Origin of the sequence: Flavobacterium sp. UBA2787 (genome assembly GCA_002352205.1) — a bacterium.
In the GTDB taxonomy this organism is placed as follows: domain Bacteria; phylum Bacteroidota; class Bacteroidia; order Flavobacteriales; family Flavobacteriaceae; genus Flavobacterium.
In genome coordinates this window covers 288358-343725 of sequence record DEHZ01000002.1, presented here as the reverse complement: position 1 = coordinate 343725, position 55368 = coordinate 288358, and the positions used below count along the sequence as shown (strand labels likewise).

The following is a 55368-nucleotide window of genomic DNA, read 5'->3' as shown; positions in this document are numbered from 1 at the left end:
TTTTTTTCGACTAAACATTACTGTCTAATCGTGCTGTCAATTCAATATGTCTATGAACGTGTCTTCTTGTTTTGTTCGCTTATCTCTCAAAGCGGGTGCAAAAGTACAACTTCTTTTTGATTAGGCAAGCTTTTCGAAAAAAAAATTTATTTTTCTTTTTTTTGCTTTTTCTAATCCCAGTTTTGTCGTTTGTGGAGGGCAAAGATACTACTCTTTTCTCTCTCCTACCAAATCTTTTTACAGATTTTTTTTAACTTCAATTTACTCTAGAACGTCGCTCTGAATGCGGGTGCAAAAGTAGTACTCTTTTTGGGCTTTCCAAATCTTTTTTAAACTCTTTTTGAAAGTTTTTTTTAATGTGTTGGTTGTGAAGGGAAAAGAATTGAAAGTTTTTTTACTTTGGGGTTTCAGGTTTCAAGTTTTGTCCGCCAAGGCGGGAGATTGCTTCGCCAGTTCGCTATCGCTCGTGTCCTATTTCGACTTCGTCTTCTTGCGGAATGACAAAACTGTGACTGCGACTGAGAACTGCTTTCTGACCACTGCTTCCCTAGCCCCGATTGGAATGGAAAGCCTTGTGAAGGATTGTTGTATTTTTTCTTGGCGAAAAAAAGCGACCAAAGGAAGCTCTTTTTTTACCTTAGAAAAAAACAACAAGACAAACAAGCTTGGAATGGAAAGCGGGATTAGCTTCTAATAAATTAATCGAAACGGATTGCTTTTACAGGGGATATTTTGGTGATGATATAGGACGGAATTAATAAGACTATTAAACTGACTATAATTGTTCCGAGGTTGAGTAAGATGATGTAGAACCAATTGAAATAGACCGGTGCTTCGCTTACGTAATAGTTTTCAGGGTTTAGCTTTACGATTCCGAATTGTTGTTGAATGAGCATTAAAGTTATTGCAATGGCATTGCCCCAAAGTAATCCGCGAAGGATGATGTGGAATGCGTTGTAGAGAAATATTTTTCTGACGGTCCAATTGTTTGCTCCAAGTGCTTTGAGGATTCCGATCATTTGGGTGCGTTCGAGAATAAGGACTAAGAGTGCTACGACCATGTTGATTGTTGCCACGACGATCATGATGACAAGGATGACGAGGATGTTGAAATCAAATAGTTGTAGCCATTCGAAAATGAAATAGTATTTTTCGATGATGGTTTTGCTATCGAGCATATAGGAGGTTTGTTCGTAGACTTCTTCTCCTTTTTGTTCTATTTTATTGAAATCGTCTATGAATATTTCGAAGGCTCCTACTTCGTCCGGTTGCCATTTATTGATTCGTTGTACGTGACGAATGTCTCCTAATATATAAGTAGCATCGAATTCTTGAAATCCGGAGTTGTATATTCCGGTAATGGTAAAAACGCGAAGGTTTGGCATTTCGTTGCTGTCTTCTTTCATGAAGAAGGTATTGAATTTATCGCCTACTTTTAGAAAAAGTCGGTTGGCCAAATACTGAGAAATGAGTACTTCGGGATTTAATTGGTCTTTTACGTTTGGGATATTTCCTTCGACTATGTATTCATTTATATTATCCCATTTGTAATCGCTCCCGACACCTTTGAAGATGACTCCTTCGAAGGATTTTTCGGTTCGAATGATTCCGGCTTTGCTGGCTACAGCTTGAATGTGATTGATTCCTTTAACTGATTTGAACTCGGGATAGAAGTCTTGTTTTGTTGAAACGGGTACTTTGCTGACTTCAGATTGATTGTCATCGAAATTAGAAACAATAATGTGTCCGTTGAAAGCCGAAACTTTTTGGCGTATTTTTTGTTGTAAACCCAAACCGGTTGCCACGGAAACAATCATCATAATGATTCCGATTGCAATGGCGGTGATTGCAATTTTTATTATTGGTTTGGATATACTACTTTTATGGTGTTTTGCGGTAGTTAATCTTTTTGCTATGAAATATTCTAATTTCAATGGGATTGGATTTGATGCAAATATAGTTTTTTTTTGAGTGGCTGAGATGCTGAGTAGCTGAGATGCTGAGTTTTTATTAAACAATTTTATTATGAAATATTATTTTTTGTGGTTGGGTTTAATTTGTTTGTTGATTTGTTGCGGAGGAAATAAGAAAATAGACCAAAGAGAAGTTAATGTAGATGAAAGAGAAAAGAAAAACGAAGTTTCCGTTGTTAATGATAATGAAACATTGGCGGAATTTAAGACAGGTGCGGAAAATTATGATGCTTATTTGCCTTTATTGTTTGGTAAGAACGTTGGCGTGGTGACCAATCAGACGGGGATTATAATTTTTAAGGAGTTTATTGAAGTAAAAAATAACACCAATACAAGAAGTGACAAAGGAGTAAAAATAACGCAGACATCAATCGTTGATTTTTTTATTGATAAAAAAATTCAAGTTCAAAAAATTTATGCTCCCGAACACGGTTTCAGAGGAACTGCCGATGCGGGAGAATTAATTAAAGACGGAAAAGATACTAAAACCGGATTGCCGATTATTTCGCTTTATGGTGATAATAAAAAACCAAAACCGGAGCAATTAAAAGGAATTGATGTGATGGTTTTTGATTTGCAGGACGTTGGTGCGAGATTTTATACCTATATATCTTCTTTGCATTATGTGATGGAAGCTTGTGCGGAAAATAATATTCCTCTGATTGTTTTAGACCGACCGAATCCGAATGGCGGTATTGTTGACGGACCGATTTTGGAAAAAGAATTTACAAGTTTTGTTGGCATGCATCCTATTCCGGTTTTACACGGCATGACAATTGGTGAATATGCCAAAATGATCAATGGTGAAAAATGGTTGAAAGATGGTATTCAATGTAATTTGACTGTTATTCCTTGTTTGAATTATAAACACAAAATGGCTTATAGTTTACCAATTAAACCATCGCCGAATTTACCTAATGATCAATCGATTAATTTGTATGCGAGTTTGTGTTTTTTTGAAGGAACGAATGTGAGCGTTGGTCGCGGAACGGAAAAACAATTTCAGATTTATGGTTCCCCTTTTTTGGCTAAAACTGATTTTAGTTTTACGCCAAAACCTAATTTGGGAGCAAAAGATCCGATGCATAATGGCAAGCTTTGCTATGGTGAAAATTTGAGTAATATTCAAAAAGTAAATCGTTTGGAATTGAAATGGTTGATTAAATCTTATAATTCAACTTCTGATAAAAAGGCGTTTTTTAATTCGTTTTTTGTGAAATTGGCCGGAACAAAAAAATTACAGGAGCAAATTGAGAAAGGGGTTTCTGAGGTAGAGATTAGGAAGAGTTGGGAGAAAGGGTTGAATGAATTTATAAAAGTGAGGGAGAAATATTTGATTTATTAAAGATACCTTTTGACTATCCCACGGTTAAAACCGTGGGTTTTGTTTGAAGTAGATTTCGTAAAAGCTATCAATTAGAGAGGCAATTTCTCCTTCATTCGTTCTACAATATTATAAGCCGCTGGACAAATTGCCACGTTTAACAGAGTTAAATCAGTAATTTGATTGAACTTTTTTCGGTCGGTGTGTGGGAATTCTCGACAAGCTTTTGGACGAACATCATAAATAAAACATTTATTATCGCTTTCTAAAAACGTACACGGAACTGATTTTAAGACATAATCATTCTCCTCATCAATTCGCAAGTACTGATCGATGAATTGCTGTGGTTTTTGTCGGAAATGTTTTGAAATTCGTTCAATATCAGCCGAAGTAAAAAGCGGTCCGGTAGTTTTGCAGCAATTGGCACAATCTAAACAATCGGTTTTTTTAAATTCTGCTTCGTGCAAATCTTGCATCACATAATCTAAATTTTTGGGCGTTTTCTTTTTTAACTTATCAAAATACTTTTTGTTTTCGATATGCTTATCTTTGGCAAGTTTCCCGAGTTCGTTTAAATGTGGTTTCAAGTTTAAAGTTTAAAGTTGAACTGCAAAATTAGTGAACTTGAAACCTGAAACCTGAAACTTTAAACAAAATAAATGAAAGATCTTTTTGGAAAAGCCATTTTAGATTATCAAACCGGAAATAATCCGCAGGATTTAATCACCGAAACATCCATTTCTGAATCGGATGAAATGAGTGTCGCTTATTTGTTTCGTGATTTTGATGAAATGCCTAAAATTGAACAAAAAGCATTGGAACTTTCCAAAGGAAAAATTCTGGATGTGGGCTGCGGTGCCGGAAGTCATTCACTTTATTTACAACAAAACGGCTTTGATGTGGTTTCGATTGATATTTCGCCAAATGCTATCAAAGCGTGTGAACTGCGAGGTTTAAAAAAAGTAAAAATACAAGATGTCATGACATTGGAAAACGAAAAATTTGATACTATTTTACTTTTGATGAACGGTGCCGGAATGTGCGGAAGATTGAAAAACATCACTAAATTTCTACTGAAACTAAAAAGTTTGTTGACTGAAAATGGTCAGATTTTGGTTGATAGTTCCGACATCATTTATATGTTTGATGACGATGAAGATGGTGGAAAATGGATTCCCGGCGATTCTGAATATTATGGCGAAGTAGAATTTAAAGTTTCATATAAAGGTGAAACTGAAAAGCCTTTTGATTGGATGTATATTGATTACAATACATTACAAAACGCTGCTGTAGCCAACGGATTGTCTTGTGAATTAATAATGGAAGGTGAGCATTTTGATTATTTGGCGAGATTAGCATAAAAAAAATCCCAATAAATGAATTCATTGGGATTACTATTTTTTTTGAAAAAAAATTATTGCATATATTTCATCATCATCGTTTGCAATCCCATTCCCCACTCTTGACCAACTGTTTGACCTTTTGTGTATAGCACCTCTGTTTTATCAGTTAATTTTTTTCCAACAGGAGATTCATAGAATTTAAGTAAAGTTTTAATTTCATCATGAGTAAATTCAGACATATACATATCAGCCATTTTACTCATTAAATCATTGATAGAGGCATCTAATTCTTTTTGAAATTCGGCTTTTTTTGCTTCAGGGATATTATTTACCAAATCTTTTGTAATCATTTTGAATGTGTTTGATTGACCACTAACTTCAAGATAATTAACCACGTCTTTTTTAAACGCTTCTTGAGATAACCCAATCGTTGTAATCAATAAAAGTGCAAAAGTTAAAACTGCTTTTTTCATAATTTTTCTGTTTTGATTTATAAAATAATTTTAAGGAATATTCAAATATTTATGTGTTTGTAAAGATACTCTCCATTTTGGATTTTTCATAACATAATCAACAATTAACGGCGTCATTTCCTCTTTTTTACTCCATTCCGGTTGTAAAAACAAGATTGCATTGGGGTTTACTTGAGCTGCTTGTTCTTCGGCAAAAATAAAATCGTGTTTGTTGTAAATGATGACTTTTAATTCATTTGCCATATCATACGCACTTTGAACGGGTAATTTATTTTTCTTTGGTGAAAGACAAAACCAATCCCATTTTCCGGTTACAGGATAACATCCGGATGTTTCAATGTGAATTTTTATACCGGCATTTTTGAGTTTCTCGGTTAACGAATTCATATCCCAAGTAAGCGGTTCGCCACCAGTTATAACCACCGTATCCGAATATTTTTTAGCATTTGAAACAATAATATCTGTTTCCGTGGGCGGATGAAGTTCTGCGTTCCAACTTTCTTTTACATCACACCAATGGCAACCCACATCACAACCGCCAATTCTGATGAAATATGCTGCTGTTCCGGTATGATAGCCTTCGCCTTGAATGGTGTAAAATTCTTCCATTAACGGAAGCATTTCTCCTTTTTCTACAGCCAATTGTATTTCTTTTTGAAGCATTTTTCAATTAAATAAGTTTGCAAAGATAGGGAATTGGTTTTTTGGATTGTTCTATTTTTAGATTGTTAGATTTTTGGATGATTAGATTTTCGAAAAATGATGCTTTTTTAAAATGTTATTTTCTGTATCATTTCCTTTTAGTACATTTGAAATATAAATCTTAACATCATGAGTAAAGCCGAAGAATTCAGTAATCACATTATAAACGGATATGCCTGCAAAGGTGATTTTATAACGCTTGGCGGAGCCATGTTAGACGGTCTTCCCGTTGGTGGTGAAGCCCACGTAAACATTGCTCTAAAAACCTTGAACCGTCACGGGTTAATTGCCGGAGCAACCGGAACGGGTAAAACCAAAACCATCCAAGTACTTTCGGAACAACTCTCTCAAAACGGAATTCCTGTGTTGATGATGGATATTAAAGGTGACTTTTCCGGAATTGCAATGCCGGGAGTTGAACAACCTTTTATCACTGAACGACATGGAAAAATCAATTTAGGTTACGAAACCAAAAGTTTTCCGGTGGAATTGATGACGATTTCTAAACAAAATGGTGTTCGCTTACGAGCCACTGTCTCTGAATTTGGTCCGGTTTTATTCTCTAGAATTTTAGATTTGAATGATACTCAAGGTGGCGTTGTAGCTGTAATTTTTAAATATTGCGACGATCATCATTTACCACTTTTGGATTTAAAAGATTTTAAAAAAGTTTTACAATATATTACAGAAGAAGGAAAAGCGGAAATTGAAAAAGAATATGGCAGAATTTCCACTTCTTCTACCGGTTCGATTTTACGAAAAATCATCGAACTAGAACAACAAGGAGCGGATGTGTTTTTTGGCGAATTATCGTTTGATATTGATGATTTAATGCGAATTGACAAAAATGGAAATGGTTATGTGAACATCATTCGATTGACTGATATTCAAGATAAACCGAAACTATTTTCAACGTTCATGTTGAGTTTACTGGCGGAAATCTATAGCACTATGCCCGAACAAGGCGATGCTGGACGACCGGAATTAGTGATTTTTATTGACGAAGCTCATTTGATTTTTGACCAAGCCAGTAAAGCGTTACAAGATCAGATTGAAACTATCGTAAAATTGATTCGTTCCAAAGGAATTGGTATTTATTTTATCACGCAAAATCCACAAGATATTCCGGCTGGAGTGTTGAGTCAGTTAGGTTTAAAAATCCAACACGCGTTGAGAGCTTTCACAGCAAACGATCGGAAAGCGATTAAAATGACGTCTGAGAATTATCCGTTATCCGATTATTACAAAACCGATGAAGTGATTACGCAACTCGGAATTGGAGAAGCATTTGTCACAGCTTTAAATGAAAAAGGGATTCCGACTCCACTTGTTGCCACAATGCTTCGAGCACCAATGAGTCGAATGGATGTATTAACTTCACAAGAAATTGATAGTTTAATTTCAGTTTCAAAATTAGCCAAAAAATACAACGAAGAAATTGACAGGGAAAGTGCTTTTGAAATTTTAGATAAGAAAATTACTGCTGCGGAAGAACAAGCTGCTAAAAAAGCTGAAGAAGTAGCAAAGCAAAAAGAAGCTGATAGACAAGCAAAACAAGCTCCAACTCGAACAACTTCAACCCGAAGAAGCACGGCTCAAAATCCGGTTGTTAAAGTGTTGACGAGTGCTACTTTTATAAGAGGTGCTTTGGGGATTTTGAGTAAAATGTTTAAGAAGTAAAAGGTAATGGGTAAAGGGTAATAGGTAATTGGTGAATTCCAAATCTATTCCTTTTACCCATTAGCTATAACCTATTACCCTAAAAATGAAAGGATTTCTCACCATAGGATTACTCATACTTTCCAACATCTTTATGACATTGGCGTGGTATGGTCATTTGAAATTTAGAGATTTGAAATGGTTTGAAAATGCCGGACTGATTACGATTGTACTAATCAGTTGGGGATTGGCTTTGTTTGAATATTTTTTTCAAGTTCCGGCGAATAGAATTGGTTATGAAGGAAATGGTGGGCCGTTTTCATTATTACAATTAAAAGTCATTCAGGAAGTGATTACATTGGTTATTTTCGTCATCTTTTCAATGCTTTTCTTTAAAACTGAAACGTTTAAATGGAATCATTTTGTGGGGATGTGCTTTTTGGTGTTGGCGGTTTATTTTATTTTTAGGAAATAGAAGAAAGAGGAAAGAAATTAGAGAATAGACTTTATGAAAAAATATCACATCCAAAAATCACCATTCATTGTTCCAACAACAGACGGAAAACTAATCGAAGAACATTTTGGTAAAGCTTCTGATGGCAATAGTGAAATTTCCATTGCTCACATGATTGCACCGCCAAATTGGAGTGAACCATTTCAAACACCAGAATTTGACGAATATACTTATATCATTAAAGGAAAAAAGCAATTTATCATTGAAGATGAAGTAATTGTTTTAGAAGCCGGTCAATCCATCAAAATTGAGAAAAACACCCGTGTTCAATATTCCAATCCGTTTGATGAAGTATGTGAATACATTGCCATTTGCCAACCGGCATTTGATTTTGAGAAAGTGCATCGGGAAGAATAAACTATTTTTCTTTCATATCTTTCAACATTCCCAAAGCAAAATAAATCACAGCCAAACCTCCAATTGCGATACAAGTCCATAAAAACCATTTGGTTTGCCAAAATTTTTGCTCTTGGCTTTGTGCTTTTTCTTTTGTTGATTTTTTTAAATTTTCAATCGTAAGCACGTTCAACTCTTTGCTGTTATCAAATTCAAAATTTTGTAAATCATAATTGGGTTTAGAAAGAGTTGAGTCAATAATTACTGTGTAATTCTCTGTAGTTTTTAGATTTGCCAACACGTATTCAGGTGATTGAAAAAATGAAATTTTATTGATTTCTAAGGGTTGATTGTCTTGATTATCAACTTCTATGATGAATTCCTTTTCAAAAAAATCATCTAATACAAATTGATTATTGGTTTTAGAATTCAGCACAAACGAGCTGATTTCTTCTTGATAATTTTCGGTTCGTTTCTTGACTTTTCGAGATTTATTTACCAGAATTCTGGCATTTCTAAAATACAAATCAGAACGAATATCAAAATTGATTTTCGAAATTACTTGTGGCGATTGAAAACGAATGGTGATTTGTGTTTTCTTTTTTTCTTTGTTTGAAATGATTTTTTGTGTAAAATCGGTTAATTCAAGTTGATTTACATAATTTATTTCCGATTGATAAAGGCCGACTTTCATCACATTAATTGGCAACGATTTCTTATCAGAAAAATCAATTCGCAAAAAAGAATAATTGTTCAATGGAAATGAAATTGTTTTTTCAACTTGCTTTTCCTTTTCGCTATTCAAATTACTCAATTGTTGATTTTGAACTAATCCAAACCAATTTTCTCCATCATTACTTCCGCTCACGTTGTAGTTTTTTATAACCGAAGTATTAGCAATAACAACCACCAAACTATTTAATGAGCGTTCACTCTTATTTTCAACTTGAATCGATGTTAAGGAATCGTTCAAAATTTGCTTTGAAATAATCGGCAGTTCAATAAAATCTAACTTATTTTCATTTTTTGGTTTGTAATTTACAAAGGCAACTTCATTTTTATTTTCATCCAAAATTCTGAAAAAATTAGTGTTGGAATTTGTCGCCGAACGCACATCCGGATTCAATAAAATTAAATGCAAACCATCTTGATTTATGGTAGAAAGTGTTCCGGTATAGTTTTGAGCAAATCCTTGAAATGCTATTAAAATCAATAAAAAAGCGAATTTATTTTTCATCAATGGCTTAATTTATGTTTGAATCATCGACAACTAATTTTTTGATTTTTTGATAAACAAAAGAAATGATCAAAATTAGCACACCTAATAAGATGAATGCGATGATTTTTCCGGTTTCTGAAACATTATTAATATCATAAATAAACAGTTTTAGAATTGTTATTCCTAATAACGAAAGGGCAATAATTCGCAGCTGTTTCCAATTTCTTCGAATCCCAATAATTAAAATAACAAAAGACAAAGTTCCCCATAAAACCGGATAACCAATTTTGATTACTTGTCTTTTAATTCTATCTATTTCATCATCATAAAGAACACTACTGTAATAATTATCTGTTGGATAATTTGCTTGAATCATTTTCTTATTCACATCACTTATCAATTCGTTTCTGTCTGTAAAAAATAAACTGTGCACAATTAATTCATTACTCAAAATATAAACGCCACAAAAAACTAAAACCCAAGTTGCAAATTTCGATTTTAAAATTCCAAATACGGCTTCACCTTTAATCTGTTTAGCAAGAACTATGACAAAATAAATCAAGCATAACAAAATGATGTAATGTAAATAAAAAGCAATGCTTGAATTGAATTTTGCATATAATCCTTCTGCATATTCTTTGGATGGAATAGCATAATATAAAATCACATAAAACACCACATTAACGATTGCTAAAATAGTTGTTGTTTTGATTGCGATGCTATTTTTAGTTTTCAAACTGAAATAAACCAACAAGGCTGAAAACACAAAATGATATGCTAAAGGAAGCGATTGAGCACTGTAATAATTTGAAAATGAATTTATGGAATGATAATTAATTTCAAACATTCCAACAAAATAAATTACCACAACTGAAATCCAAATTAGTATATTTCTATAAAGATTTGGATTAAATGTAAATGAAAAAATAGATGAATTTTCGGTTTCTTTTTTCAGTAAAAATAGGGTTACTAATAAAGAGCCAAAAACAAAAATTCCGGTAATAAATATTGGATTCAAAATAATGCTTAACTTTTCTTCATTGTAAAAGTTATAGTGAATTTCCCAATCCATAATCAAACTAAGAAGGGCTAGACCTTGTACTAAAACAGCTCCAATTTTAAACGAATTGATTTTTGATTTTTGAGATAACCAAAACAACAAAACAGCTTCGGCTGCCCAAAACAACGTGATTTGATTTCCTTCAAATTGCAATGGAATTGTGAGTGTAGCAAAAGTAAGTGTGAGTCCGATTAACAAATAAATTGTATTTTTTTCTAAACCAAATTTTCTGTATAAAATTGAAGCATAAATTAAATTATAAATTGCCAAAATTAATGTGAACAATCCTTTTAAATCAATTCCCCAATTGTGAATAATTCCCATCCCTAATCCGAAGAAAACAAAATTATTGGCAATTAAAATAACGTATTCAATTATTGAAAAATTGCCTTTATTTCTAATGTTATTCAGCACTAATTGAATGCTGAAAATAAAATAAAACAACGATGCAAAAAGTAAAGCTCCTTTGTTTGGTAACGAATTGGCAAAAAGTTCCTTTGTGTGCCAAGAAGTGAATAATAAATACGTAAACACAAACGATAAAATAGAAACAATCTTCCACTTTTTAAAGTAGGCAATTCCTAAAATTCCAATATTTAAAATGGCGATATACGTAAATAAAACCACATAATTTCCTTCGCCTGTACTCACCATAAAAGGAACTGCAAAACCACCGATTAATGTGAGAACGGCTAATTCCTGACGATTATAAGAAACAGAAACAATAGCACTAAAAGCCGTGATAACCACCATGATTACAAAAGCAACTGTTTGGCTAAACAATTGATATTCGTGAAAAGCGATGGCAATGGTAAAATAAAAAACACTGATTGCTCCGGCAACAATTACAGAACTAAACGCACTATAATTTTTCTTGAGTTTATGAGCAATTCCCATTAATAACGAACCGCACAAAATTCCGATTCCAACGCGAGCAGGTTCATTAATCCAATCTTTATCGATAGCATATTTTACAAAAAAGCTGATGCCGAGAACTAAAATTAAAATTCCAATTTTGTTAATTAGATTCTCTCCAATGAACTTTTCGATGTCCGGATTTTTTTCTTTGAAATTTTCAAACCATGATTTTTGAGGAACAAAAGTTGGCTTTGATTCTTCTTTTCTTTGAAAAGCAACTACTTCCGGTTCTTTTGGCTTTTCTAGTTTTGGTGTTGGAATCGTTTCTTTGACTTCCTGAACTACTTTTGGAATTTCCGTTTCAATTATTGGAGTAGGAATTTCTATTTTTGGAGGAATCACTTCTTGTTTTGATGAAACCACTTCTTTTCCTTGAAAAGATTGAAGTTGCTTTTGAAGTTGTTCTACTTTATGCAATACTTTGTTAAGATTGTCTTGCGAAGCTTTAAATTTCGAATTGATATTGGAAATTATGGCAACTAATAAAACGAGAACGATCATCAATAAAAAAACTTCCATGTGCTAGTGGTTTGGTTACTAACAAATATAGTAGAAATTCCGTATGATTTTAAAAGAATTTGATTTACCGATTTGATTGAAGAAGCTGAATAATCTTCTCTTCCACTTCTTTACTATCCCATTTTTCTTCAATATTTTCCATCTGCATCACCTCTTCCATAATTTTATTTTGGAAATCACCAATGGCAAGAGCTTCTGAATAAGGTTGCAGACTGAACGTTACCCGACTGTAAAGTGGCATCCATTTTTCGGGATGTTTATCGGAAAACCATTTTTCAATTTTCTTTTGCAATAAGAATTTCTCATCAGCCGTTTTGGCACTCATTTCCATAAAGTTACGATAGGAAAGTTCGGCAATCGCATCAGCATTGGGTTTTCGGGATTTCTCATACGCTTTGAAAATGGCTTCCCAATCGTCACCGTATTGAGCAATCATCTCATTTAAAACGGTAATATCTTCAAAACCGGCATTCATTCCGTGACCGTAAAAAGGTACGATTGCATGAGCAGAATCTCCAATCAAGGCAACTTTATCGGCATGTGTCCAAGGAAAACATTTCATCATCACCAAATAACTCGTAGGGTTTTTGAAGAAATCTCGAACTAAATCGGGAATTACTTCTTTAGTGTCCGGAAAAAATTCAGCAAAGAAATCTACCAACGATTTTTCGTCTTTCAAACTTTCAAACGAATTTTCTGCTTCAAAAGGCATAAACAGCGTACAGGTAAATGACCCGTCCAAATTGGCCAAAGCCATCAACATAAAATTACCACGAGGCCAAATGTGTAGCGAATTTTTATCAATTTTATGCGAGCTATCCGGATTGGAAGGAATATGCAATTCTTTGTAACCAATATTTAAAAATTCCTGCGAATAATTAAACATACTTTGGCGTTGCATGCGGTGGCGAATTCTCGAAAAAGCACCATCGGCACCAAAGACTTTATCGTATTTTAAATCGGTCCACTCACCTCTTTCAGTTTCACCAATGTGTAATGTAGCATCAGATAATGAAACATCCCAAATGCGATGTTCAAAAAAGAATTCAACTCCGGCAGCTTCAGCCAAATCAATCATTTTCCTATTTAAAACACCTCTGGAAAGTGAATAAATCGCTTCGCCCTCTTTACCATAATATTGATAAGTAAGTTTTGAATCTTGAAGATGAATTGCTCTTTTATCAACGGGAATTCCGATTTTTTTAATTTCTTCGGTCAAGCCAATATCATCCAACGCTTTCCAACCTCGATTTGACATCACTAAATTGATGGAACGACCTGAAAATTCAACTGTTCGAATATCAGGACTTCGATCAAAAACGTGAACAGTATGACCTAATTTTTTGAGGTATATTGCCAATAAAGTTCCAACCAATCCGGAACCAACAACGGCAATTTTTTGAGGAGTTTGCATGAATGAATATCAAAAATTCAAATACAAAAATAAGGATTATAATAGGATTTTTCAGTTTTAAGAAAAATATATTTTAACCCGTTAGGTGTAATTAAATTTTGAAATGATTTTGCCACTAATTCACTAATTTTTTGGAATAATTATTCGATTTAATTCGAATTTTCATCAAAGATGAACAAATTATTACGTTTGCATATTTTAAAATTCGAGAATTCGTGGTATGATATCCATTAAAATTTTGAATTAAATAATTACAACCCACGGTTTTTTTAGTCTAGATTAAATTTTTGTTTAACTTATATTGATTTTAATTAAACAAAAACTATCTTTGAAAAAAATTGCTTTTATGATTGAATTATCAAAAGAAACGATTCAAAATCTTCCCAAAATTCCACGATTGAATTTAATTAATAGTTGCACGGGTTATAAATCGGCCAATTTAATTGTGACAAAAACTATTGAAGGTATTTCAAATGTGGCCATTTTTAGTAGCATTACACATTTAGGAAGTGATCCTGCACTTTTGGGTTTTATTCTTCGCCCAACGACTGTTCCGAGAAATACGTACAAAAACATCAAAGATTTGGGTTATTTTACAGTCAATCATGTCACCGAATCGATGATTGTTGATGCTCACCATAGTTCGGCAAGTTATGATGAAACTGTTTCCGAATTTGACAAAACCAATTTGGAAGAAGAATATCATGATGGTATTACCATTCCTTTTGTTAAAGGAAGTCCTGTGCAAATTTTATGCAAATACCTCAACGAATATGAAATTAAAGAGAACGGAACGATTCATATTATTGCTTCGATTGAACAACTTTTCATAAAAGAAAATTTGATTCAGGCTGAAAATTGGTTACGATTAGATTTAGAGAATGTGGTGTCGATTAATGGTTTAGATGCTTATTGCGTTCCAAAGTTGGTTGACCGATTTGAATATGCTCGGCCAAATATTCCAACCAAATCAATCCTATAAAAATGGCTCACAAAAAAGTAAATCTCCCAGAAAAAATTTGCAAAACGTGTGGACTACCTTTTTCCTGGCGAAAAAAATGGGAGAAGAATTGGGAGGAAGTTTTGTATTGTAGTGAGAAATGTAGGAGGAATAAAGTTGGGAGTAAGGAGTAGGAAGTTTTCAGTCTTAGTCGCAGTCACAGTTTTCAGTTTTCAAATACCTTTTACCCATTACCAATAACCCATCACCATAAAAAAATGAACAATCTAGTCTGGTTTCGAAATGATTTACGAGTAAACGACAATACTTCTCTCTTCAAAGCTTGTCAAAAAGAAGGGAATGTTTTGGCTGTTTATTGTTTTGATCCGCGACATTTTGAAGAAACGAAATATGGTTTCAAAAAAACTGAAAAATTTAGAGCTCAATTTTTATTGGAAACTGTTTTTGAACTTTATCATTCGTTAAAAGAAAAAAATATCCCACTCTTTGTTTTTTATGGAAAACCGGAAGATACAATTCCGAAATTGATTGAAGAATATGAAATTTCAACTGTATTTGTTCAAAAGGAATGGACAAGTGAGGAGGTCAATATCAATATCAAACTCAAAAGTCAAAATTCAAATGTTAAATGGGTAGAAACTTATGACCAATTTTTGTTTCATCCGGATGATATTCCTTATTTAAATTTTAAAGAAATTCCGGAGGTTTTTACTGTTTTCAGAAAAAATTGTGAAGCTTCTGTGAAAGTCAGACCAAGTGTTTCGATTGATCAATTGCCGAATTCCAATTGGATTGAACCAAATTCATTCCATTTAACGTTGGAAGTTTTAGGTTTGGAAAGTTTTGAAATTCATCCCAATTCCGCTTTTCCTTTTCATGGTGGCGAATCAAGTGCGATAAAACGATTAGAAAATTACTTTTTTGAAACAGAAATTTTATCCAAATACAAACAAACCCGAAACGGATTAATTGGAGCCGAATACAGTTCGAAACTTTCCGCTTGGTTAGCGAATGGAAGTATTTCTGCCCGAACCATTTATTGGGAAGTTCAACGATACGAAAAAGAAATTTGTAAAAATGAAGATACGTATTGGTTGATTTTCGAATTGATTTGGCGAGATTATTTTAAATACATTTCGCTAAAACATGGAAATAAAATATTCCAACTCGATGGCATTTTGGGTAAAAAATACGATTGGAATTTCCATTCAAAAGCGTTTGAACAATGGAAAAACGGCACTACCAAAGAACCTTTTGTGAATGCCAATATGATTGAATTACAACAAACCGGATTTATAAGTAATCGCGGAAGACAAAATGTGGCGAGTTTTTGGGCAAAAGAATGGAAACAAGATTGGCGAGTGGCAGCGGCTTATTTTGAAAGTATGCTGATTGATTATGATGTACATTCTAATTACGGCAACTGGATTTACAATTCCGGTGTTGGTAATGACCCGAGAGATCGAAAATTCAACATCAAACGTCAAGCGGAAATGTATGATGCGAACGGTGACTATCAAAAACTATGGTTGAAATGAAAATACTCCGATTTCTTCTCGGTGATCAATTGAATCACAAGCATTCTTGGTTTCAACAAACCGATGAAAATGTCATTTATCTAATGGCGGAAATGCGTCAGGAAACCGATTATGTGAAACATCACATTCAAAAAGTAGTAGCTTTCTTTTTAAGTATGCGGAATTTTGCTTCGGATTTGAAAAGTAAGAATCATCAAGTGGTTTACCTTGAGATTGATGATTCAAACAATCCTCAACACTTAGAGGTGTTAATTCAACAAACTATCGAGCAATATTCTATTCAAAAATTTGAATATCAATTGCCGGATGAATTTCGGTTAGATGAGCAATTGAAGCAAATTTGTGAAAATCTTTCTATTCCAACAGAAGTTTTTGACACGGAACATTTTTATACAACTAGAACCGAAATAGCCGAATTTTTTCAAGGAAAGAAATTATTGTTGATGGAAAATTTCTATCGAATGATGCGAAAAAAGTACGACATTTTGATGGTTGCAAATAATCCGATTGGGAATCAATGGAATTTTGATCACGATAATCGAAAAAAGTATAAAGGCGAAGTTCCGATTCCGAATGCAAAAGTATTTTCAAAAAATGTGAAAGAAATTCTTCATCAATTAGAAAAAATGGATGTCAAAACCTTTGGTTCAATTGATGCAGAAAAATTCAACTGGCCTACTACGCGAGAAGAATGTTTGGAACAATTGGATTATTTCTGTCATCATTTACTAAAACATTTTGGCGATTATGAAGATGCGATGCACACGGAAGAAAAATTCCTATTTCATTCGAGATTGTCATTTGCGATGAATACAAAAATGCTTTCACCGAAGGAAGTGATTGAACAGGTTGTCAATTATTATTATCAAAACGAAGATGAAATAACCCTTTCCCAAGTAGAAGGTTTTGTGCGACAAATTTTGGGTTGGCGAGAATATGTTCGTGGAATTTATTGGAAAGAAATGCCAAATTATTCCAAGATGAATTCCTTAGAAAATTACAATCAATTACCTTCTTTTTATTGGACTGGAAATACGAAAATGAATTGTATGAAGCATTCCATTTCGCAAAGTTTGGAGGAATCGTATGCACATCATATACAAAGGTTAATGATTATTGGTAATTTTTCATTGCTTACACAAATGCATCCAGATCAAGTGGACGCTTGGTATTTGGGTGTTTACATAGATGCAATTGAATGGGTGGAAATGCCCAACACGCGTGGAATGAGTCAATATGCCGATGGTGGAATTTTGGCCACTAAGCCTTATGTTTCCTCAGGAAGTTACATCAACAAAATGAGTAATTATTGTGGTGGTTGTCACTATAATGTGAAAGACAAATTAGGCAAAAAAGCGTGTCCGTTCAATAGTTTGTATTGGAATTTTTTGGATGATAAAAAAGAGCATTTCAAAAACAATCAACGGATGGCGATGATGTTGAATTTATTGAATAAAATTCCGGCGGAAGAATTGTATGAGATTAAAATGAAGGCAAAAGATATTATAGAGAATTTGGATATAATCTAATTATTTATTTTGTCAATTCAAAATCATATTCAATATCTAAACTTTCACCAATTCGCTTATTTCTTTTAAAGTTTAATGTATAACTGATTCCATATTTAGACAAAAATGAATCAATTCTTTTCTTTTCAAAACCATAAATTTTGTTATCTCTACGATAAGTATTAAATGGCCCAACAGCAATCTTTAAAACTAAAAAGCTAATACCAAAAAATACTATAGGTATTACATATAATCGAATACGAGAACTTGCAAAATCTAAACTGTCTAAATATTCTGCGAATAAAAAACCACTCAAAATCAACAAAAAAAACACCAATGAAAAAAATATCAAATTTAATATAACCCAGAATTTTGAATCCTTATTGTGTTCAAAATCTGCATTTATTTTAATAATCTGAGATTCTAGTGTTTGGTTTTTGAATTTAATATCCGGACAAGTTTTATTAAAATCAGGAACTTTTTTGGTCAAACCACAAGTAGTCCCAATCTTAAAATCATATTTTTTAAGACTGCAAAATTGACAATGAAAAGCTTTATCAATTTCCATAACTATCTCGGTTTAAAAACTAATTTTCGTGAACTCGCCTCAATCTCCTTTTTATTCATTTTCATTTTTCGAAATTTTCCTTGGTTGTATAGTTCTGCTTGGTTTTTGTAATGTTCGCTCAACGGATTTCCCGATTGTCCGGTTGGAAGAATGCTCACACTATTTTGAATATCTGAAAAATCGATAATTCTTCTTGTTGATGGTCCGGCTTTAACTTGATGGTTTCCGGCTTCTGTAAACGTAAACATTAAATTATTGATGACTTCGTTCGACCCATTGATTTCAAAAGGCCCAACATTGAAATAACTACGTAAAGCAGCGACTTCACCCAATGGATGTTTGTGTTCCACAGTATGTACTTTATTCCATGTCCAACCTGAAACTTGATTGCCTAATTTTTTTTCTAAATTCGAAATGGTTTGTTGGAAAGAAAGAGTCAAAATTTCATTTCTTGATTCTTTTTTATCTTTCGTGGAACTATTATCCCACCAAGGAGACTCTTCATTCGCGATTTGAAAAGCAATCATTTGTTTCAAAAGATGTGTAGTCAACAGAATATCAAAACGGTCTTTCCCTAATTCATCTTCAAAGGTGTTTTTGAGATAATAAAACAGAAATTGATTGTAAATTGTTGGAGCGACATCGGTTAAACCATTGCTTCCATTCCAATTTTTTAATTGATTTAAAGCATTTTTTTCATTTTCAGATAAATCGTTTTGATTGATTCCGCTTAAAATGCTTTGCACAATCGATGGTGCGACCGACGATTGATCATCATTAATCATTTTCATAAAATCTTCTTTCGTCCAATCATTTTTGGGTTCGAGCAATTGAACGATTCGTTTCGCACGATCTTCCGGAAGATAATAACCCGGATATAAATAATCATCGATTGGTTCTACTTGATTGTTGGCAGAATACACATAATTACAAGTAGGATTGATGGCATACGGATTTTCAGAAAACTCATAATACTCTTTTTGTTCATCTTCACCGTTTGCACCATTTAAAATAAAATTCGGATTGACATTTTCCGGCATTTTATACAATTTTCCGGAAGTTATCCAAGCAATATTTCCTTTTGCATCGCCATACATAATATTTAATCCGGGAGCGGCAATTAACTCAATACTTTGATGAAAATCTTCTACATTTTTTGCGTGACAAAGTGAATAAACGGCATCTAAAATTTGATTTTTATGTTGCAAATACGTCCACCACATCGAAATGGGTTTGTCTTCTTTCAACCCATCAACCAAACCATTTAGTAACGGACCGTGATGACTTTTTTTGACTTTTAAAACCACATCCGAACTGTCTTTTACTTTGATGACTTTTTCAATGATTTGATAATTGTTAAACCCTTCTTTTGTTTGGTATTGGTTTTCATTTTCAGGATTATTCGTTTCCAAAAACAAATCCATATCATCATTTTCAAACATCGTTAATCCATAAGCATATTGACGATTATGACCTAAAAGCGGAAATGGTGTTCCGGCCAAGTAATAACCATACATTTCATAATCGGGTGTCACGATGTGAGCTTCATACCAAGTGCAAGGTTGCGAAAAACCAATGTGCGGATCATTGGCAAACAACACTTTTCCACTCTTGGTTTTTTGAGGACCAACTACCCAACTGTTACTTCCAATGAAAGGTGGAACAGGAGAATTTTCCAATAACGAAGCAACCGATTTTGAGATTTCTGAATACGCTTCCGATTTTCCTTTAAAGCTTTTTAGTTTAGTATGAGCCAAAGAGCCGTCGATACCAAAATCTTTGAGATAGTCCATTCCCAATTCATCACGAATATCGGTCATTAATGGATCTGATTTTTGAGCCATCGCAAAACTAAAGGACATATAGCCAAAAATATTATACACATCCTTGATGGTGAATTTTTCCTTCGGAACACCTACTAATTGAAATTCTATTGGGGATGGACCTTCTTCTAAAAACTGATTAATTCCACCCAAATAGGCCAACGTTAATTGATAACTTTCGCTGTTTTTGTCCAATTGAGCAATTGCTTTTTCTGAATCTTCATCAATCCCTAAACCAGCAAAAAACTTGTCGTTTTTAAGCATCACCGATCCAAAAAGTTCAGATAATCTTCCCGGTGCAATTCTTCGCATTAGTTCCATTTGCCACAATCGATCTTGAGCGTGCACATAACCCAAAGTTGTCATTGCATCTTTTTGAGATTGAGCATAAATGTGCGGAACTCCGTAGTCATCAAAATAAACTGTCGTTTCTTTTTGGATGGAATTCAACGCAATTTCGCCATCGTATTTTGGTTTAAGATAAAAGCCGTAAATCAAAATAAAAGCTGCAATTAGAACCAAAATCAATAAAACGGAAAGTGAGATTTTTTTAAGAAGTTTCATAAAAATAAAAATCAATAGACAAATATACTAGAAATGTCTATTGATTAAAATGTATTGAACGATAAGTTTGTCTTAATTTCCTCTACCACCGCCACCTCTTGTTGTAGTGGGGGTAGTTGTTCCAGTGCTTCTTTGAGCAGGAGCTGTGGATCTATTTTGCTGTCTGATTTGCTGTGTTCTTTCTCGAACTGCACGAGCATCAGGCTGAGGCAATCTTGTACTCGAACGTGTTTCTGCCGGAGCCACTCTCGGTGTTGAAGGGGTTGCTCTTGGAGTCGTTGGTGTTGCTCTTGGCGTTGTTGCCGGTGCTCTTGTATCTGACGGATTTCTAACTGCTGGTGCAGTAGTTGATCGTGTACCTGCATCGTTTCCTCTCGTATTTGGTTGCGTAGAATTACCTCTAACATTTGATTGTTGGGTTGATGAACCTCTTGTGGGTTGAGCTGATGCAGACGACGTTCGTGGTCGAGTTGGTGCATAATGATTACCACTTTGACCTCTAACCCCAATTGTTGCTTGTGTTGGCCATTGATTTCCTACTGCATATTGTTGTCTATGCATATTGAAATTATGATAAGGTGAAGGTCCATAATAATCCATAAGTCCAACTTTATACGTGTTGTATAAATCATAATGTCCGTAATGATTGGGTAAATAATAAGCACTTACCCATCGGTTTCCTCTCGGATAAATATACATTGATGAGTAAACATCGTAGTAAACCATCATATCAGGAAAATAATAATATCGAACATCATCATATCCTACGGGACCCCACATTGGCGGTGGTTCAGGCTGAGAAACTACGGCGGGACGGCTTGGTGCACACATCGTGAACAAAACCGAAATAGAGGCTAGTATAATTAAGTTTTTGAATCGCATAATTTTTGTTTTTAGTGTTACTATTTAATAATATTCAAGAATAATACCAAAATGTAAATTGATAATAATCTATTAAAGTTACGATTTTACGTAAGTAACTCCAATAAAAAGTTTTGAATTTAGTTTAACATTAACTTTTAAACTCAATTATAGAAGATGCTTTTAAAGAAAAACCCCAAAGTAGCTCTTCACTATTTTGGGGTTCTTTTTTGATTTAAATTTTTAATTTCTGGGAAAAACGATTTTCTCTCCCACATTCATTTTATTGTTTTTAGCTAACACTCCGCACATATGAAATAACATTCGGGCACCTACGTTTCCGTCCCAATCATCATTTTCTCCGGGAGCGACTTCTACTAAATCGAATCCGATGATTTCTTTGTCGGTTTCTGCTAAACGACTTAACAGATAAGTAGCTTGTTCAAATGAAAATCCGCCCGGAACCGGAGTTCCTGTATTTGGACAATACCAAGGATACATTCCATCAATATCAAAACTAATGCAGACTTTTTGTGGTAAAGCGGCTATGATTTGATCACATTGTTGTTGCCACGTTTTACCTTCAAAGGTTTCTCTTTTCAAATCAGAATCGGTGTGCACTACTACTCGGCTTCCTTGCTGTTTCACGACATCAACTTCTTGTTCACAAAAATCACGAATTCCAACCTGAACAATTTTTGAAATATGTGGAATTTGTAATGCATTGTACATAATCGATGCGTGCGAATAGGTAAAACCTTCGTAGGCAATTCTGAAATCCATATGAGCATCTAAATGTAGAATTCCGAAATTGTCGTGCTTTTCAGCTAAGGCTTGATAATAACCAAGTGGTGTGCTATGATCACCGCCCAAAAGCACAATCTTTTTCCCTCTGTCTAACCAATACAATGTTTTCTGACGAACGGCTTCCACCATATCGGAACAGGCATAATTGATTTTATCTAAACTTTTTTGCAAAGCCGGATGATGATCTAAAATTGCTCCGCTTTCTAATGCTTCAATAATTGGAGCTGCTTTCTTTTTATATTTTTTTGAATTCTTTTTGATTCCTTTTGGTGATTCATCTAAAAAGATTCCTAATTTCCATAATTCAGGAAATTCTTGGTGGTTTAAATCTACTTGAAATGAAGCCTCTAAAATCGCTTCCGGTCCTTTTGATGCACCTGAACCGTAACTAACAGTTACTTCCCACGGAACAGGAATTACGATTATTTCACTATCTTCAATAGAAAAAGGTAAGCCAAAAATGGTTGCGTCTGCCAAACCCGGTTGGCTTGGATCGAAGGTTTTGAGGATTTCTTGTTTAGTCATTTGTTGGATTGTTCGATTGTTCGATTGTTGGATTGTTCGACTTTTAGATTGTTCGATTTTTGGATTATTGGATTTTTAGAAAGATTCTACAATCAAGGAATCTAATTATCTAAAAATCCAATAATCTAATTATCTTCTCTCACCGCAAAGTTGACATAAATTTAGCAATCATTAAAGTTATTTTGTGAAGTTCATCTGATAAAATTTTTAAATCATTATCATTTAAATATCCTACATCATTTGAAACTAATAATTGTGTTTCGATTTCATAACAAGAACCTAAAGCGTTTTCTAAAAAAATTAAAAAATGTTTGTTTGAAGATTTTGCTGAGCCTTCCGCAATATTTGAAGGAACTGAAATCGATGCTCTTCTTAACTGAGTTATTAATCCGAATCTTTCTGATTCGGGAAAACTTTGAGTCACTTTGTAAATGGGTGTACAAAATTTTCTACTTAACTTCCAAATTTCTAAATCTTTGTATCTGTGCATATATTTTTTTTGATTGTTGGATTGTTCGATTTTTTGATTGTCAGATTATCAGAATTTTCTAAAAATCTAAAAATCTGACAATCCAAATATCTAAAATTCTATTTACTAATTCCTTTCTTCAAGATTTGTCCAAATTCATACATGTCTTCAAAAGAACAGTAGAATGGTGCGGGAGCCAGACGGATTACGTTGGGTTCACGCCAGTCGGTGATGACGCCGTTTGTCATTAAATAGTCAAACAAAGTTTTTCCTTGTCCGTGAAGATAAACGGATAATTGACAAGCTCTTTCTTCTTGGTTTTGTGGTGTGATGATTTCAAATTCGGTTCCGTCGATTTCGTTGTCGATTTCGTGAAGGATGAATTCAAGATAAGCCGTTAAAAGATTTCTTTTTTTGATTAATTTGGTCATTCCTACTTCGGCAAACATTTCGGCAGATGCTAAATAAGGTGCTAATGATAAGATGGGTAAATTACTGATTTGCCAACCATTTGCTCCATATTCGGGTTCAAAGTGCGGTTCCATTTTGAAACGACGTTCTTTGTTATGTCCCCACCAACCGGCAAATCGTTGCAATTCAAAATCGCCGTGGTGCTTTTCGTGGATAAAACAGCCTGAAACATTTCCGGGTCCGGAATTCATGTATTTGTAACTGCACCAACAAGCGAAATCAACATTCCAATCGTGTAATTGAAGTTCGATGTTTCCGGCAGCGTGAGCTAAATCCCAGCCGACAAAAGCACCTGTTTTTTGTGCTGCTTGTGTGATGGTTTTGATGTCAAATACTTGACCGGTGTAATAGTTTACTCCGCCAATTAAGACTAATGCTAATTCATCACCTACTTCTTCAATTTTGGCTAAAATATCTTCGTGACGGATGTTGTGTTCGCCTTCTCTTCGTTTGATTTCGATGATGGCATCGCTTGGGTTGTAACCGTGAAATTTCACCTGACTTTGAAACATATATTGGTCCGATGGAAATGCTTTTTCTTCGCAGATGATTTTATATTTTTTTTCGGTGGGTTGATAGAAGGAAACCATCATTAAATGAAGGTTGACGGTTAACGTATTCATCACCGTGATTTCGGATGGTTTTGCTCCAACGATTTCACTTAACGGAATGGCAAATCGTTCGTGGTAATCCCACCAAGGTTTGTCGGCATAAAAGTGACCTTCTACGGCGAGGCGAGCCCAGTCGTTCATCACTTCGTCTACGTAGGCTTTGGTTCTTTTGGGTTGTAATCCGAGTGAATTTCCCGTAAAATAAATGACGTTTTTGCCATTTATACTTGGGAAATGAAACTCGTCACGGTACTTAAAAAGTTCGTCTTGTGCGTCTAATTGTTTTGCAAATTCGCGGGTATTTTGAAATTCCATTCAGTTGTTTGTTTGTGTGGTAAAGATAGTAATTTTTTGGATTATGGGGAAAGGTCGTGACTAGGTTGAAGGTGTAGAAATAAAGTGATGTCGAAAAGTCATTACAAGCAATCCAACAGAAATGCAGTAATTACACCAAGAATATATATTGAAATAGATTACTCATCAAATGAAAAACCCGAACTTTTAATTAACAATGTATCTGTGATTTTCATTGATGGATTTACAATAATTGATTCAGGATAATTTTCATTAAATTTTGCTATATAAAAACTATTTAACTCTAAATTATCGATCAATTTAGTTTCTTCATCAGAATTTGTAATTGAGTATTTAATTCCTGTCCTTAAGGTTTCAAAATATTTTCCATTGTAATAATACCCAAAGTAAAAATGTGTTGTTTTAGGTATTCTCTCTTTCTTGATAAATTTTGCTATAATATCTTTTCCCTCTTTTTTAATTTTCTTTTGGATAAGACAACCTCTAATTCCAAAAAAAGCTATTAAAATCACGAATACAATAATATAATAGTGGATATACTTTAATTTCTTTTTAGACATTTTTCGAGATGTATAGTATAATTTTAGCTAATATAATATATTAACATTCAACTAAACAAAATTAATTTGAAAACTAAATCTCATTTTAGCACAATCTGCGTTAGGGATTGAAACGGAAAGCCCACAGCACAAAACGCCAATTTTCTTAGGCACAAAAAGCGACCAACGGAAGCTCTTTTGTGCCCTTAGAAAATGGCGTTTTGGGCGAGGACTTGGAGTGAAAAGCCCGTAAAACGCCCAAAAAAAAATCCCAACCGGAAAAGATTGGGATTTTGTATTTTTAGATGATTAACATTGCATCACCGTAGGAGTAGAATTTGTATTTTTCTTTGATTGCTTCTTCGTATGCTTTTTTCATTAAATCGTGTCCGCAGAAAGCCGAAATCATCATTAATAACGTTGATTTTGGTGTGTGGAAGTTGGTTATCATACAATTGGCGATACTGAAATCGTAAGGCGGATAGATGAATTTATTTGTCCAACCTTCGAACGGATTCATTGTTCTTGCTGAGGAAACCGATGATTCGATGGCTCTCATCGAAGTTGTTCCGACACAACAAATTCGTTTTTTTTGTGTGATGGCGTTGTTCACGATGTCGCACGCTTCTTGTGTGATGATTAACTCTTCGGAGTCCATTTTGTGTTTAGACAAATCTTCGACCTCAACCGGGTTGAATGTCCCGAGACCAACGTGTAGGGTTACTTCGGCAAAGTCAACTCCTTTAATTTCAAGGCGTTTCATTAAATGTCTGGAGAAATGCAATCCGGCAGTTGGTGCGGCTACGGCTCCTTCTACTTTGGCGTAGATGGTTTGGTAACGCTCTTCGTCTTCGGGAGTTACTTCTCTGGTGATGTATTTTGGGATTGGGGTTTCGCCCAATTCGGTTAATTTATTTCTGAATTCGTCATACGAACCGTCATATAAAAATCGCAATGTTCTTCCACGAGATGTGGTGTTGTCGATTACTTCTGCTACCAATGAATCATCATCTCCGAAGTACAATTTGTTTCCGATACGAATTTTTCGAGCCGGATCTACCAATACATCCCAAAGACGTTGTTCGGCGTTAAGTTCACGCAATAAAAACACTTCGATTCTTGCACCTGTTTTTTCTTTGTTTCCGTAAAGACGAGCAGGGAAAACTTTGGTGTTGTTCATAATCATCACATCGCCATCGTCAAAATAGTTGATGATGTCTTTGAACGTTTTGTGTTCGATTGTTTTTTTTGCTCTGTCAATCACCATTAGACGAGATTCGTCGCGGTTTTCTGCAGGGTATTCAGCCAATAATTCTGTTGGAAGATTGAATTGAAAATGAGATAATTTCATTTAAAGAAGTTTAAAGTTTAAAAGTTTAAAAGTTTAAGGATTATTTCCGTAGACATTTAAAATTCAGGTTGCAAATATACGATTGTGAGATAGGCGTTGTCAAGTGTTTTGAGGTTTATTTTTTTTAATAAGTAGCTGAGTGGCTGAGAGACTGAGTTTCTGAGTTGAATTTATTGTGGAATTTTGGTTTTATTCCGCAATTTGAAATCCGTAGTTTTTTAAATCTTCCCAAAAAGTGGGGTAAGATTTTGAGACAACTTCGGCATTTTGGATGGTGATGGGAACATTTAGTGCGAGTGGTGCGAAAGCCATAGCCATACGGTGGTCTTGGTAGGTTGCGATGGAAACATTTTCAATTATTTTTTCTGAAGGTTGTAATGTAAGACTATCATTTGTAACTGAAATGTTTGCTCCGAATTTTGATAGTTCGGTTTTTAAAGCTTCTAAACGGTCTGTTTCTTTAATTTTTAAGGTATGTAAGCCTGTGAGGTAGCAGCCGATGCCGAGTCCGAAACAGGTTACGGCGATGGTTTGGGCGATGTCGGGGGAGTTGTTTAGTTGCGAGTTGAAAGTTGCGGGTTTTGGGTTATCTGTTTTGCGTAAGAGGATTGTATTATTGTTAAAGTCGGTTTCTACTCCAAAACTTTTATAGATTTCGACTAAGGCGGCATCGCCTTGCAGGCTGTTTTTTTTGTAGCTTGAAAGGGTGATTTGTGTACCGATTTCTGATAGAGCGATTATGGAATACCAGTAGGATGCGGAGGACCAATCGGATTCAATGGTTAATGGTTGCGGGTTGCGGGTTGCGGGTTGCGGGTTAACCTTTATCATACTATTTTCAAAGGATGTTTTAACGCCGATTTCGTTGAGTAACGCCAATGTCATATTGATGTAGGGAATGGATGTGATTTCGCCTTCGAGGGTGAGTTCTAGACCGTTTTCGAGTTTTGGGGCGATTAGTAATAAGGCGGAAATATATTGACTACTAACGTTTGCCGGAAGGGAAACTTTATTTTGGGTTAACTTTTTTCCTTTGATTCTGATGGGCGGAAAGCCTTCGTTTTCTTCGTATGTGATTTCGGCTCCTAATTGATTTAATGCATCGATAAGAATTTTAATTGGTCTTTCTTTCATTCGGGATGAGCCAGTTAAAATGACTTCTTTTCCTTGTTGAATGGAGAAAAAAGCGGTTAGGAATCGCATGGCTGTGCCGGCGTGGTGGATGTCTATGAGTTGCGGGTTGCGGGTTGCGGGTTGCGGGTTTTCCAATGCTTTGAGCATTACTTCACTATCATCGGAATTGGAGGTGTTTTCTAATTTGATGTTTGGATATAGTGCTTGTAACAATAATAATCGGTTGGTTTCTGATTTGGAACCGGTGATTTTTAGTTGAAGGTTGCGGGTTGCGGGTTGCGGGTTATAGGTTAATTTTAAATCCATTATTTAGTGACAACTTTTAGTCCGATGATTGAAATGATTAGGGTGCTAATGAAAAACACTCTCCAAAAAGTAGCGGGTTCTTTGAAAACAAAGATTCCGACAAGGACACTGCCGACTGCTCCAATGCCTGTCCACACCGCATAAGCTGTTCCGATGGGTAATTCTTTTGTGACCTTTATCAAAAGCAGCATACTGATGGTGAGGCAAATTAAAAATCCGCCATACCAAATCCACATCGTTGTTCCTGTGGTTTCTTTGGCTTTGCCAAGACAGGTTGCAAATGCTACTTCGAATAATCCGGCGATGATAAGGAGAATCCAGTTCATTTTTCTTTTTTTCTGTTTCTGATTTTTTCAAAGATAAATATTTCGCCAAGAGCCATACTAATTCCGAACAAAATGCTCAACATAATAATATCTTTTAACAGCATTTTTTTTTCTACAAAATAAAGCATCAATCCAAATAATGTCCCAATAATTAAAACTCCGGCTATTAGTGTGGCAAGATGTTTTTTCATTATTTCAATTTTTCGTTATTCTGATGACGATCGTGGTCTCGATTGGTTTTTATATCTAATTTTTTATCGAAAGCGGCTTGCAAATCGATACCGGTTTGGTTGGCGAGACACAAAACTACAAAAACCACATCGGCTAATTCTTCACCAATGTCTTTGTTTTTATCGCTTTCTTTTTCGGATTGTTCGCCGTAGCGACGGGCAATTATTCGGGCCACCTCACCTACTTCTTCGGTAAGTTGAGCCATATTGGTTAATTCGTTGAAATAACGAACGCCGTGTTTTTTTATCCAGTTGTCTACTTCGAGTTGGGAGTTTTGTAGGTTCATGGTTATATTTTTTTTAGTATGATAGATTCAGTTTGTTTTTCGATGTAAATTTTGAAAATATTCTTTAAATCAGCATAATCACTCGGAACAAAAGTGGATTTATTTACATCAAAAACTGATTGAATTGTTATTTTGTCATTATCTGATGAAATATTGAAATTTAAAAAAACACTTTTATCCGTCAATGTAATTGTTACAGATTTTGGTAAATATTCAACTTGATAGCCTTCTGGGATGGCTATATTTATCATATATTTATCTTGTTTAGGAAATACAAAATCAATAGGCATTGACCTGCTATCTTGTTTAAATGGGTTAACATTATTTGTGTAAAACAAAAAAGGATTAAAAATAATTTTATCTCCACTTATATCAGATACATTTGCATTTGAAAATGAAAATGTTTCAATTATCATTTTGTCTAGTTCTTTTTCATTTTCAAGTTTATATTCTGCTATAATTAGATTATTATCTTCCTCTAATTTTTCTAAATAAAAATCTTTATTAGTATTGGCATATCTATCTCTAAATAAAAAAGCATTATAATCACTTTTTGTCAATCTTACTTTTCCTTTGAAAGTTCCATCTGAGGACAAATCTGCTTGAATAAAGGTTATTGATTTTGATAAGTTAGTTGGATTTACAACAATTTCTTCAGCTTGCTCTATAATATTTATTGCTCGTCCTGTTCCATTTAGGCATCTAATTGGTAAAATGTTAAAAGTAGAATTTGGGTCTGTTGCATCCATTAAAATTTGCTGATTATCAATGTTTGCCGAAACAATTAAATAGTTAAAACCTTCTCTACTTGGAAAAACAGTTTTTCCATTTTTACGTGTACTGATGAGAACAGGTGAAGCATTAATTCCTGCACTTCTTAGCATTATAATTAGATTCAAGTTTATGTCTGCTACATTTCCAACATTTTTATAATATGCCTCTTTGACTCCTATTTCTGGATAATATCCAAAATTTCCGTTCCATTTAATTTTACTTTTAACGTGATTAAAAATAATTTTTGTTTTATTCAAATTGCTTTCTTCTGAAGAAATACTCTTTTTTACTATTTCTTCAAAGTAACCTCTGGCGTGAAATTCTTTACTAAATTTTTCATTTTTAGAAATGCTTTTAGCTACATCATTCCAAGTTTGAGCATAATTTTTTAAAGGACTATCCTTAAACGCTATTTGACTTAATTCTTTTTCTATCTTAATTCGGTAGTTTTCGACATTGTCAGTATAAGGCTCTTCTATTAACGCTGGTATATTTTTTAGGGTGTACTTTTGCTTTCTTAGGGTATAGCTCAGCTGTTGTGTAAGATTGTGTTCTCCTGTAAAAGATTGTGTAAAAATCTCATCCTTTGACTCTTGCTCGACACTTGAGTAACCTCTTAAAATGGTATTATATACATAATTCACGGGTATTTCTGATCTATATTCAGCAAAATTTACTGGAATTGTCTCTTGAAAGTCAAAGTCTGGAAGTCTTCCTATATTTTCTGAAACAAGCTTATATTTAAACTCTATTACAGAGCCTACCTTGACATTTGGAAAAGTAATAGTCTTTTTCATCCAATATTCATTTATTTTTTCTTTGAAAAGTCCTTGTGCTGATAATTTTGTTTTTTCAATTTTATTATCTTCCAAATTGTAAGTTACTACATCTGAAAAAAACACGTTGTCATTATCTAATTCACTCCAACCAATATAATATGGGATAGAATAGTTTGCCCAAATAAGACCTTCTTTTTTATAGATTTTAAGTTTAATTTCATAGGTTGTTTCACACTGAAAACCTTTTTTATCTGTATAATAAAAATGTGTTCTTGCTTTCTTGAATAATATCGCTGCATTGGCCGAAGTGTCAATGGGATGAATTTTTTCCTCCAATTCTTGCTTTGTTACTTTACCAAATTCCAATTTCTGAGCATTTAGAGGAGTGTGTATCAATACCATTAACAGAATAGCTTTTTTTAAATTCATATTATTAGATCTTTTTTAAAACAATTTTTTCTGTTTGATTTTCTACAACTTTCTTGAAAAAATCCTTTAAATAGTTATAATTATTGGGAGTAATCATAGCTTCATTTATAGTTAATGTAGCCCCAATTTGAATCTTCCCTTCTGAAGGATTTAGATTAAATCTATATACTAATAGACTGTTTTCTATAGCAAATACTGTGTTTTGTGGTACAGATTCTACCACATATCCTTCAGGAAGATTAATAGTAATTGTGTATTTGTCCTCTTGAGGATAAACAAAATCTATCGGATAATCTCTTTTTTCAACTTTAAAAGGATTTTCGTTTAATGAATAAAAAAGTAGAGGGGAAAAATACATTTTGTCACCAATAATCTCGATTAAGTCAGAATGTTTAAACGAAAATTCTTCGAGTATTGGTTTAGATAATATGTTTTCATTAGTAACCAAATAATCATCAATTTCAATTTGTCCAAGTTTTTTCTCTAAAGATTCTATATAATTTTCATTATTACTGTATAAATAATTATTTCTAAATCGATAAGCATTATAATCGAAATATTGAGTTCTCAATTTCCCGCTTACGTTTCCTTCTACATCGATTGAAAGTAATCCTGATGTGTTTTCTTTTGACACAAATGACGGTCTAAGGTCAACAAAAACTGAACTTCCTTCTTTTCTTATTAAACGACCTTGCCAATTCAAAACCCTAGTAGGCATAATATTTAGACTGCTATTCATATCTGTTGCATCCAACATAATAACACCATCCGGTATTTCTACTGCACAAATAACATAATTAAATGCGGTTCGTGATGGAAACAGTGGTATTCCGTTTGATTTTGTACTTACTAACACCGGGTTGGCCTCTAATCCTGCAAATCTGAGCATAGAAACCAGCATCAAATTAATTTCAGCCACATTTCCTGTTCTATTTTTATAAGCACTCTTTAAACCGTCATCACAAAAAATTCCATTGAAATTATTCCATTTCACCTGCTTTTTGACATATTCTAATAGCGTTACTATCTTTTCCTCTCTCGTATTTTTACCTTGTAACAGTTGTTCAATATCCGTTTCAAAATAACCTGCTTTTTTTAATTCAGAACCGAAATTTTCGTTATCGTATATACTTTTACAAACATCTTCCCATGAATAAGAAAGTGTTTTTATTGGTGAATTAGGGTATTTTATAATTGATAATTCATGACTTACACCTGCTGTATAATCCTTTATATTACTTACAAAATCTTCATCTTTCATAGATGGAGACATCTCCAAAATATAAGTTGTTATTGATTCTTTGTAATCTATATTTTCATATGAAAAGGATGTTTTTGAAACCCTATTCCCTGATCTATCCTTTTCAGTATAATTATATCTAGTGTTCTTAGAGGAGGCAGTCACTTTGGGCAAAACATACCCTTTAATTCTTGGATTATATACCAAATACTCCGGAATTATTGTTTCATATTTTGAAAAATTAACAGGAATACTTTTTTGAAAATACCACTCAGGGAGATTGGATAAAAAGGGAGAAGTCAATTCATATTTGTATTCTATAATTGAACCTTCTCTAACATTAGGAAGTGAAATTTTTACAACACTCCAGTATTTATTAACTTTTTCGGTAAACTCTCCATCACTCTTCATTTTAGTTTTCTCGATTTTGCCATTTACAAGATTATATGTAAATGTTTTTGAGAAACTGACAGTTTCCTTTTCACTATCACCAACATAAATGGGTACAGAAATATCAGCAAAAGAATAACCTTCTTTCTTGTAAACTTTGATTTTGGTAGTTACTTCTGTGACTAGTTTAAACCCTTTATCTATGTCGAATTCAAAAAAAGTTTTACCAATATTAAACAAAACTGCAGCCTCAGCATCTTTTTCAATGGGATGTTCTTTTTCTTCCAGTTCTGCAACAGTAACTTTTCCCAATTCATACGATTGACTAAAACAAGTCATTGAAAAAAGTATAAAAAAACAAACTGTACTGATTTTTTTAATAGATGTCATATTGCTTATTTTTGAATTAATACCAATTTTGCGTTGTCATTTTTAGCTATTTTTTCAATGAATTTTCTGTATTCTTCGTATTCGGATTTGGCATAAAATCCTTTGTTAATGGTTAATGAACGTTTATAAACTATTTTTTTTTCATTTAATTGGATTTCGGTTTTGTAATGACCGAATTTTTCTTGAAATTCTACCGATTCAGGAATCGATTCTACAGAATAATTTTCTGGCAAATCGATTGCAATGTCATCAAAATCATAAAAACCTCTTGCAATTTCAAAAGGCGAATTTCTAATTCTATAACGTTTGGGAATAGCAGAGTACTGATTAAAAGCATTTAAGGCAAACATCAAACGTTGACCGCTTTTTGAGGCATAATTCTCTGCTTCTAAATCAATTTTTTCAGTAAATTCTATTGCTTGTTTATTATTTTCAAACATTGGATTTTTCCATTGTAAATTGTTGATTGTACTGAAATAATTTTTATAGTGTTTGTCTAAATCGTCTTTTGATTTTCTTTCCAATAAATATTTTCTATCGTATTGTGTTCCTTTTGATTTTATTGACACGTTTCCTGTGATTTTACCGTCCGGATTTAGAGAATAATTTCCTATTGTTTTTTGGCTATTGTTTTTTTCAGAATAAACTTTTGTATCAATTATTTCACCACCACTAGATTTTATTATAAGTGCCTTTCTATCATCAGTAAAATTTGCTTGAAAATCAAATGGAACAATTTGATTTGTACATTCCATCCATTTTAATTCGTTTTGATAAGGAATACATAATACCGCATGATTTCCCTGCATAGAAACAAAATCAGGGTTAATATCTCTTCTGTATTTGTCCCCATAAATAATTGTATAATATGACTCTACCCCTACTACATTTAGTAACGCTCTTGTATAGTTTGAAAGTGCTTTACAATCGCCGTATCCTAATTTATCAACGTCTTTTGCCAACATAGGCTTCCATCCACCGATTCCCATTTGAATGCTAACATACCTTGTTTTATTTTGAACATATTCAAAAACTTTTTCTGTTATCTTTAATGCATCGGTTTCATTGCCAACATGAGCTTTAATTTTAGATTTTGTTTCCTCGGAAAGTTCGTCTGTTCCACTTAACAAATTAGTATAAACCCAAGAGCCAAAGTTGCTCCATGTTTCTGCCTCTCCGTCAACTCCCTCTAAATGAAATTTATTTAATCCAAAAATAACTAAAGGTGTAAATTTTCGTAAACTAGGAGCATAGTCTTCTTGTCTAAGAGCTTCAATATTGTTAGCTTCAAATGACAACTTTCCAGTTTCATCTGTTTTTTGAATTGAAAAACCATCAAAATTATCCTCTTTATACTTAAATCCCAAATCTTGTGGATAAGAAATAGTTATTTTACTTTTTTCAGTACTTAAAAAATAATTTTCCAATGGTGCCCAACTTGGAATAAAAGCTGTATTTGAGGTTTCTACTTCACATTCAAAAACTAAAGTAAAAGGATAGGATATTGGTGTGTAATCCAAATTTAAAGCACGATTGTCAGTATATATTGAAATGCCATCAGCAATACTTTGATCCCTGAAGTCTTTCTTCTTAAATTTTTTAATTTCTGAGCCAAGCGAATTTAGTATTTGAGCTTCAATTGAAACTATCTTTAAACTCTTATCATAATATTGTGAGGCATTCATGTGATGTAAACCATATTCATTAAATATTGTTACAACACGCTTGGATTTTATGGTCATTGACCTCCTGGATTTTATGTTGATTTCCGTTTCTTGTAAACGAATACAGGCATTTGCATTTTCTTTTAACTCTTTTGGGATTAAAAAATCAGAAAAAATTTGAGCTTTAACGGATGTTAAAAAAGCTAGATAAAGAAATAGAGTCCAACTTATATTTTTCATAAAAATTCATAAAATTCCGAACGAAAGTATTCGGAGAGTAGTAATTAATTTGGTGTAGTTTTTGGAAACTCTATTCATCAAAAATAGAATAAAAGAAATAGAAAACAAAGATTATTCTTTATTTTTTGTATCAATTAATATCGTTACCGGACCGTCATTTAAAAGTACCACTTTCATATCGGCACCGAACTGACCGGTTTGTACTTTCTTTTCTAACTCTTTCTCTATTTGTAGGATGAATTTCTCATATATCGGAATTGCAATTTCAGGTTTTGCCGCTTTAATGTAGGACGGACGATTGCCCTTTTTTGTTGATGCATGAAGTGTAAATTGACTCACGATAATCATTTCGCCATCAATATCTTTAACCGATAAATTCATGACATCATTTTGATCACCAAAAATGCGAAGATTTACAATTTTTGTAGAAAGCCATTCTATATCTTCTTTGCTATCTGACTCTTCAATTCCTACTAAGACTAACAAACCTTTTTGAATGGAAGCTACAATTTCTCCTTCGATGGTTACTGAGGATTGTGAAACTCTTTGAATAACGGCTTTCATTTTTTATGGTAATTGGTGAAAGGTAATGGGTAATTGGTTAATCAATGTCTTGATTTCTTCCATCAGCATAAATATCATTTCTGTACTGTTCCTCGTCACCTTCTAAAATTTGAAGGTAACTTTTATAGCGAGACCAAGCTATTTTATCTTCTTCTAATGCATTTTTAATGGCACAATTGGGTTCGTCTTTGTGCAAACAATTGTTGAATTTGCATTGATCTTCCAACTCAAAAAATTCAGGAAAATATCCTTTGATTTCTTGTTTTTCCATATCCACAATCCCAAATCCGCGAATACCGGGTGTATCAATTATTTTTGAATTGAATGATAAATCAAACATTTCTGCAAAAGTGGTAGTATGTTGCCCTTGCTGATGTATATCGGAAATTTGTTTGGTTTTTAAATTTAAATTGGGTTCTAAAGCATTCACTAAAGTTGATTTTCCAACACCGGAATGACCGGAAAACATACACACTTTTCCTTCCATCATTTGCTTCAATTCGTCTAACCCCTTTTTTGCTGTGGCAGAAACGCGAAGGCATTCATAACCTATTTGATTGTAAGTATATTGCAAAAACAATTGTTCGTCTAAAGTGGCTTCATCATACGTATCCACTTTATTAAAAATCAATACGGCTTTGATGTGATAGGCTTCGGCTGTTACCAAAAATCGATCAATAAAACTTGTTGTTGTTATTGGATTATTGATGGTAACCAACAAAAAAACAATATCAATATTGGATGCAATGATGTGCGTTTGTTTCGATAGATTAACCGATTTTCGAACAATATAATTCTTTCTATCGTGAATGTTATGAATGCTTCCTGTAATCGCATCAGAAGTTTCATCAATTTCAAAATCAACCACATCGCCCACCGCAATTGGGTTGGTACTTTTGATTCCTTTCATACGGAATTTCCCTTTAATCCTGCAATCATAAAATTGATTGTTTTCGGCTTTAACGGTATACCAACTTCCGGTAGATTTATAAACGATTCCTGTCATAGGGCAAAGATACACGTTTTCATCAATCAAGAATTGATAATTTTCTCTTGATGATCGATACTTTCTTGGTGAATTGCTTTGAAAAGTTGCACAATAAAATCTTCGCTCAATCCTTTTTGACTTCCTTCTGAAATCATTTTATCTAAAATTTCTTGCCATCTTTTGTTTTGTAGGATAGCCACGTTCTTTTCTTTTTTTAATCCTCCGATTTGATCGGCAATTTTCATTCTTCCACCCAAAATTTCGAGAATTTTACTGTCAAACTCATCGATTTGAGTACGTAGTTTGTTCATTCGCATCGTATAATCATCAGCTTCATCGGTTTCTTTCCGAACGCGTAAATCGTGAAAAATTTGTTTTAAAACCGCTGGTGTCACTTGTTGAGCCGCATCACTCCAAGCATTATCCGGATCAATATGGGTTTCGATAATTAAACCATCATAGTTTAAATCCAAAGCTTGTTGCGAAACTTCCTGAATCATATCCCGCTTTCCGGTAATGTGCGAAGGATCACAAATTAAAGGCAGATCGGGAAATCGATTTTGTAAATCGATTGCAATTTGCCACTCCGGATTATTGCGGTATTTTGTTTTTTCGTAAGTAGAAAATCCACGGTGAATTACGCCTAATTTTTTGATATTGGCATTATACAATCGTTCCAATCCACCAATCCACAATGATAAATCGGGATTTACAGGGTTTTTTAGTAAAACTATTTTATCGGTTCCTTCCAAAGCATCGGCAATTTCTTGAACGGCAAATGGGTTCACGGTGGTTCTGGCACCAATCCACAACACATCAATATCGTATTCTAACGCTAATTTTACGTGAGCGGCATTGGCAACTTCAACCGCCATAAGCAAGCCTGTTTCTGCTTTGGCTTTTTGCAACCAGTTCAACCCAATGGCTCCCACTCCTTCAAATCCGCCGGGTCGAGTTCGCGGTTTCCAAATTCCGGCACGAAAAATACTGACATCGGAATTCTTTAATTCATGAGCAATTTTTAATACTTGTTCTTCGGTTTCTGCACTGCAAGGTCCTGCAATTACTAACGGATGTTCTAATTGAAAATCGGTTAACCAGTTTTTTAAATTTTTATCGTTTTCCATAGCTGTTGTAGGTTGTCGGTTATTGGATAACTGACAATCTTTTATTTTAAAATTTCTTTAATTCTGTTCGTGTTTTTCATTTCATTAAAAATGGCTTCGTAATCATCCGATTCTAAAAATGATTTAAAGGATGATAAATTAGTAATATATTCATCTAATGATTTGACGATTTGTTTTTTGTTTTGTTTAAAAATCGGTGTCCACATCGAGGGTGAACTTTTGGCTAATCGAACCGTACTTTCAAAGCCGCTTCCGGCCATATCAAAAATATCTTTTTCATCTTTTTCTTTTTCAATGACTGTTTTCCCTAACATAAACGAACTAATATGCGACAAATGTGAAACATACGCAATGTGTTTGTCGTGCGATTTTGGTTCCATATAGCGAATTCGCATCTTCAAATTTCGGAATAATTCCAATGCTTTTTCCTGTTTTTTATAGGATGTTTTTTCAATTTCACAGATGATATTCACTTTATCTTCAAATAAATTTTCGATGGCTGCTTTTGGTCCGGAAAATTCAGTTCCTGCGATTGGATGAGTTGCTAAAAAGCTACTTCTTTTAGGATGATTTTCAACGGTTTCGCAAATTGGTTTTTTGGTTGAACCTACATCAATCACAATGGTATTATCTGAAATGTTATCCAAAATATTCGGCAAAAGTAGCAAAGCCACGTCAACCGGAACAGCCAAAATGATAAAATCGCCATCAAAATCATCGTCTAAATTTCCCTTTTGATGAATTAACCCCAATGATAATGCTTCATCAAGGTGATTTTCATTTGAATCAATTCCGATAATCACGGCGTTTTCATAGAATCGTTGAATATCCAAAGCCATTGAACCACCAATTAATCCTAAACCAATAATTGTTACTTTCATACTAAAATCGTGCTAAAGCTTCTTTAATTTTTTCTTCTTCTATACACAACGAAAACCGAATGTATCCTTCGCCATTACTGCCAAAAATTGTTCCGGGTGTGATGAAAATATTTTTATCGATTAAAATCGTATCAATAAATGTTTCCGATGAAATTACATTTTTTGGAAGCTTCGCCCAAATGAATAATCCAACGCTTGTTTTATTATAGGAACAACTCAATTTTTCAACCAATTCAAAAAGTAAATTTCTTCGTTTGGAATAGACTTCGTTTTGACTTTCAAACCAATTTTTATCTAAACTCAGTGCTTCAATCGCACCTTTTTGAATTCCATAAAACATACCGCTGTCCATATTACTTTTGACTTTTAAGACGGCTTCTAGAAAAGTTTTATTTCCTAAAATCATTCCCACTCGCCATCCTGACATATTGAACGATTTGCTGAGCGAATTAAGTTCTAACGCAATTTCTTTTGCTCCTTCCACTTGAAAAATCGACATTGGATTTCTATTCAAAACAAAACTATATGGATTATCATTGACAATCAGAATATGATGCTTTTTTCCGAAAGCGATTAGTTTTTCAAAAACTTCCATCGTGGCATTCGCTCCGGTTGGCATATGTGGATAGCAAACCCACATAATTTTGACTTTTGATAAATCCAATTTTTCAAGAGCTTCAAAATCGGGAAGCCAATTATTCTCTTCAACTAAGTCATAAAAAATGGGTTTTGCTTGCACTAATTCGGTTACAGAAGCATACGTTGGATAACCCGGATTTGGAATTAAAACCTCATCTGATTTATTCAAAAATGCCATCGAAACGTGCATAATTCCTTCTTTCGAGCCCATCAACGGTAAAACTTCCGAAGCAAAATCCATCGAAACATTAAATTGATTTTGATAGAATGTGGTCATCGCTTTTCGAAGTTCGGGTAAACCCTGATAACTTTGGTATTCGTGAGCTTTTTTATCGTTCATCGAATTCTGAATGGCATTGACCACTGAAAAATGCGGCAACAAATCCGGACTTCCGATTCCCATATTAATGATTGGTTTTCCTTCGGAAAGCATCTGATTCACTTCCCGCAACTTTTTGGAAAAATAATATTCCTGAACTGAATTTAATCGTTCTGCGGTTGCTATCATAGTCGTGCATTTTTATATTCGCCTAATACTTTAAAATGTCTGGTCATTTGTTGTAAATTCATTTTTGTTTCTTCGTAATTTTTGTAATTTTCAAAAACAACATCAATAAAAAATGAATATTGAAAGGGTGTTTCAATAATGGGTAAAGATTGAATTTTGGTCATATTTAATTGGCAATCGCTAATCATTTTCAACACAATGGCTAGGTTGCCAGGTTTATCTTCCAGTTCAAATTTTAACGAAGCTTTGTTGATTTCGTTTTTCGGAATTTCTTTATTCACCGATTTAACGATAACAAAACGTGTGGTGTTATTTTTTACGGTATGAATTCCGTTTGCAACAATTTCCAAATCATATAAATCCGCTGCTTTTACACTAGCAATTGCGGCAACTCCAACTAATTTTTGCTCTTGAATGCGTTTGGCTGTTTCGGCGGTATCGCTGCTTTCAATTAATTTTATATGTGGATAATTCGAAAAGAAAACCGCACATTGCAACAATGCCATCGGGTGTGATTGCACTTCTTTAATATCTTCAATCGTTTGACCTTTTAGTGCCAAAAGGTTGTGATGAATGTCTAAATAATACTCACCAATAATGTGCAAATTGTTGGCATCAATCAAAGCATAATTTGGAATAATAGAACCGGCGATAGAATTTTCTAAAGCCATAATTCCTTTACTTGACTTGTCATTTTTCACATTTTTCACCAATTTTTCAAACGACATGCACTCTTCCAACTCAACCGATTCAGAAAAATAGTTTTCTGCCACTTGATGATGAAATGAACCTTTTATACCTTGAATTGCTATTTTTGTTATCATATAAAATAAAAAAATCCCGACTCACATGGAATCGGGATTTATATTGTTTTTGAATTAAAAAATTTACCTTACATAACACAATACCAATCCCGATTTTTTCCAAAAGAAAAAATAAAAGAAATTAGTAAAATAATATGTGTTATGTGAAATCATCTTTTTGTTGTGATTTTGAAATGCTAATATAGTAAAATATTTAAATCAAAATACTTTTTAGAAAAAAAATGAGTTAAAAACTTTACTTTTGCTTTAAATCTTTACGTATGTCTATCGAAGTTAAAAATATTTCAAAAATGTATGGTGCTCAGAAAGCATTAGACAACATTTCATTTTCTGTAAATAAAGGAGAAATTGTTGGATTTTTAGGTCCAAATGGTGCCGGAAAATCTACTTTAATGAAAATTTTGACCACTTACATTACAGCAGATGAAGGTAGTGCTTCGGTGAATAATTTTGATGTATCGGATCCCAATCAAGAGGTTCAAAAAATTGTTGGCTATTTACCGGAACACAATCCGTTGTATTTGGATTTATATGTTCGGGAGTATTTGGCTTTTAATGCGGAGGTTTATAAAGTTTCTAAAAACAGAATTCAGGAAGTAATTGAATTGACTGGATTAACGCCTGAAAGTCACAAAAAAATAGGACAATTATCAAAAGGATATCGTCAACGCGTTGGTTTGGCTACAGCTTTGTTGCACAATCCGGAAGTTTTAATTTTAGATGAACCTACCACAGGATTAGATCCGAATCAGTTGGTAGAGATCAGAGATTTAATAAAAAACATCGGAAAAGATAAAACTGTTTTTCTTTCTACACACATTATGCAGGAAGTGGAAGCCATTTGTGATCGTGTCATCATCATCAACAACGGAAAGATTGTAACGGATAAAAAATTGGACAAATTGATGTCTGATGAGCAAGAGCAAGTGATAGAAGTGGAATTTGATAAAGCTGTTTCAGAAGAATTGCTGACTATTTTACCAAACTTTAAATCAGCAAAAAAAATAACTGATTCAATTTGGGAAATCACTTTTTTATCGTCGGAAGATATGCGTTCAAAACTATTTGATTTTGCGAATGAAAATGGTTTGAAAACGCTACAAATTCATCTGAAAAGTAAAAATTTGGAAGCTATTTTCAGAGAAAAAACCAAGAAATAATTAGTTATAAATTACTCTACCCTGATAATGTTCTGTTAGATTCACAGTTGGTGGTGTATTTAATAGGATTAAATTACCGGTACTAAACAAATCGCCTTCGACACTTTGAATTGGTCTAATAATCATATCATTTGAACCTCGATGAAAAACTTTTGCTACATTAATAGCCAAATCTTGAGCTTCTAATCTACCATTTCCATCATAAAAATTCAATAACGCTTCTTGAGTATTTCCGGAAATAAAGAAACGGGACACATTATTATTTAGAATTACTAATTGACCATTATCAACTTCAAAAATAAAATCACCGGTTCCGGCACCATCACTTAAATCCATTGCATACAATCTAATTATCGGATAAGTTAATAAGCCATCTGACTTAATAGCTTGCTCTGTTTTAGAATGAATATCAGTTAAATTTGGAGCTGTTACATAAACGATTGTTTGTCCATAATCCCGAACCCAATTACAAGTGGTTTTGTCTTTTAAACTGAGTGTATTATTTTCAATTTTTACTTCAATATCATCAATTAAATTTTCGCCAGATTTGACTTCCACTTTATATTCCGGTCCTTGTTTGATTACTAATTCAATACCAGTGTAAACAAAAATAGTTTCAAAAGGTGTTACTTCTACTTCTCTTGTAATTATTTCGCCTGTTGATTTTATGCAATCTCCAGGCTTTTCACAATTGTAAAAAAAAGAAGCAATTACGATTATTAAAATTATTTTTTTCATAGTTTTAAAATCTTACACCCATGACAAACTCCATAGCTTCCGCCAAGAATATATGGGTTTTAATGGATAATCCGGTGTACATTTTTTTAGTGATATAATATTTCATCCCTACTCTATCATAAATAGGAATATCTGATTTATAAGGTTGATAAACATAATATCCCACTTGTGCTTCAAGCGAAATTCTATTAATAAAAAGTTCATAACCGATAAAAACACCGGCTCTTTTATAGTCTGTATCTGCCGTTACATTTTCTTCAGGATAAGCTATTGATTGAAACTTTATAAACTCTTTGTATGAATTGGTAAAAAAAACCTCTGTACCCAATTGAAGAGCACTTTTTCTGCTGATTCTTTTGTCTATGTAAAAAGCTGGATGAAAAAAGGGTTTTTGACCACTTCCAATAATCGGATTTTCGCTAATTCCGGTTCTTAAAACTAAATTATATTTTAGTGGTTCTGTAAATTTTACCTTTGGTAGTGTATCAATTTGTCTTTCAAGTGGTTCTTCAAAATTATAGGTAATACCAAGATTTACACCATACGAATTCACACCACTATTGGGAGCTTTTATTCTTCCATTAGAAAAGTGTGTAAATAGCAATCCTGCTTTTAATTCAAATCGATCAACAATAGGTGTGGTATAATTAAGTGCAAAATTAGTATTTGCCACTATTTTAGAACCAAAAGCAAAGTTCTTACTATTGTTTTCTTTATCGTGTGGGTCGGTTGTATAAGCAACTCCTTGTGCGATTTTAAACTGAACTTTTCGATTTAAAAAATAAAAATTATAGTGTGCTCCAACTCCATAAACTTTTCCTAAAATATCATTTTTAAAATCTTGAAAAATAAAATAGCCTCCATAATCAGGATAGTTAAATGCTCTTTCCCACTCTTGATGACCGTATGTCTTTTTATACAAACTAATCAAAACTCCATCGGGATGACCTTGCAGAAAGTGCTGCAAATCATCCGTATGAGGCAAAACATTTCCTCGAAAGTATTGAACATCCAAAGCGGTAGTTTCAGTTTTTTCCTGAGCAGAGAGAAATGTCGTAAAAAGCAGTAAAAAAAAGTAAAGTTTCCTCATTCTAAAAGTTATTCCGGCAAATATAACAGAATAAAATTAGTAAGAAAATATTATGAAAGAATTGGTTTTAAAATATTTCCTTCGCAATCGCTTTGATGTTTTCTGCTTTTCCCATCGAATAATAATGCAAAACCGGAATTCCGGCTGCAACCAATTCTTTACTTTGAGCGGTACACCATTCAATTCCGATTTGTTTTACCGCATCATTATCTTTTGCTTTTACGACGGCCATAATCAAATCATCAGGCAAATCAACTTTGAATCGATGCGGAATCAAATTTAACTGCTTTTTTGTCGCAATGGGTTTCAATCCGGGTATAATTGGCACAGTAATTCCTGCTGCTCTGCATTTTGCAACAAAATCAAAGAATCGTTTATTGTCAAAAAACATTTGGGTAATAATATAATCAGCTCCGTTTTTGATTTTTTGTTTTAAGAAATGAATATCGCTGTCAACACTAGGAGCTTCCATGTGTTTTTCGGGATAACCGGCAACGCCAATGCAGAAATTGGTGCACGATGAATTTTGTAAATCTTCATCTAAATAAATTCCTTTGTTCAAATTGTGGATTTGCGTAACCAATTCGGAAGCATACTCATTTCCTTCTTTTTCGGGTCTGAAATAAATTTCATTTTTTAAAGCATCTCCACGCAATGCCACTACATTATCAATTCCCAAAAAATCCAAATCGATTAATAAATTTTCGGTATCTTCTTTCGTAAAACCACCACACAAAATATGCGGAATGGCATCTACATCGTATTTATTCTGAATTCCGGCACAAATTCCAACCGTTCCCGGACGTTTTTTTACAATTTTCTTTTGTAATAATCCGCTTGGTAATTCCTTGAATTCATATTCTTCCCGATGATATGTGACATCAATAAATGGTGGATTAAATTCCATCAAAGGATCAATCGAATCAAAAATAGATTGAATATTTTGACCTTTTAATGGCGGTAAAATTTCAAATGAGAATAAGGGTTTGCCGTTGGCGTTTTCGATATGTTGGGTTACTTTCATTTTCGGTTATCTGTTATCGGTTGTCGGTTGTCTGTTAACTGATAACGGACAACAGACAACGGTTTTTACTCTGCTATATTCGGCGAAAGCCATTTCATCGCCATTTCTAAACTGATGTTTCTTCGTTTTGCGTAATCTTCCACTTGGTCTTTTTTAATTTTTCCTAATCCGAAATATTTGCTTTCCGGATGGGCAAAATAATATCCTGAAACCGATGAGGCTGGCCACATGGCCATACTTTCAGTCAATTTTACACCTATTTTTTCCTCTACATCTAATAATTTCCAAATGGTTGGTTTTTCCAAATGATCCGGACATGCAGGATAACCCGGAGCGGGACGAATCCCGGTGTAATTTTCTTTGATTAAATCCTCATTAGATAATTTCTCATTGGAAGCATAGCCCCAAATTTCTTTTCGCACTTTTAGGTGTAAATATTCTGCAAAAGCTTCCGCTAATCGATCGCCTAACGCTTTTACTAAAATGGAATTATAATCATCCAATTGTTTTTCAAATTCCGATGCTTTTTCATCTACACCAAATCCCGTTGTGACACAAAAACAGCCGATGTAATCTTGAATTCCTAATTCTTTTGGAGCGATGAAATCGGCTAGAGCGATGTTTGGAGCTCCGGCAGTTTTTTGGGATTGTTGTCTTAAAGTTAGGAAAGTTGCGGGTTGCGGGTTGCGAGTTACTTCAATGTCATCATCATTGATTTGATTCGCCGGAAAAATTCCCAAAATTCCTTTGGCAGTAAGCCATTTTTCGTTGACAATTTGTTGAAGCATTTTTTGTGCATCTTCAAATAAATCAGAAGCTTGTTGTCCAACAATTTCATCTGTTAAAATAGCCGGATATTTTCCGAATAATTCCCACGATTGAAAAAACGGTGTCCAATCGATAAAATCAACTAATTCGGATAATTCAACTTCTATAGTTTTTGTTCCGATAAAATTGGGTTTTGTTGGATTGTAATTTTTCCAATTGAGTTGTAATTTATTTTTTCTGGCTTCGGTAATTGATAAGAAATTCTTCTCTCTACTCCTATTTAAATAACCTTCCCGAAGATGATCATAGTCTTCTCGAACTGTTTTGGCGTAGGCTGTTTTTGTTTCCGCTTGCAATAAATTTGTAGCGACAGTAACCGCTCGCGAAGCATCATTGACGTGCACAACGGTTTCTTTATATTCAGGTGCAATTTTTACGGCTGTATGAGCACGAGAAGTCGTTGCTCCACCGATCATAATTGGAATTTTGATGTTTAACTTATCCATTTCTTTCGCCAAATAAACCATTTCATCCAACGATGGTGTAATTAATCCGCTTAAACCAATGATATCAACGTTTTCACGAATAGCCGCTTCGATGATTTTTTCCGGCGGAACCATTACGCCTAAATCGATGATTTCAAAATTGTTGCAAGCCAAAACGACAGCAACAATATTTTTACCGATATCGTGTACATCGCCTTTAACCGTTGCCATCAACACTTTTCCGGCAGAAGACGAAGCGGTTGAATCTTTCTCTTCTTCGATGAAAGGAAGCAAGTAAGCCACTGCTTTTTTCATTACTCGGGCAGACTTAACTACTTGTGGTAAAAACATTTTTCCTGATCCGAATAAATCGCCTACGACATTCATCCCAGCCATTAAATTGATTTCAATAACTTCGATGGCTTTTGTGGAATTTATTCTGGCTTCTTCTACATCAATTTCAATGAATTCATCAATTCCTTTGACTAATGAATGGGTTAATCTTTCTTGAACAGAGCCATTTCGCCATTCTTGAATCGCTTTTTCATTGACTTTAAAATCCCCTTTATAACTCTCGGCTAATTCCAAAAGTCGTTCAGTGGCATCTTCTCTTCTGTTTAATAAAACATCTTCAACGTGTTCTAATAATTTTTTGTCGATTTCATCATAAATTTCAAGCATCTCTGGATTTACAATTCCCATTGTCATTCCGTTTTGAATGGCGTGATAAAGGAAAGCAGAATGCATGGCTTCACGCACTTTATCGTTTCCACGGAAAGAAAAAGAAACGTTACTCACACCGCCTGAAATATTAGCATTTGGTAGATTTTCACGAATCCATTTAGTCGCTCTAAAAAAATCTAAAGCGTTTAATTTATGTTCCTCCATTCCTGTGGCAACGGGGAAAATATTTGGGTCGAAAATGATGTCTTCCGCTGGAAAACCAACTTTATCGACTAAAATATCATAGCTTCTTTTGCAAATTTCGATACGTCTTTCGTAATTATCGGCTTGACCTTTTTCATCAAAAGCCATCACGATGACCGCCGCACCATATCGTTTGATTAATTTGGCGTGATGGATGAAGGTTTCTTCTCCTTCTTTTAACGAAATGGAATTGACGACTCCTTTTCCTTGAATGACTTTTAATCCCGCTTCGATGATTTCCCATTTAGAACTGTCAATCATAACCGGGACTCGGGCAATATCGGGTTCGGCGGCGATTAAATTTAGGAATTTGGTCATTGCATAAACGCCGTCCAACATTCCTTCGTCCATATTCACGTCGATGATTTGGGCTCCTCCTTCAACTTGATTTCGAGCGATATCAAGAGCTTCTTCGTACTTTTCTTCTTTGATTAAACGAAGAAATTTCCGTGAACCGGTGACGTTTGTTCGTTCGCCGACGTTTACGAAATTCGTTTCAGGAGTTATGATAAGCGGTTCGAGACCGGATAATTTTAAATATTTTTTACAATCAGCTTCTGCCATTTTATTTTTTTTTGCCACGAATTGCACAAATTTCACAAATTCATTTGGTGAAAATTAGTGTAATTCAAGGTTTAAAGTTCTAGGTTTATATTCCGATGCTACTTCGGCGATTAATTTGATGTGTTCCGGAGTTGTGCCGCAACAACCACCAATGATGTTGATTAAATTGTCTTGCAAATACTCACGGATTAGGGCTTGCATTTCTTCCGGTGTTTGGTCGTACTGACCGAACGCATTGGGTAATCCGGCATTGGGGTGAGCAGAAATATTGAGTTGGGTGTTGTGAGCTAATCTTTTCAAGTATGGTTTGAGTTGGTCGGCTCCTAACGCACAATTGAATCCAATGCTTAATAATGGGATATGCGAAATGGAAATTAAAAAAGCTTCTACGGTTTGACCGGAAAGCGTTCGTCCGGAAGCATCAGTAATTGTTCCGGAAACCATAACCGGAATATCTATGTTTCGCTCTTCTTTGACTTCTTCAATGGCAAAAAGGGCTGCTTTGGCATTGAGTGTGTCGAAAATGGTTTCTACTAATAAAACATCACTACCACCGTCAATCAAAGCTTCTACTTGTTGTTTGTAAGCAATGCGTAAATCGTCGAAAGTTACGGCACGAAATCCTGGGTCGTTTACGTCCGGACTCATGGATGCAGTTCGGTTGGTTGGACCGATTGAACCGGCTACAAAACGTGGTTTATCGGTGAATTCATCGGCAACTTCACGGGCAATTTTGGCGGATTGGTAATTGAGTTCGTACACCAAATCTTCGAGATGATAATCGGCCATTCCGATGGTGGTTCCTGAAAAGGTATTGGTTTCCACAATATCAGCTCCGGCTTGAAAATAGGCTCGATGAACGGCTTTTACGGCTTCTGGTTGTGTGATGGAAAGTAAATCGTTGTTTCCTTTTAATGGATGTGGGAAATCTTTGAAACGTTCTCCGCGAAAATCTTCTTCGGAGAAATTGTTTCGTTGCAGCATTGTTCCCATCGCTCCGTCGAGGACGAGGATTCTTTCTTGTATGGCTTGAGTAAGCCCCCTAGCCCCCGAAGGGGGAACTCCAATATTGTGGTTTGATTGTGTTGACATACTTTTATTTCTCTGAAAATATCTAAACATTCATTCTGGCACTGACGCCTAGCCCCGATTGTAGCGGAAATTTTTTGTGGCAGACGGCTATTTTTTCTTGCTTTAAAAAAGCGACCAACGGAAGCTCTTTTTTAAGCGTAGAAAAAAAGCCGGATGCAGCAAAAAATTGCAGCGTAAAGCGGGATTAGCTTCTAACTAAAAAAATTATCAGGAAATAGAGGAAATAAACGGGTTATCTGTTTCGCCATGGCGAATAGAATGTAGCACCTTCTACAGTTGCAGGGTTGCTAAGCTTTCATAGGGTCTAGTCCCTCCGGCTTTCGTGATAACGATCAGTATGTGTATGAACGGGGCAAATATAATGAGTAATTTGGGATTATAGAATATTTTTCTGTTTTTTATTAAAATTTATTATTTGACAGAAAAATATTCTGTAAATAATGGTTTTGGCAATTAATCAATTGGTTAAAATTAATTAAAAACAGATTCTTTTAACTTGATTTTTTCGGCAATTTTGAGAATATCATTCAAAACTCCTCTGGCTGTGACTTGTTTTCCGGCACCGGCACCTTGAATGACGATTGGGATTTCGCCATAGGATTTTGTGTAAATTTCGATGAGATTATCGGCACCTTTGAGTTGTCCGAGTGCTGAATTTATTGGTATTGAAATGAGTTTGACTTCGAGTTTTTGGTTGATAACATCGAGTTCGCCAACGTAACGAAGTACGTGATTTTCCGCTTGGGTGATTTTGGCGATTTCGTAGGGTTTATCGAGCAATTGTTTGTTGGAAGCGTACTCGGCTTTCGTATTTTCTTCGTTTAAATCGGGTAATAAAAGTGAGGAAATTTGCACGTCTGAAAATTCTTTTTGAATGCCGATTTCTCTGGCTAAGATGAGTAATTTTCGTGCGACATCGTTTCCGGAAAGGTCTTCTCTGGAATCGGGTTCGGTGTAACCGGTTTTTTCGGCTTCTTTTAAAATGGAAGAAAAAGTGGTGATTTCGTTTCCAAATCGATTGAAAATATAGCTTAACGAACCGGAAAAAACGCCTCTGATCTTAGTGATTTCTTCGCCGGAAAGATATAATTCATTGATGGTTTGAACGACGGGCAATCCGGCACCTACATTGGTTTCGTATAAAAAAGATTGGTCGAATTTTTGAAGGTTTCGACGTAATTCTTTGTAGAAATCGGAATGCAACGTATTTGCTTTTTTGTTGGCTGCGACGATGCTGAATCCATTTTGAATGAGCGGAATGTAAAATTTAATCAACTCTTCGCTGGCAGTGGCATCGACGGCGATGAGATTTTCGAGGTTATTGATTTGAACATAATCGACAATATCCTCGATTGAATAAGGAAAAGCGGTGGATTGAAAATTGCTTTCCCATTGGTTTTTGATGCCGTCTTTTTCGAAGAATGCTACGGTTGAATTGGTTATGATGGGAAATCGCAAATCGATGTTTCTTTTTTCGAGAAAAAATTGCTGACTTTCCAAAACTTGATTGATGAGCGTGCTTCCTACGTTTCCGATTCCGAAGAGGATGACATTTATTCTAAGCGTTGACATATTTTTGAGTGTTTTGAGTGTTGAAAATGGGTGATAAAAAAGTGGCTAATTGGTTGAATTCGATTAAAAAAGCATCGTGCCCGTGAATGGATTGAATTTCGTGATAGAAAACATTTTCTTTTATTTTTTTTAGGTTTTGATAAGTTTCACGATTTTCTTCGGCAATAAAAAAATAATCGGTATCGACAGAAACGATATGAATGTTGGCTTGAATTTGGCTTGCGACTGTTACAAAATCTTTTCTGTTTTTGGTAATATCATTTGTTTTTAGCAGATGATTCATTAATTTATAGGATGATAATCGGAAGCGGTTTTTTAGTTTGGAACCGTGATTGGATAACCAATTTTCAACTTCAAAAACGTTCTGTTGTTTGCGTTGAAAGCGTTGATTTATGGATTGCGGTGTTCTATACAACAACATCGCGTGCAAACGAGCATCGGCAATTGGATCATCGGAATTATTGAGAATTTTGTCTTGAATGAGTACGTTCGCAATCACCCAATCAGTTGCTTTCCAGTCGGTTGCAATTGGAATCAGGTTTTGGATTTTGGTTGGATGTTGTGCGGCCATTTCCCAAGCAATAGCTCCACCTAAACTTCCTCCGATGACTGTGAAAAGTTCATCGATATTGAGATGAAATAATCCTTCCCAAAAAATTCTTGCGATATCACGAATGGTAAAATCTTTGTAATCAGAAATTAAATTTCCGAAAACATTATCGTATCCGTTTCCGGGAATGTTGAAAGCGATGACGGTGAAATCATTCGTATTAATGCTTTTATTTTCGCCGATTAAATCATTCCACCAACCGTTTTCGCCTGTGATGGTTGAATTTCCGGTTAAGGCGTGATTGACCAAAACTACCGGTGCAGAACCGACGTGTTGTCCGAAGGTTTCGAAATACAACGGAATATAGGGTCTGACTTTTCCAATTTCTAAATTGAAATTAAATAAATCTATTTTTTTTAAATTTTTCATAGTAATCTTTTCTAGCTTTTTTTAAAAACTGTCTTTTTTCAAACGTGGAAAAAAGACAGTTGTAAACAAACAAACAAACAAAACCTATACAAACATAAAAGTTGTATTATGCTGCTTCTGTGGTTGAGAATTCTTTTAATAAAGTCAGCTCAACCGGAGTGGGATTAATCAGATTGTCTTGAATGGGACAGCGATTTTCAACGGCTTCAATCCAATTTTTCAACTCTTCCAAAGTAGCATCAGAAGTAGGTTTAACCACGACCTGAATTGATTTGAATCCGGCTCTTTCATAGCTAATTTTTCCCTGGTATTTGTCTAAACTTAGGGTTCCGGAAACTTCAACTTGAAGTGATTTTAAAGTTATACCTTGTTCTTTTGCTACTAATTTTCCAACTGCATTGATGCAACCGGCGTAACCAGCGAGCAAATATTCCAAAGGACTTGGCCCTTCTAACTCGGGAAAATTTTCATTTTTACTGATTCGAACATCAAAATTTTGTGCTTTTACAACAAATTGATTATTGGCTTTGGCATAGCCCAATACGTTTACTATTTTCTGACTCATAATTAGGTTAATTGAGGGGTTTTTATGGTTTGAAATACTGCTTTTAAATCGGCTTTTAAATCTTCGATGTCTTCTAATCCGACGGAAAGACGAATTAAATCTTTGGTAACGCCGGTTGCTTCTTGATCGGCATCAGACAATTGTTGGTGCGTGGTGCTTGCCGGATGAATAATCAATGATTTTGTGTCTCCGATATTTGCTAAAAGCGAGAATAGTTTGGTTTCATCGGCTACTTTTTTGGCTGCTTCAAATCCGCCTTTGAGTCCGAATGTGACGATACCGCTTTTTCCTTCAGGTAAATATTCATCGGCTAAAACTTTGTATTTTGAAGTTTCCAAACCTGGATAATTTACCCACGCTACTTGTTCTTGACTTTGCAACCATTGGGCTAATGCCAATGCATTTTCGCTATGTTTTTTGATTCGGATTTCTAACGTTTCCAATCCTTGAATGGTTTGAAAAGCGTTGAAGGGACTTAATGCCGCACCGAAATCGCGTAAACCTTCGATTCGAACTTTAGCGATAAACGAGGCTGCTCCTAGAACTTCATAATATTTTAATCCGTGATAACCTGCTGAAGGTTCTGTGAATTCTGGGAATTTTCCGTTGCTCCAATCAAAATTTCCGGCATCGATGATGACTCCGCCTAAAGACGTTCCGTTTCCGGTAATGTATTTGGTTAAGGAATGAATAACGATGTCTGCTCCGTGTTGAATTGGGTTTAATAAATAAGGAGTTGCCACGGTATTATCAACAATAAAAGGCACTTTGAACGCTTTTGCTTCTTTTGAAATGGCTTTTAAATCGAGTACGTCTAATTTTGGATTACCAAGACTTTCAACAAAGTAAGCTCTAGTGTTTTCTTGCGAAGCTTTGGTGAAATTTTCCGGATTGGATGGATCTACGAATGTGGTGGTGATGCCTAACCTTGGTAAGGTTACACTTAACAAATTGTATGTTCCGCCATACAAACTGTTGGAAGCAACGATGTGATCACCCGCTTTTAATAACGTTAAGAAGGTTGTTGCGATGGCGGCAGTTCCTGATGCGGTGACTACAGCTCCTATTCCACCTTCTAGAGTTGCTAAGCGTTGTTCTAGAATGTCGTTGGTAGGGTTGTTTAGTCGTGTGTAGATAAAACCGGCTTCGGCTAAACCAAAAAGATTGGCTGCGTGTTGAGAGTTATTAAATACATACGAAGAGGTTTGATAAATTGGGACGGCTCTTGTTCCTGCGTTTTTGGTTACATCGTGTCCTGCGTGTAATGCGTTAGTGGAGAATTTTTGTGTGCTCATTTTTTTAAGTATTAAGATTAATGTATTAAGTATTAAGATTATTCGATTTTTAGATTATTAGATTTTTGGATAAAAAAAGTCCTTTTGGATGGCTTACCAAAAGGACTTTAAACAAGTTATAACTAGATTATGTCTTTCGCTTTTGGCAATGAGGGATTGTGATACAACACATGTGCATCATCATACGGTTCATAATTATTTTTTTTGTAGTGTTCATTTTTTTTTAGTTGCTGAGTTACTGAGGTTCTGAGTTGGTGAGATATTTATATAAAAAAACCTCTGCTTTTGGGCAGAGGTTCAATTGTACTTATTTTAAAAAATTTAAAATTATGCAATAGGTTTCCTCTGCGGAGATTTCCACATCATACGACAACACATATTGCAAATTGTAAATTTCATTATTCAGATTTTGATTTGGCAAATGTAGAAATATTTTCTAAATAAAAAAATATTTTAGATTATTTTTCTAAATTTTATTATTTATAAATGGTTTAATAGATTTTAATTCTATACTATTTAATTTGTTTAGAAAAATAAATTAAAAAAATCCGGAACTAAGTCCGGATTTTAAACTTGATATTTTATATCAATTATTTTTTGATGATTTTTGTAGAACCAGAACCGTTATCAGTTTGTACAGTTACAAAATACATTCCTGATGTTAAATCAGAAATATTTACTTCTGTTGAAGACAAAGAATTAACGTTGATGTTTTTTACAGTTCTTCCGTTAAGGTCAGTTAAAGTTACATTTTCAATGGCTGAATTACTTTCAATATTAAAAATATCATTTGCCGGATTTGGATAAACTTTAAAAGCTTTATCAACAATTATGTTTTCTTGAGTTGAAAGAACATCATCTTCTGTAGCAACTGCTCCTACAATAAAATTATCAACTTTGAAAAGTGATGAAACAGTATTTCCAGTACCACCAATAACCGCTACATCAACTTCGATGATATTAAAATTCGCAGCAGCACCATCATAATAACCATCAACACTTGCTGCAGTACTAACCCAACTAACTCTTCCTGTAGTCTGGTTATAAATCACTTCCATATCAATCCAAGAATTTGAAGGCACCACCAAACCGCCAGTTGCAAAATTTATTAAATAAGTATTTAATGTACCCGCATTATTTAAATAACACAAACCTTGCAAAATTTTTGTTGATGCAACTAAATTAAATCCTGCGATTAATAAAGGCGTTGCTTCAGGATCAGCTACTGTTCTTCCATAAATTAAAACTCTATAAGTGTTTGCACTTGTAGTTGGTCCGCCTGTAAAAAAATCAGTTTTCACTTTTAGCACATTATTTCCAGCTTCTCTAGCTGTCCATGCACCTTCAACCGCTTCTTTCCAAGCAAATTTGTTTTCAGTTGTAGATGATCCTGTAATTTGTAGAACATTTGCGTTTTCACCAACTTCTGTTACAATTTGGAAATCTGTATTTGCACCTCCAGTTCCTGATGTAAAAGTTAACCAATCTCCTTGACCGGCTACTTCTCCAGTAAGATCGGTACCTAAATTTCCAAGAGTGTAAGCATTAAAATTGTCTGCTTGAAACAATTGAGCATTTACACTAGACACAGTTCCAAAAAGAACTAAAGTAGAAAGTAGTAGTTTTTTCATAATTAATAGTTATAAATTGATTTCCAAAATTAAAATAAAATAAGATACAATAGAGCGTTTTAACAAAAATAAAAAAGTTCGGATAAATCCGAACTTTTAAATCCTATATATTAAATAATTTAATTCTTCACAATTTTAGTAGAACCGATTCCTAAATCTGTTTCAACCGAAACAAAATACATACCTGAAGTTAAATCAGACACGTTTAATTCTGTTTGAGCAATTCCATTTAAGTTAAATGATTTAACGATTCTTCCGTTTAAATCTGTAACCTCAACACTATTAATTAATGTTGTAGAAGAAGAAAGATTAAGAATATCTTTTGTTGGATTAGGATATACTTTTAAGTTGTTTGCAAAAAAATCTTGTGTACTCAATGTAGTTGTAACTTGAAAATCATCTATTGCAAAACCAAACTGATCATCTGAAACACAATTAATTGCAATAAAGACATTTTGTCCTTGATATGCGTCCAAACTATAAGTATATTCTACCCATTGAGCTGTTGCAGGATTAACTACATGAGGTGCAGGGGTAATAAACGTAAAACTTGCTGTTTGATTGTTTGTAGTAGAAACACCTACTTTAAACTTTTCAAGTCCAAATCCTGTATCGCATGACTTTGCCCAAAAAGTTAAAGTATTGCCCGAAGCAGCTAATTGAATCTGAGGCGAAATCAACCAATCATTGTTAGCATTAATACCAGCTCCTGGTACAGCTGCAAAACAAACAGCAGCTTTTTGACCAGACCTGGCAGACCAATCACTTGTTGCGGAAGGTGTTAATGGCGGTGCAGTTGTTGTTGAATTAAAAATCTGGAATGATTTTGCTACACCAGTATTGGCAAAGGTAACCCCTTGAAAACCGTAAGTGTTTCTTAAATCAACATCTGTATTTGTCCAATCCCCGATTCCATCAATAATGAAATCATCATAAGCGTCAAAGTTTTCTTCAAACAACACTGTTTGGGAGTTTGAAGAAATTGAGAAAGCAAAAATACTTAAGAGTAATAGTTTTTTCATAAATCAAAAGTTTAATATTTTAAGACATAAAATTAATGTTTTTTTTTTAAAATCAAACAATTGAAGAAAAAATATTACAAATTAACTTTTCAGTGTACAAACAAAAATGCAAATGAAAAATATAATTTTTATTTTAATAAAAACCTCCATACATTTGCAACCAATTAAAAAGAGGAAAAATTTGTACTGATTGCAACCTCGTAAAAAAATGCTAAAGCAGAATTCTTCTTTAGTTATTTTCGTGCAATCTAGTTTTTTCGCTATCTTATAGTATTAATCCTGAAGAAATTCAGTTAAAATTAAATTGTATTTATGGCTTATTTATTTACGTCAGAGTCTGTAAGTGAAGGACATCCGGACAAAGTAGCAGA

At 34.1% G+C, this 55368-nt stretch carries 50 protein-coding genes and 1 riboswitch (1 of these 51 only partly in view); of the genes, 11 read left to right on the top strand and 39 right to left on the bottom strand.

Translation table 11 applies throughout. The annotated features are described in order from the left end of the window. Positions 1 to 698: 698 nt before the first annotated feature. A complete protein-coding gene (locus B4N66_RS01855) occupies positions 699 to 1934 on the bottom strand; it encodes an ABC transporter permease (protein ID WP_291092040.1) in 1236 nt (411 codons plus the stop codon). 91 nt (positions 1935 to 2025) lie between these two features. Here B4N66_RS01855 and B4N66_RS01850 point away from each other — a divergent pair, with 91 nt between their 5' ends. Next, entirely contained in the window at positions 2026 to 3318 is a 1293-nt protein-coding gene (locus B4N66_RS01850; protein WP_291092039.1) for an exo-beta-N-acetylmuramidase NamZ family protein, read from the top strand. 71 nt (positions 3319 to 3389) lie between these two features. Here the strand turns inward: B4N66_RS01850 and B4N66_RS01845 are convergent, their stop codons facing one another. Next, complete coding sequence (locus B4N66_RS01845) at positions 3390 to 3884, bottom strand: YkgJ family cysteine cluster protein (protein WP_291092038.1); 495 nt, start codon at positions 3882 to 3884, stop codon at positions 3390 to 3392. A gap of 72 nt (positions 3885 to 3956) precedes the next feature. Between B4N66_RS01845 and B4N66_RS01840 the strand changes: the two genes are divergently transcribed. After that, positions 3957 to 4658 carry a class I SAM-dependent methyltransferase gene (locus B4N66_RS01840; RefSeq protein WP_291092037.1) on the top strand — a complete coding sequence of 234 codons (702 nt, stop codon included), beginning with the start codon at positions 3957 to 3959 and terminating at the stop codon, positions 4656 to 4658. Positions 4659 to 4711: 53 nt separating this feature from the next. Here B4N66_RS01840 and B4N66_RS01835 read toward each other — a convergent pair whose 3' ends face one another. After that, positions 4712 to 5113, bottom strand: a complete 402-nt coding sequence (locus B4N66_RS01835; RefSeq protein ID WP_291092036.1) for a DUF2059 domain-containing protein — start codon at positions 5111 to 5113, stop codon at positions 4712 to 4714. Between the two features lie 30 nt (positions 5114 to 5143). Then, on the bottom strand, positions 5144 to 5776 hold the full coding sequence (locus B4N66_RS01830) for a 7-carboxy-7-deazaguanine synthase QueE (protein ID WP_291092035.1): 633 nt from the start codon (positions 5774 to 5776) through the stop codon (positions 5144 to 5146). Between the two features lie 168 nt (positions 5777 to 5944). Between B4N66_RS01830 and B4N66_RS01825 the strand changes: the two genes are divergently transcribed. The 3 genes from B4N66_RS01825 to B4N66_RS01815 all read left to right on the top strand — a co-directional run bounded on the left by B4N66_RS01825 (position 5945) and on the right by B4N66_RS01815 (position 8345). Further along, positions 5945 to 7495 carry a helicase HerA-like domain-containing protein gene (locus B4N66_RS01825; RefSeq protein ID WP_291092034.1) on the top strand — a complete coding sequence of 517 codons (1551 nt, stop codon included), beginning with the start codon at positions 5945 to 5947 and terminating at the stop codon, positions 7493 to 7495. 85 nt (positions 7496 to 7580) lie between these two features. Then, a complete protein-coding gene (locus tag B4N66_RS01820; RefSeq protein ID WP_291092033.1) occupies positions 7581 to 7949 on the top strand; it encodes a DMT family protein in 369 nt (122 codons plus the stop codon). A gap of 33 nt (positions 7950 to 7982) precedes the next feature. Beyond that, the gene (locus B4N66_RS01815) at positions 7983 to 8345 is read left to right on the top strand and encodes a cupin domain-containing protein (protein WP_291092032.1); all 363 of its coding nucleotides are present in this window, start codon (positions 7983 to 7985) and stop codon (positions 8343 to 8345) included. A 1-nt stretch (position 8346) separates the two neighbouring features. Here the strand turns inward: B4N66_RS01815 and B4N66_RS01810 are convergent, their stop codons facing one another. The 3 genes from B4N66_RS01810 to B4N66_RS01800 all read right to left on the bottom strand — a co-directional run bounded on the left by B4N66_RS01810 (position 8347) and on the right by B4N66_RS01800 (position 13454). Beyond that, positions 8347 to 9561 carry a DUF3999 family protein gene (locus tag B4N66_RS01810; protein WP_291092031.1) on the bottom strand — a complete coding sequence of 405 codons (1215 nt, stop codon included), beginning with the start codon at positions 9559 to 9561 and terminating at the stop codon, positions 8347 to 8349. 7 nt (positions 9562 to 9568) lie between these two features. Continuing rightward, complete coding sequence (locus B4N66_RS01805; protein WP_291092030.1) at positions 9569 to 12040, bottom strand: DUF2339 domain-containing protein; 2472 nt, start codon at positions 12038 to 12040, stop codon at positions 9569 to 9571. Between the two features lie 64 nt (positions 12041 to 12104). After that, entirely contained in the window at positions 12105 to 13454 is a 1350-nt protein-coding gene (locus B4N66_RS01800; RefSeq protein WP_291092029.1) for an FAD-dependent oxidoreductase, read from the bottom strand. 346 nt (positions 13455 to 13800) lie between these two features. Between B4N66_RS01800 and B4N66_RS01795 the strand changes: the two genes are divergently transcribed. The 4 genes from B4N66_RS01795 to B4N66_RS01780 all read left to right on the top strand — a co-directional run bounded on the left by B4N66_RS01795 (position 13801) and on the right by B4N66_RS01780 (position 17482). Further along, on the top strand, positions 13801 to 14436 hold the full coding sequence (locus B4N66_RS01795; protein WP_188361325.1) for a flavin reductase family protein: 636 nt from the start codon (positions 13801 to 13803) through the stop codon (positions 14434 to 14436). Positions 14437 to 14438: 2 nt separating this feature from the next. Beyond that, a complete protein-coding gene (locus tag B4N66_RS01790; RefSeq protein WP_291092028.1) occupies positions 14439 to 14588 on the top strand; it encodes a DUF2256 domain-containing protein in 150 nt (49 codons plus the stop codon). 84 nt (positions 14589 to 14672) lie between these two features. Then, positions 14673 to 15953, top strand: coding sequence for a DASH family cryptochrome (locus B4N66_RS01785; RefSeq protein ID WP_291092027.1), 1281 nt, complete (start codon positions 14673 to 14675; stop codon positions 15951 to 15953). Next, positions 15950 to 17482 (top strand): cryptochrome/photolyase family protein, encoded by a 1533-nt coding sequence (locus B4N66_RS01780; protein ID WP_291092026.1) that lies wholly within the window; start codon positions 15950 to 15952, stop codon positions 17480 to 17482. The genes B4N66_RS01785 and B4N66_RS01780 overlap by 4 nt, the downstream gene beginning before the upstream one ends. 4 nt (positions 17483 to 17486) lie before the next feature. On the opposite strand, the gene B4N66_RS01775 is transcribed toward B4N66_RS01780, so the two are convergent. From B4N66_RS01775 to B4N66_RS01675, 21 genes are all read right to left on the bottom strand, one after another. Beyond that, the gene (locus B4N66_RS01775; protein ID WP_291092025.1) at positions 17487 to 18029 is read right to left on the bottom strand and encodes a hypothetical protein; all 543 of its coding nucleotides are present in this window, start codon (positions 18027 to 18029) and stop codon (positions 17487 to 17489) included. 2 nt (positions 18030 to 18031) lie between these two features. Continuing rightward, positions 18032 to 20416 carry a penicillin acylase family protein gene (locus B4N66_RS01770; protein ID WP_291092024.1) on the bottom strand — a complete coding sequence of 795 codons (2385 nt, stop codon included), beginning with the start codon at positions 20414 to 20416 and terminating at the stop codon, positions 18032 to 18034. A 72-nt stretch (positions 20417 to 20488) separates the two neighbouring features. Further along, complete coding sequence (locus B4N66_RS01765) at positions 20489 to 21298, bottom strand: hypothetical protein (protein ID WP_291092023.1); 810 nt, start codon at positions 21296 to 21298, stop codon at positions 20489 to 20491. Between the two features lie 222 nt (positions 21299 to 21520). After that, a complete protein-coding gene (locus tag B4N66_RS01760) occupies positions 21521 to 22609 on the bottom strand; it encodes an agmatinase family protein (protein WP_291092022.1) in 1089 nt (362 codons plus the stop codon). Between the two features lie 139 nt (positions 22610 to 22748). Then, positions 22749 to 23099, bottom strand: coding sequence for a four helix bundle protein (locus B4N66_RS01755; RefSeq protein WP_248435282.1), 351 nt, complete (start codon positions 23097 to 23099; stop codon positions 22749 to 22751). Positions 23100 to 23197: 98 nt separating this feature from the next. Then, positions 23198 to 24475: a kynureninase gene (gene kynU / locus B4N66_RS01750; protein ID WP_291092021.1), complete on the bottom strand. Its 1278-nt coding sequence runs from the start codon at positions 24473 to 24475 to the stop codon at positions 23198 to 23200. A gap of 158 nt (positions 24476 to 24633) precedes the next feature. Next, entirely contained in the window at positions 24634 to 25035 is a 402-nt protein-coding gene (locus tag B4N66_RS01745) for a hypothetical protein (protein ID WP_291092020.1), read from the bottom strand. A gap of 280 nt (positions 25036 to 25315) precedes the next feature. Then, positions 25316 to 26365 (bottom strand): tRNA preQ1(34) S-adenosylmethionine ribosyltransferase-isomerase QueA, encoded by a 1050-nt coding sequence (gene queA / locus B4N66_RS01740; RefSeq protein WP_291092019.1) that lies wholly within the window; start codon positions 26363 to 26365, stop codon positions 25316 to 25318. A gap of 189 nt (positions 26366 to 26554) precedes the next feature. Then, positions 26555 to 27805: a 3-phosphoshikimate 1-carboxyvinyltransferase gene (aroA, locus tag B4N66_RS01735; RefSeq protein WP_291092018.1), complete on the bottom strand. Its 1251-nt coding sequence runs from the start codon at positions 27803 to 27805 to the stop codon at positions 26555 to 26557. Further along, on the bottom strand, positions 27805 to 28131 hold the full coding sequence (locus tag B4N66_RS01730) for a DMT family transporter (RefSeq protein WP_291092017.1): 327 nt from the start codon (positions 28129 to 28131) through the stop codon (positions 27805 to 27807). Before B4N66_RS01730 ends, aroA begins: the two co-directional genes overlap by 1 nt. Beyond that, positions 28128 to 28322 carry a hypothetical protein gene (locus B4N66_RS01725; RefSeq protein WP_291092016.1) on the bottom strand — a complete coding sequence of 65 codons (195 nt, stop codon included), beginning with the start codon at positions 28320 to 28322 and terminating at the stop codon, positions 28128 to 28130. The genes B4N66_RS01730 and B4N66_RS01725 overlap by 4 nt, the downstream gene beginning before the upstream one ends. After that, positions 28322 to 28648: a nucleotide pyrophosphohydrolase gene (locus B4N66_RS01720; RefSeq protein WP_291092015.1), complete on the bottom strand. Its 327-nt coding sequence runs from the start codon at positions 28646 to 28648 to the stop codon at positions 28322 to 28324. Before B4N66_RS01720 ends, B4N66_RS01725 begins: the two co-directional genes overlap by 1 nt. Positions 28649 to 28650: 2 nt before the next feature. Continuing rightward, positions 28651 to 30630, bottom strand: a complete 1980-nt coding sequence (locus B4N66_RS01715; protein WP_291092014.1) for a DUF3857 domain-containing protein — start codon at positions 30628 to 30630, stop codon at positions 28651 to 28653. Positions 30631 to 30634: 4 nt separating this feature from the next. Beyond that, positions 30635 to 32650 (bottom strand): DUF3857 domain-containing protein, encoded by a 2016-nt coding sequence (locus B4N66_RS01710; RefSeq protein WP_291092013.1) that lies wholly within the window; start codon positions 32648 to 32650, stop codon positions 30635 to 30637. A gap of 5 nt (positions 32651 to 32655) precedes the next feature. Beyond that, positions 32656 to 34554, bottom strand: coding sequence for a DUF3857 domain-containing protein (locus tag B4N66_RS01705; RefSeq protein WP_291092012.1), 1899 nt, complete (start codon positions 34552 to 34554; stop codon positions 32656 to 32658). A 111-nt stretch (positions 34555 to 34665) separates the two neighbouring features. Continuing rightward, complete coding sequence (dtd, locus tag B4N66_RS01700) at positions 34666 to 35118, bottom strand: D-aminoacyl-tRNA deacylase (protein ID WP_291092011.1); 453 nt, start codon at positions 35116 to 35118, stop codon at positions 34666 to 34668. Between the two features lie 37 nt (positions 35119 to 35155). Further along, the gene (gene rsgA, locus B4N66_RS01695) at positions 35156 to 36124 is read right to left on the bottom strand and encodes a ribosome small subunit-dependent GTPase A (protein ID WP_291092010.1); all 969 of its coding nucleotides are present in this window, start codon (positions 36122 to 36124) and stop codon (positions 35156 to 35158) included. Positions 36125 to 36150: 26 nt separating this feature from the next. After that, positions 36151 to 37233, bottom strand: coding sequence for a bifunctional 3-deoxy-7-phosphoheptulonate synthase/chorismate mutase type II (locus B4N66_RS01690; RefSeq protein WP_291092009.1), 1083 nt, complete (start codon positions 37231 to 37233; stop codon positions 36151 to 36153). Positions 37234 to 37274: 41 nt separating this feature from the next. Continuing rightward, a complete protein-coding gene (locus B4N66_RS01685; protein ID WP_291092008.1) occupies positions 37275 to 38114 on the bottom strand; it encodes a prephenate dehydrogenase in 840 nt (279 codons plus the stop codon). Position 38115: 1 nt separating this feature from the next. Next, positions 38116 to 39261 (bottom strand): pyridoxal phosphate-dependent aminotransferase, encoded by a 1146-nt coding sequence (locus tag B4N66_RS01680; RefSeq protein ID WP_291092007.1) that lies wholly within the window; start codon positions 39259 to 39261, stop codon positions 38116 to 38118. Next, on the bottom strand, positions 39258 to 40085 hold the full coding sequence (locus B4N66_RS01675) for a prephenate dehydratase (protein WP_291092006.1): 828 nt from the start codon (positions 40083 to 40085) through the stop codon (positions 39258 to 39260). Before B4N66_RS01675 ends, B4N66_RS01680 begins: the two co-directional genes overlap by 4 nt. 260 nt (positions 40086 to 40345) lie before the next feature. Between B4N66_RS01675 and gldA the strand changes: the two genes are divergently transcribed. Beyond that, entirely contained in the window at positions 40346 to 41245 is a 900-nt protein-coding gene (gene gldA / locus B4N66_RS01670) for a gliding motility-associated ABC transporter ATP-binding subunit GldA (RefSeq protein ID WP_291092005.1), read from the top strand. Here gldA and B4N66_RS01665 read toward each other — a convergent pair whose 3' ends face one another. The 11 genes from B4N66_RS01665 to B4N66_RS01615 form a co-directional block, all read right to left on the bottom strand. Continuing rightward, the gene (locus tag B4N66_RS01665; protein ID WP_291092004.1) at positions 41246 to 41983 is read right to left on the bottom strand and encodes a head GIN domain-containing protein; all 738 of its coding nucleotides are present in this window, start codon (positions 41981 to 41983) and stop codon (positions 41246 to 41248) included. A gap of 4 nt (positions 41984 to 41987) precedes the next feature. Beyond that, the gene (locus B4N66_RS01660) at positions 41988 to 43073 is read right to left on the bottom strand and encodes an acyloxyacyl hydrolase (protein WP_291092003.1); all 1086 of its coding nucleotides are present in this window, start codon (positions 43071 to 43073) and stop codon (positions 41988 to 41990) included. A 67-nt stretch (positions 43074 to 43140) separates the two neighbouring features. Beyond that, entirely contained in the window at positions 43141 to 44097 is a 957-nt protein-coding gene (gene metF / locus B4N66_RS01655) for a methylenetetrahydrofolate reductase [NAD(P)H] (protein ID WP_291092002.1), read from the bottom strand. Positions 44098 to 44162: 65 nt separating this feature from the next. Then, a complete protein-coding gene (gene metH / locus B4N66_RS01650; RefSeq protein WP_414654071.1) occupies positions 44163 to 46841 on the bottom strand; it encodes a methionine synthase in 2679 nt (892 codons plus the stop codon). A 54-nt stretch (positions 46842 to 46895) separates the two neighbouring features. Further along, on the bottom strand, positions 46896 to 47834 hold the full coding sequence (locus tag B4N66_RS01645) for a homocysteine S-methyltransferase family protein (protein ID WP_414654073.1): 939 nt from the start codon (positions 47832 to 47834) through the stop codon (positions 46896 to 46898). Positions 47835 to 48162: 328 nt separating this feature from the next. Next, a riboswitch (SAM riboswitch) is annotated at positions 48163 to 48265 on the bottom strand. A gap of 139 nt (positions 48266 to 48404) precedes the next feature. Beyond that, complete coding sequence (locus tag B4N66_RS01640) at positions 48405 to 49505, bottom strand: aspartate kinase (RefSeq protein ID WP_291091999.1); 1101 nt, start codon at positions 49503 to 49505, stop codon at positions 48405 to 48407. Then, the gene (locus tag B4N66_RS01635) at positions 49492 to 50484 is read right to left on the bottom strand and encodes an alpha/beta fold hydrolase (protein WP_291091998.1); all 993 of its coding nucleotides are present in this window, start codon (positions 50482 to 50484) and stop codon (positions 49492 to 49494) included. The genes B4N66_RS01640 and B4N66_RS01635 overlap by 14 nt, the downstream gene beginning before the upstream one ends. Before the next feature lie 106 nt (positions 50485 to 50590). Further along, entirely contained in the window at positions 50591 to 51049 is a 459-nt protein-coding gene (locus B4N66_RS01630) for an OsmC family protein (protein WP_291091997.1), read from the bottom strand. A 2-nt stretch (positions 51050 to 51051) separates the two neighbouring features. Beyond that, positions 51052 to 52344, bottom strand: a complete 1293-nt coding sequence (locus B4N66_RS01625; protein WP_291091996.1) for an O-acetylhomoserine aminocarboxypropyltransferase/cysteine synthase family protein — start codon at positions 52342 to 52344, stop codon at positions 51052 to 51054. 590 nt (positions 52345 to 52934) lie between these two features. Next, positions 52935 to 53975: a T9SS type A sorting domain-containing protein gene (locus B4N66_RS01620; RefSeq protein WP_291091995.1), complete on the bottom strand. Its 1041-nt coding sequence runs from the start codon at positions 53973 to 53975 to the stop codon at positions 52935 to 52937. 119 nt (positions 53976 to 54094) lie between these two features. Further along, positions 54095 to 54997 carry a T9SS-dependent choice-of-anchor J family protein gene (locus B4N66_RS01615; RefSeq protein WP_291091994.1) on the bottom strand — a complete coding sequence of 301 codons (903 nt, stop codon included), beginning with the start codon at positions 54995 to 54997 and terminating at the stop codon, positions 54095 to 54097. 312 nt (positions 54998 to 55309) lie between these two features. Between B4N66_RS01615 and metK the strand changes: the two genes are divergently transcribed. After that, positions 55310 to 55368, top strand: partial view of a methionine adenosyltransferase gene (gene metK / locus B4N66_RS01610; RefSeq protein WP_291091993.1) — the 5' end (the start) only. Its footprint extends 1192 nt past the window's final position; 59 of the gene's 1251 nt are visible here — the first part of the coding sequence; its start codon is at positions 55310 to 55312; its stop codon lies off the right edge, out of view.

Bases quoted from the DNA above. Each gene is read 5' to 3' on its own strand.
- B4N66_RS01850 (WP_291092039.1), top strand. From the start codon at position 2,026: ATGAAATATTATTTTTTGTGGTTGGGTTTAATTTGTTTGTTGATTTGT.
- B4N66_RS01840 (WP_291092037.1), top strand. From the start codon at position 3,957: ATGAAAGATCTTTTTGGAAAAGCCATTTTAGATTATCAAACCGGAAAT.
- B4N66_RS01835 (WP_291092036.1), bottom strand. From the start codon at position 5,113: ATGAAAAAAGCAGTTTTAACTTTTGCACTTTTATTGATTACAACGATT.
- B4N66_RS01830 (WP_291092035.1), bottom strand. From the start codon at position 5,776: ATGCTTCAAAAAGAAATACAATTGGCTGTAGAAAAAGGAGAAATGCTT.
- B4N66_RS01825 (WP_291092034.1), top strand. From the start codon at position 5,945: ATGAGTAAAGCCGAAGAATTCAGTAATCACATTATAAACGGATATGCC.
- B4N66_RS01820 (WP_291092033.1), top strand. From the start codon at position 7,581: ATGAAAGGATTTCTCACCATAGGATTACTCATACTTTCCAACATCTTT.
- B4N66_RS01815 (WP_291092032.1), top strand. From the start codon at position 7,983: ATGAAAAAATATCACATCCAAAAATCACCATTCATTGTTCCAACAACA.
- B4N66_RS01810 (WP_291092031.1), bottom strand. From the start codon at position 9,561: ATGAAAAATAAATTCGCTTTTTTATTGATTTTAATAGCATTTCAAGGA.
- B4N66_RS01805 (WP_291092030.1), bottom strand. From the start codon at position 12,040: ATGGAAGTTTTTTTATTGATGATCGTTCTCGTTTTATTAGTTGCCATA.
- B4N66_RS01800 (WP_291092029.1), bottom strand. From the start codon at position 13,454: ATGCAAACTCCTCAAAAAATTGCCGTTGTTGGTTCCGGATTGGTTGGA.
- B4N66_RS01795 (WP_188361325.1), top strand. From the start codon at position 13,801: ATGATTGAATTATCAAAAGAAACGATTCAAAATCTTCCCAAAATTCCA.
- B4N66_RS01790 (WP_291092028.1), top strand. From the start codon at position 14,439: ATGGCTCACAAAAAAGTAAATCTCCCAGAAAAAATTTGCAAAACGTGT.
- B4N66_RS01785 (WP_291092027.1), top strand. From the start codon at position 14,673: ATGAACAATCTAGTCTGGTTTCGAAATGATTTACGAGTAAACGACAAT.
- B4N66_RS01780 (WP_291092026.1), top strand. From the start codon at position 15,950: ATGAAAATACTCCGATTTCTTCTCGGTGATCAATTGAATCACAAGCAT.
- B4N66_RS01775 (WP_291092025.1), bottom strand. From the start codon at position 18,029: ATGGAAATTGATAAAGCTTTTCATTGTCAATTTTGCAGTCTTAAAAAA.
- B4N66_RS01770 (WP_291092024.1), bottom strand. From the start codon at position 20,416: ATGAAACTTCTTAAAAAAATCTCACTTTCCGTTTTATTGATTTTGGTT.
- B4N66_RS01765 (WP_291092023.1), bottom strand. From the start codon at position 21,298: ATGCGATTCAAAAACTTAATTATACTAGCCTCTATTTCGGTTTTGTTC.
- B4N66_RS01760 (WP_291092022.1), bottom strand. From the start codon at position 22,609: ATGACTAAACAAGAAATCCTCAAAACCTTCGATCCAAGCCAACCGGGT.
- B4N66_RS01755 (WP_248435282.1), bottom strand. From the start codon at position 23,099: ATGCACAGATACAAAGATTTAGAAATTTGGAAGTTAAGTAGAAAATTT.
- kynU (WP_291092021.1), bottom strand. From the start codon at position 24,475: ATGGAATTTCAAAATACCCGCGAATTTGCAAAACAATTAGACGCACAA.
- B4N66_RS01745 (WP_291092020.1), bottom strand. From the start codon at position 25,035: ATGTCTAAAAAGAAATTAAAGTATATCCACTATTATATTATTGTATTC.
- queA (WP_291092019.1), bottom strand. From the start codon at position 26,365: ATGAAATTATCTCATTTTCAATTCAATCTTCCAACAGAATTATTGGCT.
- aroA (WP_291092018.1), bottom strand. From the start codon at position 27,805: ATGGATTTAAAATTAACCTATAACCCGCAACCCGCAACCCGCAACCTT.
- B4N66_RS01730 (WP_291092017.1), bottom strand. From the start codon at position 28,131: ATGAACTGGATTCTCCTTATCATCGCCGGATTATTCGAAGTAGCATTT.
- B4N66_RS01725 (WP_291092016.1), bottom strand. From the start codon at position 28,322: ATGAAAAAACATCTTGCCACACTAATAGCCGGAGTTTTAATTATTGGG.
- B4N66_RS01720 (WP_291092015.1), bottom strand. From the start codon at position 28,648: ATGAACCTACAAAACTCCCAACTCGAAGTAGACAACTGGATAAAAAAA.
- B4N66_RS01715 (WP_291092014.1), bottom strand. From the start codon at position 30,630: ATGAATTTAAAAAAAGCTATTCTGTTAATGGTATTGATACACACTCCT.
- B4N66_RS01710 (WP_291092013.1), bottom strand. From the start codon at position 32,650: ATGACATCTATTAAAAAAATCAGTACAGTTTGTTTTTTTATACTTTTT.
- B4N66_RS01705 (WP_291092012.1), bottom strand. From the start codon at position 34,554: ATGAAAAATATAAGTTGGACTCTATTTCTTTATCTAGCTTTTTTAACA.
- dtd (WP_291092011.1), bottom strand. From the start codon at position 35,118: ATGAAAGCCGTTATTCAAAGAGTTTCACAATCCTCAGTAACCATCGAA.
- rsgA (WP_291092010.1), bottom strand. From the start codon at position 36,124: ATGACAGGAATCGTTTATAAATCTACCGGAAGTTGGTATACCGTTAAA.
- B4N66_RS01690 (WP_291092009.1), bottom strand. From the start codon at position 37,233: ATGGAAAACGATAAAAATTTAAAAAACTGGTTAACCGATTTTCAATTA.
- B4N66_RS01685 (WP_291092008.1), bottom strand. From the start codon at position 38,114: ATGAAAGTAACAATTATTGGTTTAGGATTAATTGGTGGTTCAATGGCT.
- B4N66_RS01680 (WP_291092007.1), bottom strand. From the start codon at position 39,261: ATGATAGCAACCGCAGAACGATTAAATTCAGTTCAGGAATATTATTTT.
- B4N66_RS01675 (WP_291092006.1), bottom strand. From the start codon at position 40,085: ATGATAACAAAAATAGCAATTCAAGGTATAAAAGGTTCATTTCATCAT.
- gldA (WP_291092005.1), top strand. From the start codon at position 40,346: ATGTCTATCGAAGTTAAAAATATTTCAAAAATGTATGGTGCTCAGAAA.
- B4N66_RS01665 (WP_291092004.1), bottom strand. From the start codon at position 41,983: ATGAAAAAAATAATTTTAATAATCGTAATTGCTTCTTTTTTTTACAAT.
- B4N66_RS01660 (WP_291092003.1), bottom strand. From the start codon at position 43,073: ATGAGGAAACTTTACTTTTTTTTACTGCTTTTTACGACATTTCTCTCT.
- metF (WP_291092002.1), bottom strand. From the start codon at position 44,097: ATGAAAGTAACCCAACATATCGAAAACGCCAACGGCAAACCCTTATTC.
- metH (WP_414654071.1), bottom strand. From the start codon at position 46,841: ATGGCAGAAGCTGATTGTAAAAAATATTTAAAATTATCCGGTCTCGAA.
- B4N66_RS01645 (WP_414654073.1), bottom strand. From the start codon at position 47,834: ATGGGAACAATGCTGCAACGAAACAATTTCTCCGAAGAAGATTTTCGC.
- B4N66_RS01640 (WP_291091999.1), bottom strand. From the start codon at position 49,505: ATGTCAACGCTTAGAATAAATGTCATCCTCTTCGGAATCGGAAACGTA.
- B4N66_RS01635 (WP_291091998.1), bottom strand. From the start codon at position 50,484: ATGAAAAATTTAAAAAAAATAGATTTATTTAATTTCAATTTAGAAATT.
- B4N66_RS01630 (WP_291091997.1), bottom strand. From the start codon at position 51,049: ATGAGTCAGAAAATAGTAAACGTATTGGGCTATGCCAAAGCCAATAAT.
- B4N66_RS01625 (WP_291091996.1), bottom strand. From the start codon at position 52,344: ATGAGCACACAAAAATTCTCCACTAACGCATTACACGCAGGACACGAT.
- B4N66_RS01620 (WP_291091995.1), bottom strand. From the start codon at position 53,975: ATGAAAAAACTACTACTTTCTACTTTAGTTCTTTTTGGAACTGTGTCT.
- B4N66_RS01615 (WP_291091994.1), bottom strand. From the start codon at position 54,997: ATGAAAAAACTATTACTCTTAAGTATTTTTGCTTTCTCAATTTCTTCA.